This is a genomic window from Streptococcus henryi DSM 19005, assembly GCF_000376985.1.
GTDB lineage: Bacteria > Bacillota > Bacilli > Lactobacillales > Streptococcaceae > Streptococcus > Streptococcus henryi.
Genome location: NZ_AQYA01000031.1, coordinates 57,672 through 115,342, shown reverse-complemented (window position 1 = coordinate 115,342; position 57,671 = coordinate 57,672). Strand labels below are relative to the sequence as shown.

Genomic DNA, 57,671 nt, shown 5'->3' with positions numbered 1-57,671 from the left:
GATGATGGACTCTGGAGCTCGTGGTAACATCTCTAACTTCTCTCAACTTGCCGGTATGCGTGGTTTGATGGCCGCTCCTAACGGACGTATCATGGAATTGCCTATCTTGTCTAACTTCCGTGAAGGTCTTAGCGTTTTGGAAATGTTCTTCTCAACTCACGGTGCTCGTAAAGGTATGACCGATACGGCCCTTAAGACAGCCGACTCAGGTTATCTTACTCGTCGTTTGGTTGACGTTGCCCAAGATGTTATCATTCGTGAAGATGATTGTGGAACTGACCGTGGTCTTCTTATCTCAGCAATTACTGATGGTAAAGAAGTTACTGAAACACTTGAAGAACGTCTTCAAGGTCGTTACACTAAGAAATCAGTTAAACACCCAGAAACAGGCGAAGTTATTGTTGGCCCAGATACATTGATTACAGAAGACATGGCTGCTGCTATTGCTAAGGCTGGTGTGGAAGAAGTTACTATCCGTTCAGTCTTTACATGTAACACTCGTCATGGTGTCTGCCGTCATTGTTATGGTATTAACTTGGCAACTGGTGATGCTGTTGAAGTTGGTGAAGCAGTTGGTACAATCGCTGCGCAATCTATCGGGGAACCTGGTACACAGCTTACAATGCGTACCTTCCACACGGGTGGTGTTGCGTCAAATACCGATATCACACAAGGTCTTCCTCGTATCCAGGAAATCTTCGAAGCTCGTAACCCTAAAGGGGAAGCTGTTATCACTGAAGTTAAAGGTACAGTTATCGAGATTGAAGAAGATTCTTCAACACGTACTAAGAAAGTCTTCGTTCAAGGTAAGACTGGTATGGGTGAGTATGTAGTACCATTTACAGCTCGCATGAAAGTTGAAGTTGGTGACGAAATTGCCCGCGGTGCTGCTCTTACTGAAGGTTCAATTCAACCTAAACGTCTCCTAGAAGTTCGTGACACTTTGTCAGTTGAAACTTACCTTCTTGCTGAGGTACAAAAAGTTTACCGTAGCCAAGGGGTAGAAATCGGTGACAAACACGTTGAGGTAATGGTTCGCCAAATGCTTCGCAAAGTTCGTGTCATGGATCCAGGTGATACAGATCTTCTTCCTGGTACTCTTATGGACATTTCTGATTTTACAGATGCTAACAAAGATATCGTTATCGCTGGTGGTATTCCTGCAACATCACGTCCAGTCCTTATGGGTATTACTAAAGCTTCCCTTGAAACGAATTCATTCTTGTCAGCTGCATCATTCCAAGAAACAACTCGAGTTCTTACAGATGCTGCTATCCGTGGTAAGAAAGATCACCTTCTCGGTCTTAAAGAAAATGTTATCATCGGTAAAATCATTCCAGCTGGTACAGGTATGGCACGTTACCGTAACCTTGAACCACAAGCTGTTAATGATCCATTAGATGGAACAGAAGAAGCGACTGTAGAAGTTGTTGAAGAAGTTCAAGCGACAGAAGCTGAATAGGCAATATTGAAAATCAAAATATTTTTGGTTTTCAAGTATAACAGAAAAAGTCTGAGTTTTCTCAGGCTTTTTTCAATTCTTAGGAAACTTTCTTTATCTTAACAGCTAATCCTTTTTAAGCAAAGCTATTTTTCTAATAAAAATCATGCCAAATGAGCAAATGCTTTTTAAAAAGTCACCATTTTGGATATAATAAAGCACGAGGAAAAATATTATGTATCAAGTTATAAAAATGTATGGAGACTGGGAACCATGGTGGTTTTTGGAAGATTGGAAGAATGATATTATAGAGGAAGCAACTTATGTTAAATTTGAAGATGCCTTCAAAGCTTACGAGAAAGAATGGCTGCGCCTAAAATCAGATTTACCTAGCTATAAAAGTCATAAAAATCTTTTAGCAGCTTTTTGGGATAAATCTGAGCAACGCTGGTGTGAAGAATGTGATGAATATCTACAACAGTATCACTCTATTTTACTCTTGAAGGATGGTCAAGAGCTGACAGAAGACTATTCATTAGAAGACTTTGAGCAACGAAATGCTACTCCAGAATTACCATCAAGCTGTGCTATAAAACGTTAAAAGCCCGATTGTTAGAAAATCGAGTGATCAACTTTATTAATCAGACCTTTTCCTAGTTTTTTGCTACAATAGGGCTAGGAGGTGTCTTATGAAATCTGATAACGAATTAAATATCAAATCTCAGAGTTTGTTAAAAGAACGTGGTGTAGAGCTTAAAGATATCGCTGAACTAGTTCTATTTTTACAAAATCAGTATATCAAAGATTTGACGCTTGAAGAATGTTTGGAGAGTGTTAAAGCTGTTCTTAAGAAGCGTGAAGTTCAGAATACTATTATCACTGGGATTGAATTAGACATGCTGGCAGAGCAGGGGAAATTGTCCCAACCGCTCAATGATATCCTCATGGAAGATGAGGGCCTCTATGGTGTAGATGAAATTTTGGCTCTATCCATTGTCAATGTTTTTGGCTCCATCGGCTTTACCAACTACGGCTATATTGATAAACTAAAGCCTGGTATTATTAAAAAATTGGATAGCAAAAATGGACCTTCTTGCAATACTTTCCTAGATGATATTGTAGGTGCAATTGCTGCTTCGGCTGCCAGTCGTATTGCTCATTCCAATCCAGACAAGATTGGTCTGGTTGACTAGTAGATTACTATTTAAATTATTAATAAGTTTTAAAAATCTTACTTTTGTAAGGTTTTTTTCTTTTTGTTTGCGAATAATAATAGTGAGGAGGGAACAATGGTTCAAAAATTAGCGAGAAAGATTATCGGGCAGGCTGTGGAGGTCAATGCTCAGGATATTTATATGATTCCAAGGGCTGACTACTATGAGCTCTATATGCGAATTGGTGATGAGCGCCGTTTTATCGATGAATTTGAGAGTCAGCAGATGATGGCTCTGATAAGTCATTTTAAGTTTGTGGCGGGGATGAATGTGGGTGAGAAGCGCCGCAGTCAGCTGGGCTCCTGTGATTATGCTTTTGCGGATGGGGAGGAGATTTCTCTGCGCCTGTCCAGTGTCGGTGATTATCGCGGTAAGGAAAGTTTGGTTGTGCGCCTGCTCTACTCGGGCCGCCATGACCTGCATTATTGGTTCAATGGCATGCGCAATCTTCTGGAAGCTGTTGGCAGTCGAGGGCTCTATCTTTTTTCGGGTCCAGTTGGGAGCGGCAAGACCACTCTCATGCACCAGTTAGTAGCTGAAAAATTTCCTGACAAGCAGATTATTTCTATCGAGGATCCGGTCGAGATTAAGCAGGACAACATGTTGCAGCTGCAGCTCAATGAGAGTATCGGCATGACTTATGATAATCTGATCAAGCTCTCTCTGCGCCACCGCCCCGACATCCTCATCATAGGAGAAATTCGTGATAGTGAGACAGCCCGTGCGGTTCTTCGGGCCAGTCTAACAGGCACTATGGTCTTCTCCACCGTCCACGCTAAGAGCATAGCGGGCGTTTACGCTAGGCTCTTGGAGTTGGGTGTCAGTCATCAGGAGTTGGTCAATAGCTTGCGCCTGATAGCCTATCAGCGTTTGATTGGGGGAGGAGGTGTCATTGACTTTGCGGACTCAGACTTCCAAAACCATCAGCCAGACAAATGGAATGAGCAGATTGAAAGCCTTGCTCGTGACGGACATATCACTGCTGCGCAAGCAAAAATCGAAAAGATTGCCGCTTAAGAAGCAGCGCAAGGTCATCCAGCTCTTTAACAATCTGCTGGAGAGCGGCTTTAACCTGACAGAAATGGTTACCTTTCTCAGGCGCAGCCAGCTCTTGGCAGATGACTATACCGACCGCATGCAGCAAACGCTGCTCAATGGACAGGGTCTGCCTGAAATGATGGCAGAATTGGGATTCTCAGACGCTGTCGTTACCCAAATTTCCCTAGCAGACATCCATGGCAATACGCAGAAGAGCCTCTTGAAAATTGAAACCTATTTGACCAGCCTCATGGCTGTCAGAAAGAAGCTGATAGAGGTAGCGACCTACCCCATTATCTTGCTGACTTTTCTGGTTTTGATTATGCTGGGGCTCAAGAATTATTTGCTGCCGCAGCTGGAGGAGGGCAACCTTGCTACCAGCATGATTGCCAATTTTCCTATGATTTTCTTGGGTTCATTGGCACTTTTGGCAATGGCTGCGCTGGGACTTTACATCTACAGCCGACGCCAATCGCGCATAGCCTTAGCCAGTCGTCTTAGCAGGATGCCCTTGCTTGGTCCTTATGTCAAGCTTTACCTGACAGCCTATTATGCGCGTGAGTGGGGGAATCTGATCAGACAGGGTGTGGATATGGCCCAAATTGTTCAGCTCATGCAGGGTCAGAAGTCTCTGCTATTTCAAGAAATCGGAAAAGATATGGAATCTGGGCTCATGTCTGGGCGGGACTTTCGTCAAAAAGTCTTGGACTACCCCTTTTTCCTGCGGGAGCTCAGCCTCATGATTGAGTACGGGCAGGTCAAGTCCAAGCTGGGTAAAGAGCTGGAAATCTATGCAGAAGAGGCCTGGGAGACTTTCTTTTCTAAGTTGACACGGGCGACCCAACTGGTTCAGCCCCTAGTCTTTATCGGTGTGGCCTTGGTCATTGTCATGATTTATGCGGCCATGCTTTTACCTATCTATGACAATATGGGAGGATATTTGTAAATGAAAAAAATGTTTGATGTGATGAAGAAGAGAACAGTTTCTGCGTTTACTTTAGTAGAAATGTTAATTGTTCTTCTCATCATAAGTTTTTTGATGCTGCTCTTTGTCCCTAACTTGACCAAGCAGAAGGTTGCTGTTCAGGACAAGGGTAATGCGGCAGTCGTCAAGGTGGTTGAGAGTCAGCTGGAACTCTATGAGTTGAAAAATGGAAAATCGGGTTCAGTAGCAGAATTAGTGGCTGATGACTACATTTCGCAGGACCAAGCCGATATCTACAATGGGACTAAGAAGTAGTTTGCTTTCTAGGCGCTTTAAGGCTTTTACTTTGCTTGACAGCCTCTTGACCCTAGCCATAACAACCTTTATGATTTTATCTTTATCCGTTTCTGTCTCTGGAATTTTTCAAAGGGTTGAGGAGAAACTTTTCTTTCTGTCTTTTGAAAATCTCTATCGTGATACACAGAAACTAGCTAATATTAAGCAGGAGAGTATGATTCTTGAGATTTCAGAAAGTCAGATATCAAATGGGGTGGCTAGATTGGATTTACCTGACGGAATAAAGGTGGTGAACAGGCATTCTATCACTTTTAATCAGGCTGGTGGTAATTCTTCCCTGACCAAAATCGTTTTTGAGAGTGGGAACAAGCGCGTGACATATCAACTTTACATAGGGAGTGGTAATTATAAAAAGACAGAAAGTGAGAGCCTATATTCTCCTTGAAAGTTTGGTTGCTTTAGGTATCTTGGCAGCCATAACGACCCTTGTTTTAGGGCAAATGGACTTAAATAGACAACGGATGGAGGATAATTTGAGGCGGCAGGAAGTGCTCAATGTGGCGACTATGGCTGTACAGACCAAGCAGGATAAGCTGACATTGAACGGTGTCAGTGTAACTATTATTAGAAAGGGTGAGAGTATCCATGTTTACAAAGGTGACAAGCTGCTTTTACAGGTTCAAAAAGACTAGATTAGCTGCATTTACTCTTTTGGAGTGTTTGGTCGCCCTGTTTTGTCTCTCGGGCTCGGTTTTAGTTTACAGTGGGTTGACACGGTCTCTTTCGGCTAATGTAGTCTATTTATCAAATAATGAACAGAGTAACTGGCTACTGTTCTCTCAACAATTGCGTTCTGAGCTTGAGAGCAGTCGTTTTAAAAGAATTGAGAATGATAAACTTTACGTGACTAAGGCTGATAAGACCATAGCTTTTGGGAAATCCAAGAATGATGATTTTAGAAAAACGAATGCAACTGGTCAAGGCTATCAGCCCATGCTTTTTGGAATTAAAAGCTCTGCTATTTCTAAAAAAGGAAATATTGTGAGGATTGACTTAGAATTTGAAGGTGGCTTGGAGAGGAGTTTTGTGTATGCTTTTGAGGAAGCGGGTTAAGGCTGGGATTTTGCTTTACGCTCTTCTTATGTCAGCTGTTTTTGCCCTGCTTTTAAACTTTTATCTTTTGCGCGTTCAGGCTAATGAGAGACAGTCAATAGCACAATTATCAGCAAGTCAGGCCTTTCTAATGGCTGAAGTCACTAAGGATTTGGCAACTGAAGATGCTGGAACTGTCTCTTTTAATCAAGGTAGCGCCAGCTATTCTCACAAAAAGGACCAACTTTCCGTTAAGGTTCGTTTGGATAATGGGCAGAGCTTCTCCTATGTGTTCGCTAGAGAACAGAAACAGGAGGTTGACAGTAAGTTGACAAGAAATATTGATGACAGTTCTATTGATAAGTAGGGCTTTCTTTTCATTTGGCTTATTTTTTGGTATGATAAGGGGCGGAGGAAATCATGAATTTTGAAAAAATCGAAACAGCCTACGAGCTGATTTTAGAAAATATCCAAGTGATTGAAAACGAGTTAAAAACTCACATTTACGATGCCTTGATTGAACAAAATTCCTTCTATCTTGGCGCAGAAGGAGCAAATGAAAGAGTTGCTGCTAATAATGATAAGCTCCGTCAGCTTGATTTGACTAAGGAAGAATGGCGTAGAGCCTTTCAATTTATCTTTATCAAGGTTGGACAAACGGAAAGTTTACAAGCTAACCATCAGTTTACGCCAGATGCTATTGGCTTTATCCTCATGTTCTTGCTAGAGAACATGACGAGTGAAGAAAAACTTGATGTCCTTGAAATTGGCAGCGGAACAGGTAATTTGGCCCAAACTCTTCTCAATAATTCATCAAAAGAGCTTGATTACATGGGAATTGAAGTGGATGATTTACTGATTGATCTCTCTGCCAGCATCGCAGAAATTATGGAATCCAGTGCTCAATTTCTTCAAGAAGATGCTGTTCGTCCACAGATTCTTAAGGAAAGTGATGTCATCATCAGTGATTTACCAGTCGGCTTTTATCCAAATGATGACATTGCCAAGCGTTACAAGGTAGCTAGCCCGCAAGGTCATACCTATGCCCACCATCTTCTCATGGAGCAATCTCTCAAGTATCTTAAGAAAAATGGCATAGCGATTTTCTTGGCACCTATGAGTCTCTTGACCAGCGATCAAAGTCAACTCCTGAAGGATTGGCTTAAGGGCTACGCTGATGTCATTGCAGTGGTAACCTTACCTGAAAATGTCTTTGGTAACAGTGCCAATGCCAAGTCAATCTTTGTTTTGCAGAAACAAGCAGAGCAAGCACCAGAGACTTTTGTTTATCCTTTATCAGATTTGCAAAATCGTGAGGTTCTTACAGATTTCATTGAAAATTTTCAAAAATGGAAAAATGATAATATGAATTTGTGAAAAATTATGATAGAATAAGGATACATTCTGAAAACGCTTTAGAGGTGAATTATGTCAAAAACTATTTCAATTAATGCAGGAAGTTCAAGTCTTAAATGGCAATTATATAAAATGCCAGAAGAAGAAGTGATTGCAAAAGGTCTGATTGAACGCATCGGTCTTGAAGACGGTGTTTCAACAGTTAAATTTAATGGTCAGACGGAAACAGAAACAACTGGTATTCCTAACCATACAATTGCAGTTAAGATTCTTTTAGAAGATTTGCTTCGTTTGAATATCATTACAAGCTATGATGAAATCACAGGTGTTGGTCACCGTGTTGTTGCTGGTGGTGAAATTTTTAAAGAGTCAGCTTTGATTGGTGAAAAAGAAATCCAAGAAATTGAAGATCTTAGCCCACTTGCTCCTCTTCACAACCCAGCTCACGTTGCAGCTATGCGTGCTTTCCAAGAAGTACTGCCAGAGGTGACAAACGTTGCGGTATTCGATACAGCCTTCCATACAACTATGCCAGCTGTAGCCTACCGTTACCCAATCGCTAACAAGTATTATGACAACTATCAAGTTCGTAAATACGGTGCTCACGGGACAAGCCATCAATATGTAGCACATGAAGCTGCTAAATTGCTTGGAAAACCTATCGAAGATACTAAAATCATCACTTGTCATATCGGTAATGGTGCATCTATCACTGCTGTCAAGGGCGGAAAATCTGTTGATACATCAATGGGATTGACTCCACTTGGCGGTATCATGATGGGAACACGTTCTGGTGACCTTGATCCAGCAATCATCCCATTCTTGATTGACCGTGAACCAGAATTGGCAGATGCTGAAGCTATTCGTAACATCTTCAACCGCGAATCAGGACTCTTTGGTATTTCTGAAAAATCAAGCGATATGCGTGATATCATTGCAGGTAAAGAAGAGGGCGATGCTAAATGTACCCTTGCCTTTGAAATGTATGTTGACCGTGTTAAAAAATATATCGGCCAGTATGTTGCTGTCTTGAACGGTGTTGATGCTATTGTCTTCACAGCAGGTGTTGGTGAAAACTCAGTACCTTTCCGTCAAGCAGTTCTTGATGGTCTGACTTGGTTTGGTATCGATGTTGATCCAGAAAAGAACGTCTTTGGTGTTGAAGGCGATGTGACAAAACCAGAATCAAAAGTCAAAGTCTTTGTCATTCCAACTGATGAAGAGCTTGTCATTGCTCGTGACGTTGAACGACTCAAAACTAAATAAGTTATCACATTTATGATAAGACCAGAAAAGTTGGCTGAGAAATTGGTCAGCTTTTTTGCATGCTCTGAAGCCTGCTAACAGAAAAAGTAAAGAAAACTTTACGAAAAATGTAAAACTTGCTTGACAAAAAATGTAAAGGGTACTATACTAAAAGTGTAAAGTTAACTTGACAAAGTACAAAGTACAAAGGAGAAATAAACATGAAAAAAATAACACAAGAAAGTCTTATAAAAGATGCTAAATCAACTTTATTTGCTACCTTGGTATTAACAGCAATCATCGTCTATTTAATAATGGATGCCGTATTCTCCAGAGATGATATGGTGGTCGGTCTCACGATTATTGCTTTGGTATGGATAAGCGATGGCTACCGTTCTATCCGGTTATTGATAGATAAAACTTATTTGAAGCAGTACTGGATTAGAAGGACGGATGAGCGTAATGTTCAAATTGAAAATATTGTCCTACGCCGCATGTTCCAAATTATATTCGTTCTCTATTTTACAGGTGCTGGTTTAGTCTTGGGTTACTTTTCGCAAGACTTATCATCAGAGGTTCAAGGAATATTGGCGGCAGCTTTTGCAGGCTTAACCGCCCTCCTTGCTCTTATCTTCTACAGCCTTAAATGGTATTATCAACGAAAACTATGATGTAGAGGTGAGGCAATGAAAACACGAATACAAGAATTGCGCAAGGCTAATAAGGTTAGTCAGGCGGAGTTGGCTGATGCTCTGGATGTGACCAGGCAGACCATCATTTCCCTGGAGAAGGGGCGCTACAATGCGTCGCTGGAGCTGGCCTATAAGATTGCTAAGTATTTTGGAAAGACAATCGAAGAAGTTTTTCTCTTTGAAGACAGTGATTAATTTAAGACAGACACGACAGGGTCCTAAAAGCTAAGCAATTGTTTGGGGTTATCAGACTTGCTGGCTGCTTCAGTAGGATATCAGCTTTGTGTCGCGAAGGTAAGATTTCAAAAGGAGGCCTATCATGATATTCAGAAATGTTAAAAAAGATACTCAAAAAAATTCAATCGAAAGTATGCAAGCAAGAGGATTTGCTATGTTGCTATTGGGAATTTCAACCATGCTCTTGTCGACTTGTTTAGACAATTACAACTTTTTATCAGATATTGTCCGAGTAGCAAGCATTATTTTGAATCTATGTGCTATTGTCTATCTTGCAAATTATTATAAACTTCAAAAGAAAGGGTGAGAAATCATTATGTTATTAAAAGTTGCTCATCTTCTGACTAAGAAACAAACAGAAGAAGATTATAAAAATTATCTAAAGTACATAGGTATCATCACTATTATTTTAGGAATTGTCGGAATTCCTGTGGCCTTATCTGCTAAGCTGAGCAGTTTTGGCTCAGGTATGCTGACAGGAATGACCATCACATTTTTTGCATTTGGCATTTATACTCTAATTGTGATAGGTCAGCCAAAACGTCTACATAAGATGTATGTAGAAGCTCATGATGAGCGTAATAACAAGATTTTGATGGTGACAGCCTTGGCAACTCTTATTTTGATCTTTCTCCTTATTTTTGCCTTAATCGTTCTCTTTGCTTTCGCAGATATTGTCCTTGCTTATCCAGTTTTGCTGATGATTCTGCTTTATGGCTTAATAGTAGGTTTTGCCATTTTACGACTCTTATTTTCAAAAATACTGTAAAGGAATCTTGAACATGAAAACGAATAAATTTTTAAACAGCTTTATCTATTTTGCCCTTGCTTTTGTCATTTTCGCGGTTGAGCAGGCCACAACCCTTTTTGTTGGAGTCAGTCAAATTTGGCAAATTCTTTTGCTTGCTCTAGTTATCCTCCTGGTTTGTGGAGCAACCCTTTATATCGCCAAGCGTGTCGGTCTTCTTCAAGGTTTTAAGGCTTTGGGAAATAGCAGAGCTTTGAAGACGATTTTCTTAGGTTTTCTAGTTCTTTATCTTGTGAAAATGCTTGGTGGAATCGTTCTGGTTCTTGAGGGTGTGACTAATACTGGCAACCAGGAAATTATTGAAAGTGCAGGGATGCATCCACTTATTCTGACACTTTTTACAGCAGTTGTAGCACCAATTGTGGAGGAAACAGTTTTCCGTGGTCTCTTAATGGGCCGAGTCTTTAATAGTCAATCTGTGATTGGCTTGCTCATATCAAGTTTCCTCTTTGGACTTATCCACGTTCCAACAACTATTGGCGCTTGGATTCTTTATGGTGGAATGGGACTGGTATTAGGATGGATTTACCGCAAAACTGAGAAACTAGAATACACTATTGCCATTCATTTCTTGAACAATGCACTAGCAGTAGCTTTAATGTTTGTCTTGACGCTATTGACGTAAAAAAGTTGCCAAAGACTTTAAAATCAACTGTGATACTTATTTGAATTTGCATTGATACATAGTCACTATCGGTCTGCAGACTCTGGTAGAACTAGCCACCTTGAAACTTATTTGAAAGCTACTGCGTCTTGGTCATATTCCGAACTTTATTACAGAGGCTTGGACTTGAGCCCAGCTTCTTCGATTCCTAGATGCAAAAATAAAGACAGCTACTCTGATAACTAGAGCTAGCTGTCTTTTGATTATAGGCGAAGTTTTTTGAAATCTATTTTATGGATTATTAGAGGTTGTTGGCTTTATCGATTGTAACATCGATGGAAGAGACAACGCTGGCTGTCAGACCTGTCTTTTCAAGGTCAAGAACGCCAGCAACGGTTGTGCCGCCTGGGCTTGAGACCTTATCAATGAAGGTATGCGGGCTGTCGCTTCCTGTTAGAAGATTTTCAGCTGTAGCAAGGACGGTTTGGTTGACAATATCCAAGGCTAAGTCTTTTGCAAAGCCATATTTAACACCTGATTTGGCCAAGGCTTCAATGAAGAGGGCAATATAAGCTGGGCTTGATCCTGCAAGAGCTGTAAATGTGTTAAAGTCTTTTTCGGCAATCTCAAAAGTTGATCCAAAACTATCTGTAATTCTTTTAGCAACGATTTTCATGTCGTCAGAGACTAGTGAGTTAAAACAGATAGCTGTTGTGCTTTTGAGGATTTGCGCATTAAGGTTGGGCATGATGCGGATGAGGGGAATGTCTGAACTGGTCAAGGCCGCCAAACGTTCTAAAGTCACACCTGCTGCCATTGACAAGACTGGTTTAGTCATATCAAGTCCAGCAAGGGCTGACTCAAGGAATTGCGGTTTAATACCTAGAACGACGAGGTCAGCCTGATCGATAAGGTCTTGGTGAGAGGTTGCAGCAGCAATCCCAAGTTCAGCAGCGACAGCTTGACTGGTTTCTGCATCGCGTTCTGAAAGCATGAGTTCAAAATCACTTGATTTAAGACCTTTGATGATTGCGCCAGCCATTTTTCCGGCTCCGATAAATCCAATTTTCATGATGAGTCACAAAGAGTTTCAAGGAAGCTAGGGGGATACCCACTTATCCTCGGCTCTTGTCCTTTCTAGTAATTCTTAATTAAGTCGACAGTTGAGCGGTCCAGTTTTTTGACAATTGCTTGGAGGTAGGCCTGAGCTTGGAGGAAGTCATCCATAGCGTAAAGAGTTTGGTGTGAGTGAATGTAACGCGCGCAGACACCGATGGTTGTTGATGGGACACCGCCGTTTTTAAGGTGAGCAGCACCTGAATCAGTTCCGCCTTTTGCACAGTAGTATTGATACTTGATGCCTGCTTCTTCAGCAGTTGTGAGAAGGAAATCGCGCATGTCTTTGAGCATGACGTGGCCAGGGTCGTAAAAACGAATGAGAGTACCGTCTCCAACTTTGCCCTGGTCGCTGTAGACATCACCTGCAGGTGAGCAGTCAACAGCTAGGAAGATTTCGGGATCAAATTTAGTGGTTGAGACGTGGGCACCGCGTAAGCCAACCTCTTCTTGGACATTAGCGCCAGCAATAAGGGTATTTCCTAGTTGCTCATTTTTAAGGTTTTCGAGAAGTTCGGTGACCATGAGGACACCGTAGCGGTTATCCCAAGCTTTGGAAATGACATTTTTGCCATTTGCGGTTAGGATAGTTTCTGATTGAGGAACGATGATGTCTCCTGGGCGTACGCCGTAGCTTTCTGCCTCAGCTTTATCGGCAAACCCTCCGTCAAAAACGATGTCTTCAACTTTTGGTAAAGAAGCTCCGCCATTGGCCCCGCGAAGGAAATGAGGAGGCACTGAACCTGAGATGACTGGGATAGCTCGCATATCTCGGGTGTAGAGTGTGAAGCGCTGTGAGCTCACGACAAGGGGGTTCCAACCACCGATACCAACTACACGGAAGGTTCCATCTGCTTTGATGTCGCTTACCATGAAGCCCACTTCATCCATGTGGGCAGCTACCATAACTCGTGGTGCATTGTCAGCTGTGCTTTTTTTAATACCGAAGATGCCGCCAAGACCATCAGTCTCAACGTCATCAACTAGGGGTGTGATTTTGCCACGCAAGTAGTCGCGGACCTTATGTTCATAACCAGCAATGCCATCAAGTTCTGTCACTGCCTTAATTTTTGAAAATAAATCAGTCATATTGTTTATCTATTACCTTTCAGTAAGTCTGTTTCTATTTTAGCACTTTCAAGGGAAAATACAAACTCCTACTTCTGAGGTGAGGGCTGGCTATGGGGGTGGGAGTGTCATTTTGATTACTGGCGGAAGTTAGGCAGTCTAGAAAATTGTGCCTGTTTTTTAGGAAAAATGGGTGTAAAGCTTGGCTGTTAAAGGCGGTTTTATGTTACAATAGTAGACATGAAGAAAAAGAAATTCGCCCTGATTTCAGGTCTTTTGGGGCTGGGAGGCCTGTTTGTGACAGGGGCTGTGGTTAAGAAACAGCTTGATGACAAAAGGCGCCAGCAGATTCTGACTGAAGTGCGTGCCTTTTTCGATTCGTTTGGTACTATTGAAGTGCTTTATATCAATGGGTTTGAGTCTACCAACACCTGTGTTAAGGGCGGTGTTGTCTTTGATGATGACGTTACCTTCCTTTTTGAATACCGAGATGGTGAGATTGACTATCGGGAGGAAAAACGATGATTATTCCAAAATCCTACGTAGAAATTGCAGATTTATTAGAAAGAGAAGACAGGCTTGTCCTCTTTTTTGCCGCAGATTGGTGTCCTGACTGCCACTTTATCTATCCGGTAATGCCTGAGATTGAAGCGGAAAATCCTGACTGCACCTTTATCCGTATTGACCGTGATGAGTTTATGGCAATGGCAGAGCAGTTGAACATTTTTGGTATTCCGAGTTTTGTCGTTGTGGAAAATGGGAAAGAAATCGGTCGCTTGGTTAATAGGCTGCGCAAGACCAAGGATGAGATCAATAGCTTTTTAGCTGGACTCTAGAGAACGAAAGGGCATTTCTGATTATGATTATTTAATTTGAAAATAAGCTCTAGTAAAAATGAAAGTAAAGAATAATAGGAGAAATAATGATTTTTGCATATAACAAAGAACAAGTTGGCGACGTTTTAATGGTGATTGTGGCTGAAAAAGCTGGTGATCGCAATGTAGAACGTAAAGGGAAAATTGCGCGTGTCTTCTTAGAAGAAACAGGTGAAACAGTCGCTTGGAATATTTTTGAGGCATCAAGTTTGATTTCTCTAACAGGTGCTGGACAAGTGTTTCCAAATACTGATGAAATGGCAGTTTTGAATGCTGAATTGGCTAAGGAAGGCTTTGCTGAGCAGTTGGAAGCTCCTGTCAACCCAGTCTTTGTTGTGGGTCAAATCAAGGAAATGGTTGCCCATCCTGACAGCGACCACCTTAACATCTGTCAGGTTCAAATTGCAGAAGATAAGATTGTTCAAATCGTTGCAGGTGCTCCAAATGCAGCTCTTGGGCTTAAAACCATAGTTGCTTTGCCAGGTGCCATGATGCCAAGCGGAAGCCTTATTTTCCCAGGTAAACTTCGTGGCGAAGATAGCTATGGTATGATGTGTGCTCCACGTGAGCTGGCATTACCAAATGCTCCACAAAAACGTGGTATTATCGAACTTGATGACTCTGCTGTAGTTGGTCAAGCTTTTGATCCAGCCAAACACTGGACATTGGGATAAATATACTAGAGACTATGGCAAGCCCATAGTGACGATGTTTAGTCGAATGAATTAGCTTTCAGACAAGGAACTGAGGCGCAGGCAGTACTGGAGTACGACAAGACGACAGTGATCATGTATCAAGGCTAATTCAAATGACTACATTGACTATTAACAAATACTTGCTTATAACTAAGGAATCTGAGACAATTTGTCCCAGATTTTTTTGTAACCTTTTTTGGTTCCACTCGTTATATTAGTGACAAATGGAATTTTAAAAGAATAAGTTTCATTTTTTCAGAATTGGATTTAGGATGCGATTCAATTTCTTGGACTTTTCATTTTTACAATCTCTACTCTTGCTAATGGTTAGGGTTTAGGTAAATAGTTGTCTTTCTTGTATGAAAGTGGTAATATAATGTAAAAACGGTTACATTGTTGTTTTGACAGTGAAATGAGGCTTTTTGAAGTCTTTATTATTAGTATTTTTCGCTCTTTCGGCAGACTTTATTCGTTCTATAGCTCTGCTATTTTATAAAATCATCAAAGGAGAGGAGATTTCTATGAACTATCTTAAACGCGCTTGGTTAAGCGTTACTCGTCGTAAGGGGAAATCCCTTTTGTTGTTCGTTATTATCTTTATTTTGAGTAATGTGATTGCTGGTGCGGTTTCTATTCAGCAGGCTACTCAGAATGTGGAGAAGTCGATTAAGAGTAAGATGGGTGCTGCAGTAACTGTTCGTCTGGATTATGAAAATATGAAGGAAAGTGACTATGAAAACATTGAGGAGTTGAGCAAGGACACGATTACTAAAGTTGGTGAGCTCTCCTATGTTAAATACTATGACTATGTGATGACAGGCTATATGGGATCAGAATCTTTAAAAGCCTATGTTCCGGAACTTCTTGAAGAACAAGGTGGCATGACTTCTGGAGATGATATGTCTGCTTATTATACTTATGGTCTTCGTGGTGTTCAATCGGATAAAATCGTTCCTCTTGAAGAAGGGACCATTACGATAGTTGAAGGACGTTCCTTTACGGCTGATGAAGTGGCAAATGGCAAAGCTGTGACACTGATGTCTAAAGAGTTGGCTGAGTTGAACCAAATTAAGGCTGGAGATACTGCAACCTTCGTCAATGCTGTCTTTGACTACGAAAACAATGAAATAAAGTCTAAGACAGAGTATCCGTTAGAAGTTGTGGGTATTTATCAAAGTACTGCAAGCAAAGATAAGAAGTCTGCAAAATCATCAGATTCAGCTAATTCTGATGACTGGAACAAAGCCTATCAAGAACAAATGGAAGCTAATCAAATCTACGTACCCAATAAGCTAGTAGAGGAGACTCGTCGAGAAAACATGACTTCATACCTTGATGCTAATTCAGACATGACTGAAACTGATCTTGAAGAGAGTATTAGTGTGGGTGAACCTCTTTATCTTTTGAAAAATCCAGAAGATCTTGAAAAATTCAAGCAAGATGCTAAAGCTCTATTACCTCAACATTATATTGTTTTTGCGTCATCAGATGACTACGATAACATTGCAGGTCCAGTTAAGTCCATGTCTAAGATAGCAGGCTATGTTCTGATTGCTGCTATTAGTGCCAGCGTTATGGTGATTACACTGGTTGTCCTTCTTTTCTTGCGTGATCGCAAACACGAACTGGGGATTTATTTATCATTGGGTGAAGCAAAAGCTAAAGTAGTTATGCAAACCTTGATTGAGGTCTTTATTATCGCGCTTGTTGCCATATCTCTATCTGTTTTTTCAGGAAATATAATGGCGAAAGGTATTTCTGATACTCTGATTCAGAATCAAATTCAGCAACAGGATCAAATGGGTGGCGGTATTACATATTATGGACTTTCTGAACTTAATAGCGATACAACACTAGATGATGTTGTAGAAGAATATGAAGTCAGATTGACACCAAGTTATGTTGCTCTCATGTATGGTATTGGTTTGGGAACAGTTTTAGTAGCTACAATTATCCCAACAACCTATGTTGTCCGTCTCAATCCAAAACGGATAATGATGTAGGCGAGACCTGATGAAAGGAGATTTTTATGGCAATATTAGAAGCAAATAATCTGTCCTATTTTTATCAGGATGGGGAGAACCGTCGTTATATTCTAAAAGACACTAGTATCAGTTTTGAAAAGGGCAAGTTTTATACGATTTTAGGTCAGTCAGGTTCTGGGAAAACCACACTTTTATCACTCCTCAGTGCTCTTGAAGAGCCAAAGGAAGGTCGAGTTTTCTATAATGGCAAGGATCTTAAAGAGATTGGCTACGAAACCTTCCGCCGTAATCATGTGGGCATTGTTTTCCAACATTATAACCTCATTCCCTATATGACAGCCCTTGAAAATGTTATGATTCCGATGGCTATTACGGAAAATGAGCTGCCACAAAATCAGGCGGAGGTAGCTTATAATTTGTTGGATTACATTGGAATTGTCAAGAGTAAAGCTGATCGTTTGGTTACCCAGTTGTCAGGGGGAGAACAGCAGCGCGTGGCTATTGCCCGCTCTCTAGCAACAAATGTTGATGTGATTCTGGCAGATGAACCAACTGGAAATCTGGATGAGGAGATGGAAGCAGAAATTGTTGAGATTTTTAAGAAACTGGCGCATGAGCATGGGAAATGTGTTGTGGTGGTTACTCACTCTCAAGAAATTGCTTCTTTATCAGATGAGATTTATTATTTAAGAAAAGGAAAGTTGAAAGCCTATGAGTGATTTTTTATCAAAATTCTCTGGGGATAAATATGACAAACTCTTAGCTGACGACCAAAAAAACAAGGAGAAAAAGGTTAGTCAATCAGATGACTTGACGGCATCTCCCAGTAAAAAAATTCCTTCTCGTGAAGAGCTTCCTAAAGAGGCAGAATATACCGAGCCAGCTAATCAGCTTAAAACAGACTCTACTTCTGAAGAAGAAGAGCTGTCCTCTGACTCTGTTGAAGTAATTTCTTCACAGGACTTAGCTAATTCAGAAGATTCAAGCAAAGGTCGAGAACAGACCAGAAGTCGTCGAGATGACTTTCATGAAGAAGTCGAAATTGATCCGAGTTATCAAAAAAAGAAAAAGCGTCGCATAATATTATCTATTGGTGCAGGTGTTCTAGCAGTAATCATTCTCTTTTTTACTTATTATCAGATGACACACGTGACCCTTCCGAATTTTGTTGGAAAACCTGTATCTGAAGTTAGAGAATGGGGGAATCAAAACAAAGTTGAAATTAACTTGACTCAAGAATACAGTATTAAGTATGATGCCAATGTCATTATTTCCCAGAAGACAAAAGCTGGCAAGAAAATTGCCAAGGGAAGTCCATTGAGTTTAGTAAGCTCACTAGGAGCTGACCCGGAAGAAGTTCTAGAACTGCCTAAATTTGAAGACATGTCTTATAGTCAGGCAATGAAGTGGGTTGAGGAAAACAAGGCAGAAAACCTCAAAGTGACCCAGGAATTTAACGATACGATTGCAAAAGGAAAATTCATCAAGCTAGATATTGCTAACTCTGTTCCTGCTAGTGAATACACACGTGGTAATAAGGCTACATTGACTTATTCACGCGGGAAAGAAGTTCTGGAAGCTAATATCACTGTGCCCGATTTCAAGGATAAGCCAAAATCTGAAGTTGAGACTTGGGCAAAGAGTAACAGTATTGAAATAACTTATATCGAAAAAGCAAGTGCTAACCTTGCTGCTGGTCTCGTGATGGGACAATCCGTCGCAGCTAATGAAAAGGTTGCTAAAAAGTCTAAGATGGATATCACTATTTCGGCTGGAAAAGGTGTGACTGTTCCTGATTTTTCACAAATTTCTATGAGCCAAGCTAGCTCTGTCTCAGGCTTAAATGTCATTGTTCGCCAAGTTTATGGTGATAAGGCTTATGGACAATTGCTTTCCCAATCTCAGGCTGCAGGAATTGAGCTAACCGAGAAAGATGACCTTAATGTTGAGGTGGTTTATTCAGCAGGAACACCTTATATTCGTGACCTAACTGGTAAGAATGAAGGGGAATTGCAAGAGTATTTCTATCAAGAATTTCGCTCAAAAGGAGCTGAAATCTATTTCACTAGCTATTATGTTAATTCCGACCAACCTAAGGGAACTGTTGTCAAACAAAGTGCCAAAGAAACTTGGTTGCCGCTCAATTATACAGTTGAAATGGGTATCAGCAACGGCGCTTGGTATACTGGGACACCTATTCCAGCTCCTAGCCCCGACAAAGATAGCTCAGAAACAGATGACTATGATAATTAAATCATAATATGTAAAAACCGATAGTCAAGACCAGAGTGACTATCGGTTTTTGCGTAGATGAGCAGTGGTATTCACAGTAATATTTTTTATAGCCATTTGAATTAGTGTGTTTGATACATCGTCACTTTCGTCTTGCCATACTCCAGTATTGCCTTCGTCACACTTCCTCATCTGATTTTATTTGAGTATAAAGAATGAAGAATTAATAAAATTTTTACTATTTTTTGATTTCTCTTTCGAATAGTATAAGTGAAGGAGGTACACAAATGTACAATAAAGTTATTATTATCGGTCGCTTGGTCGCGACACCTGAGATGGTTAAAACGCCAAATGATAAATCAGTCACGCGCGTGACAGTTGCTGTCAATCGAAGATTTAAATCTGCTTCTGGTGAACGTGAGGCGGACTTTGTTAACGTTGTTGTTTGGGGACGTTTGGCAGAAACATTGGCTTCTTATGGAAGTAAAGGAAGCCTCATCTCTCTAGATGGTGAACTGCGCACGCGCAAATATGAAAAAGACGGTCAAACTCATTATATTACAGAAGTCCTGGCTCAGTCTTTTCAACTCTTGGAAAGCCGTGCTCAGCGTGCTATGCGTGAAAATAATACCGCTGAAGATTTGGCAGATTTGGTACTGGAAGAAGAGGAATTACCGTTTTAATATCGAAAACTCCGATGATAAGAATTGTCGGAGTTTTTCTAGTTTCAAAGTGAAGACTAGACAAGATAATATCATGTTTTTTGAATAATAAGATGAGGTTAGCTATTAAGTTTTCTTTTAGTTTTGTTTCAGATTCTGTTAAGGTAGCTCAAATAAAATTGAATTATAGTTTATAAGATAAAGGAGTTTGTTCATGAATTTTATCAAGCGAGCATGGTTAGTGACCAAAGCTAAAAAGGGACGCACTGCTTTGCTCATTTTGGTAACCTCTGCCATTTTAATCTTTGTATTGGCTGGTTTGACCATAAAGAATGCAGCTGAGTCTGCCGTTGATTCCGCTAAAAGTAAGGCTGGGGCAACGGTAAGCCTTTCGGTTAATCGAGAGGCAATGATGAAAGCTTTCAGACCAGATGAATCATCATCTGACTCTTCTAGTGACGAGGGAACAACTTCTGTTGATCTTTCTCTTGCACAATCCATTGCTGAGAAAGAAGGGGTGTCTTCTTATTATTTCAGTTCAACTACTACCGTGACTGCAGGAGATAACATTTCTGCTATATCGACGACATCAACGGATTCTGAAGCTACAGATGCATCTGATAATGTCGATGTTTCAAGCGGGGCCTCTCAAAAAAGTGGAGGCATGAAAATGGCATCCGGTGACTTTACTATTACTGGTGTCAATAGCACAGCTAATGCCAGTGATTTTACTTCTGGAACATCTGAGATTTCAGAGGGAGAAGGTATAACAAATAATACTGATGACAATGCAGCAGTCATTTCATCAGATTTGGCAGATGCTAATGATTTGAAAGTTGGAGATACTTTTACTGTCATCGCAACAGTCGATGACAAAGAAACCAATTATACCTTAAAAGTGATTGGTATCTACGAGAGTACATCAACAGCAAGCACAGCTCAAATGATGTTCAATGCTTCAAATCCACAAAATAATATCTATACCAACATTACAACTGCCAACACCATGAAAGGTAAAAAAGATGTTCTTGATTCGGCAGTCTACACTTTATCTAATCCAGAGGAATTAAGTGATTTTGTTGATGAAGTGGAAAATGAAATTGATACTGACAGCTATTCTGTTGTTTCGAGCGATGAACTCTATGAACAAATGTTATCTCCTCTAAACAATATTTCATCTATCGCACAAAACATTGTTATTTTAGTAGCAGTTGCTGGTGCGGTTATTCTGACACTTATTGTGGTTTTTAGTATCCGTGAACGTCGTTATGAGATTGGTGTTCTCATGAGTTTAGGTGAAGAACGCTTAAAGATTATCGGTCAATTCTTCACAGAACTTTTCCTAGTAACTCTAGTATCTCTTGTAATTGCTTCATTTGCAGGTAATGCTGTTGGAAATGTACTTGGTAATCAACTCTTATCTTCCTCTACTGAACAAACTACCAGTCAGCAAGGAGGACCGGGCGGTGGTAGAGGATTTGATCAAGGAAACGATGATTCTAATTCAAGCTCTGGTCAAACAAATAAACCATCTGGAAGAGGCATGGAAGGCATGATGCAAATGGTTTCTCCTTCCCAAGAAATTGAGGACTTAGATATTAAGCTGACGGGAACAGATATTGCTAAACTTGGCGGCATTGCACTCCTCATATCCTTCGTTTCAACTATTTTAGCAAGTATTGGAATTGTCCGTATGAAGCCAAAAGATATCTTATCATCAAATTAAGGGAGGCACTATGACTTTACAAACAAAAAATCTTGGTTACTGGTATACCAATAATCCAGACGACTATCTTTTTAAAGATGTCAATCTGACTTTTGAAAAAGGCAAAGTCTATGCTATTTTGGGTCAGTCAGGGAGCGGAAAGACCACCTTTCTCTCTCTTCTAGCTGGTTTAGATTCTCCGAAAGCTGGGGAAATTTATTTGGACGATAAGGATATCAATAAATCAGGTTTAAGCAACTATCGAAAAAATTCAGTGTCAACCATTTTCCAAGCCTATAACCTGATGACCTACATGACAGCGCGACAAAATGTTGAAACGGCATTGGAAATTTCGGGTCAGAAAGCTGATAAAAATCAAATTGAAGATTTATTTGATTTGGTCGGGATTCACAGAGATCCGATTGATCAGCCAGTTTTGCAGCTGTCAGGTGGTCAGCAACAGCGTGTAGCCATTGTTCGAGCTTTGGCAACAGGACATGACTTGATTATCGCTGATGAACCAACGGGTAATCTGGATGAAGAAACGACTCAGGACATCGTAAAGATTTTCAAGGATATTGCTCATGAACAGAATAAGACAGTTATTATTGTCACCCATGAGTCCCTTGTCGCTCAAGAAACAGATGTAGTTTACGAACTTAAGCAAAAGAAATTTACACAACAATAAAAACGGCTCCTTTGAGATTTTGACTCAGAGGAGTTTTTATTTGACTGGAAGTCAGGGATTTTATTGCTCCTGAAAACGTGTTATAATGAATGAAATGTGTAATTGTTGTAATTTTCTTAAAAATGGAACCGTCATCATGAGAGAGTGATGATGATAACTTTTTATAAGAAAAATCCTTAATCAGATAAAGGAGTTTGGTGTTATGGTAAAAATTATTTTTAGTGATATTGATGGTACTTTGATAAACAGTGACTTTAAAGTAACTGAAAAGACAAAGTCTGCTATTGGTCAGGCAATTAATCAAGGAATGACCTTCGTTCCTGTTTCAGCGCGCATGCCAGAAGCTATTAAACCTATCATTGACACTATTGGAATTAAGACACCTATTATCTCTTACAATGGTGCCTTGGTGCAAACAGAGGATGACGAGACCATCACTTCTAGTCCTATGGAGACCGAGATTGCTCTTGAGCTCTGCCATTTTATCCAGAAAAATCATCCTCAAATCGCTTGGAACATCTACAGCTACCATGACTGGTATGGGATGGACCGCTCTAATGCTTGGATTCAGCGTGAAGAGGAGATTGTTGGGGTTTTGTCACATGAGGCAGAGCTGTCTGCTTTGGAAGATTTAGAGGCTGTTCATAAGGTTCTCCTCATGGGGAATCCAGATCTTATAGCTCCGCTGGAAATAAGCTTAAAAGAACTTTATCCAGATTTATCCGTTGCCAAATCAGCACCTTATTTTATTGAAATTATGGCTCCAGGAATCAGAAAAGGCGAAGCTGTCAAGACTTTTGCGGATTATCTGTCTGTTGCGATTGAGGACACCATTGCTTTTGGTGACAATTTCAACGACTTGGACATGCTCCAGACTGTAGGAAAAGGCTTTGTTATGAGTAATGGACCAAAAGAAGTTCAGGATGCTATTGGTAATATCACGGCAGACCATAACCATGATGGCATAGCGCTGGTGTTGTCAGATTATCTTTGAGAAAATTTCCAATTTCAGATATTTGAGAAGAACTTGAGGGAAAACTCAAGTTTTTTTATTTATATGACATTCCTCCTTATAGTTGTGATAAATGTCACTTTTAAAAGGTGACAAACATAAATTGAGAGCGTTTTCTTTTTTTGATATTCTTTTTATTAAAGAGAATATTTTTATGGTAACATCATATTTTTCTGTGTTAATTACTAATAAAGTAAAGAAGTAAAGGAGGAGCAATATAGCAAAAATAATCGAGGAATAGCCGTGTAAATAGCTAAAAGAAAGGAAATAACTAATGAAAATGGAAGAAGAAAAGAAGTGTACAAACTGGTTTATGCGTAAGCGAGGCAAGAGTTGGGTCTACGGATGCTCAATCTTAGCAGTTAGCTTGATAATGGCAGGACCGACTAGTGAAGTAAAAGCTGAAGAGACAACTCAAATTACCAGTTCTGAAGTCCTTGAAAATGAGGTCCCAGTAGTCGCTTCAGAACCAGAAAATGTAAATGCAGAATCTATTGTAGAAACAACAGTTTCAGATACACCTGTTACGGAAACAGTAGACGCTACAGTGGTCCTTGTTGCAGACCAGGCGACTGTTGAAGCTGCAGGACAAAGTGAAGCAGCGACTCCACTCGTTCAAGATACAATTACAGAAGCCGATCAGGAAGGTAGATCGGATGCAGATGTCGTAGTATCGAAGAAGACAGAAAGTAAAAATGAAGAAAATGTAACTGATGAGGTTGAGTTAGAAGCAGCACTCGTATCAGCTTTAGGCGAAGAAAGAAAAGCTGATAAGGAAACGACAAAGGACACCCTAGCAAGCGGTTATCAAACTAATCTTAAAGAACTTTCTTATGACGAAAGCATTTGGGAAGTTCGTGAAGATGGTCTCTACAGCAATGCAGTTGACAAAGGAGACAACTTCCTCTTTTCAGAATCTCATGGGAAGAATTTTGTTTTCCAAACTGATGTAACCTTTTTACAAAATGGCGGGGCAGCATCCCTGCTATTTAGAACTAATAATGATTGGGAGAATTTAAGAAGTTATACCGTTAATTTAGATGGTTATAGCCATAAAGTGAAGTTCTGGCGTTGGGCAGAGGCTAACCTTATTGATGAAAAAGAAATAGCAGCCACTGCAGACAATAAGTATAATCTCAAAGTCATCGCAGCGGATGAATGGATTTCCTATTATGTTAATGATGTTCTGGTTGCTAATTTAAGTGATTACACCTTGCAACGCAATGACATGGGGCAAAATACTTATATTTCTGATGGTTATTTTGGTCTCCTAAACTGGAACGGTGAGATGATCTTCCAAAATACATTCTTCGAAGAATTGGAGGATGATAAACTTCCGTTTATAGAAGATGTGATTGTATCATCGAAAACGGGAACTGTTGAAACTAAGGGGCAATTCTTCCCTAAAGAAGTAACCTATATCCAGTACGTTGACAATGCTGCTGAAACAGTTGATTTAAGTTTTGTGGCTCAGAATGCAGATGCAACTATCACAGTTCAAGATGCAGCAGGTAATGTTTATAAATCTTATAGCGATATTCCAGTATCAGTAGGCGCAAATTATTTAACAGTAACTAGCCAGTACACAACTGAAGAAGGAAATGTAGTTGCCTTTACTTATCGTGTCAATGTACACCGCAGACAGTCAGCTGACTATTACTATAATGAACTTTATCGCGGTCAATACCATTACTCAGTGAAAGACGGTTGGGCAAATGATCCTAACGGTCTAGTCTATTACAATGGAACTTATCATTTCTTCTATCAATTCTTTGATGACACACAATGGGGACCAATGCATTGGGCACACGCCACTAGCACGGACCTGATTCATTGGGAAGAACAACCAATTGCTTTCTATCCAGATGCTAACGGAACTATGTTTTCTGGTTGTATTGTAGTGGATGATAAGAATACTACAGGTCTATTCCCTGAAGGTGAAGGGGGAATGGTTGCTCTAATTACTGTTAATGGTGAAGGACAGCGCATCAAACTAGCCTACAGTACTGACGAAGGAAAAACTTGGACCAAATCTGATAAGATTGCAGCAGACTGGACAGAAGATCCACTCAACAACCGTGATTTCCGTGATCCAAAAGTTTTCCGCTGGGAAGATAAATGGTTTATGGTTATAGCTGGTGGTCCACTAAGAATTTACTCTTCTGACAACCTAATGGATTGGACCTGTGAAACAGCTTATGCTGACCTCCATACAGAATGCCCGGATCTTTATCCCCTTGAAACTGAAGACGGAAGTGTTAAATGGGTGCTTTCTCGAGGCGGTCGCTTCTATAAGATTGGTGATTTTAGAGAAGTAGATGGCAAATGGGCATTCGTACCAGATGCAGAGTACCAAGACAGTGATGAAGTGATGAACTTCGGTAAGGATTCCTACGCAGCTATGACCTACTATGTTCAGGACTTCGGCAACAGTGATAATCCAACTATTCCAGAACTTGTTGAAGTTAATTGGATGAACACTTGGGAAGATTACTGTAACTTAGTTGCCAAGACAGTTGGTCAGACTTTCAATGGTACCTTCAATCTCAACCTTAGACTTGGTTTGATTTACGAAGATGGTAAATACAAGCTTACTCAAACACCGATTAAAGCCTACCAAGATTTACGTAATCTTGACTCGGCCATCAATTTGACAAATCTTGATATTGCAGAGGACAATACTCTCTTTAGCGAATTTAGCGCTGATACTTATGAAATCATATCAACTTTCCGACCAAAAGCAGGAACAAGAAAGGTCGGCTTCAATCTTCGTGTCGGTGACGGAGAAGTGACTAAGGTTATCTATGATTTGGAAACAGAAACCTTATCCATTGATAGAAGTCAATCTGGTGTTATTCTAAGCAATCAATTTGTCGGTATCAATCAACAATCTGTTAAGAAGAACGCAGATGGCAGCATTGACCTTCACCTTTATGTCGACAAGGCTAGTGTAGAAGTCTTTGCCAAAGGTTATACAGTGGCGGGCGCAAACCAAATCTTCCCAGCGCCAACCAGCCTCGGACTCAGTGTTCTAGTGGAAGGCGAAAGTACCAAGGCTGACATAACAGTTTACCAACTGCAATCAATTTGGAAAGATAAAGAAACGGTGACTGAGCCGCTTGATTTGATTCAGGCTTCAGCAAATAGTCATCGCATTAACGTGGGTGATACCATTAACTTGAAGGCTTACATTATGCCTGCTGAGATCGCTCAAGATGTCATTTGGACTGTAAGTGAAGAGGGAATTGTTTCTTTGGATGGAACAGGTAATAGTGTTTCTCTTCTTGCTCTCAAAAAGGGCAATGTAACTGTTTATGCAAGATCCAAGGAAAATCCAAGTTTAGTCAAAACTTATACCATTGATATTTTAGAAAATAATTTCCAAACTAATCTTACAGATTTGACCGCTCTTGCAGGTGACTGGTATATAGATGGCGAATCCCTTAAGATTTCAAACACTAGTGCAAATGATTATTACATGACTGCTAGCAAGGTGGGCATGGAAGAGTACTCTCTTAATTTAGATTTGAAATATGAAAGAGGATTGATTAATGTCTTCTTTGCTTCTGAGAACAGTGACCCTGCCTTTGCCTATGCCATCCAATTTGGAGATAGCAATGTTATTAGACTTTATCGCTTCTTTGGCGATACCATTGCTGAAGTCAACATGGAAGGAACTATAAATGATAATGAATTCCACCATATCAAAGTGACTAAAACAAAAAATGGTGTCAAAGTTGCAGTTGATGGTGTTGACTACATGGACCATCAGTTTGATGCAGTTGAAGACTTCTATAATGATGCTTATCTAGGTCTTGGTATTTGGGATGGTGCTATGGAAGTACAAAACTTCTTTATCGAGGACCTAAACAGCCCAGACGAACCAGACACACCAGACGTTATTACATCTGAAAAAGAGTTAGTGGACCCAGTGACAGGTGTTCGTGTTATCCTTCAAAAAGGTGAGTTAGCAGCCATTGTAGGTATTACGGTTGACCATAAAGAAACTGAAGATGCTGAAACACCAGCTATTCTTGGCGGAAAAGATTATGACCTCTTTGATATCGTCTTACGAGATAAAGATGGACAAGCCATCAGCAATACCAAAGATGCCCTCGTAATTCTACCTATTGATGCAGGGAAAGAAGTAGAAAAAGTGGTTTACTTACCAAATTCAGATCAAGAAGAAATCCTTGATTTCACACAGACAACTGTTCTAGATGCTGATGGTAACATTATTGATGTTGTTGTTTTCACGGCTAAGCACTTCAGTCAATACGGTTTGGTTTATAAAGAAAGTAGTTCAGATAGTCCCGCTAAACCAGGTACACCGGACACTCCTGACAGTCCAGACGAACCAGGTACGTCGGACAGACCGGATAGTCCCGTTAAACCTATCCTTAAGGATGGAGAAGCGATAAAAGTTGTGATGTCTAAGACTAGCAAAGCAGATGAAAAGCTTTCAGCTAAGTCTGTCTCTACAAAAACTGATAACTTACCTCAAACGGGTGATTCATCATCACAAGCGACTGTTGGTTTCGGTCTTCTCACTGCTTTAGCAGGCTTCTTGAGCATTCTTGGCTTCAAAAACAGGAAAAGAGAAGATTAATCGCTAATCTTAAATTGAATAAAAGAAAAAAATCAGACATTTTGGCAAAAAGTCTAAGCCTTAAAGTGATTTTTCAGCCCATTTTTATGGGCTGTTTTTGTGATGTGTATGGAATAATTAGTTGAGAAGCATATTTTTAGCATCTTTATTAAACCGCTTTCCAGATCAAATTGTGTCCAAAAATTAAGTATGTTATAATGAAAAATGATAAGGTTTGCAAAGAGGGAGTGTGAGATGAACAGGAACCAATACATTAAAATTTTAATCAGCGCTCTTATTGGGATAACCATTATTTTAGGTGTTTATTGGCAATACTTGACAACTCCCTTTAATAGCAATCAGTTAAAAATTGGCGCAAGCTACATGACCATGAATAATGATTTTTATAAAATTCTCAATAATGAAATTGAAAAAGAAATCGCTAAGAATGATGATGTTTTGTATACTAGGGATCCGGCTTTAAGTGTGGATAAGCAGGTTGAGCAAATTGAATCTTTTATCGCTAATGGGGTTAACATCATTATTCTCAATCCCGTTGATGCTAGCAGTAAAAAACTGCTGAAGGTTTTAAAAAAGGCTAAGTATGCTGGGATTAAAATTGTTGTGGTTGATAGTCAGCTTTCGGATAATTCTTCGGTAGATAGCACTATCGTTTCTGATAATTATCAGGCAGGTGTTCTTTGTGCTCAACATTTAATGAAAGAGCAGAGCAGTGCCAACATTTTACTTTTAGAGCATGATATTGCTGTTTCAGGAGTTGATCGTATCAAGGGATTCACTGATACGATTAAAGGTTATGACTCTTACCAAGTCGTTGATCGCAGAGATTGTCTCGGACAAACTGAAATTGCCATGCCTCAAGTACAAGCAGTTATTGAAGAAGGGACGACCTTTGATACCGTCATGGCCTTAAATGATCAGGCTGCGATTGGTGCCCTTGCTGCTATCAAGGACTCTGCTTACGATAAGCAAGTTGCCATCTATGGAGTAGATGGCTCACCTGATATGAAATCTATTTTGGCAACGAGCGGAGAATTAGAAGCAACAGTAGCTCAATCCCCTATGACAATTGGCCAGAAGGCTATCCAAGCTGGTTACCAGCTTTATCGCGGTAAAAAGGTTGCTTCTGAGATTATTGTTCCTGTAAAGCTTATAACGGCTAATAATATTTCTGATTATGACTTAGCGGGGTGGCAGTGATGACTAATTTAACTAGTGTTAGCTTTGCCAAACGAGCATTATCTTTCATCAATTTTATAGCTGTACTTTTCTTTAGCTCCATTTATCTTTTTGGGACTAAGTATATTGTTGAGCAGGGGCTAAGTCATACACTTTTGGAAAAAATCAGTGTCATTCCAAGCTCGCCGACGAGAATTTTTTGGTTTTCTAACCTTTCTTTTGGTTTCCTACTTTTAACCATGTATGTTCGTGACCGGAAATTTGAGAAGGGAGACATTGCGCGTGATTGGTTTGCCATGCTTGAGGTGCTTTGTCTCATTATTACCTTTATCGCTCTGCAATTTTCCTATAACGGCCTTATTCTTTTGGTCTTTATGGATATCTTTTTCACCTATACGGACTTCTATAAGTTTAAAGAGAAGAAATCCTGGTTGCTTTTTATCGTAGCTAGTTTCGGCATACTATTGCTATCAAATTACGATGTCCTTTCCCTTTTGGTGAGGACGCCTTCTTTGGATGTCTACATTGACTTCTTCCCAACTCGGGTAAAATTTGCAGTGCTCTTTCTCAAGAATTTTCTGACCTCGCTTAACATCATCGTTTTTATCGTATCCTTGGTAACCTATATCATCTATTCAGTTACAGAAAATCATAAGATTGAAGAAGAATTGCTAATGGCTTCGCAGGCCAATACACGTCTCAAAGAATATGTAGCCGTATCTGAAAAAATCACTGAGGATAGAGAGCGCAAGCGTATTTCCCGAGAAATTCACGATACCATTGGTCATGCTCTGACGGGAATTTCCGCAGGAATTGATGCTGTTCGAGTACTTATTGATTTAAATCCTGAACATGCCAAAAAGCAACTTGATAATGTTTCAAATGTTGTTAGAGAAGGTATTGTGGATGTTAGAAGATCTCTTAATAAGATGCGTCCTGGTGCGCTAGAAGACCATACTCTCAAAGATGCCCTAGAAAAGATGTTGTCAGAATATCAGGAACTATCACATCTGCAGATTACTTTAGATTATCAGTGGGATGATGTGGATTTTGATAAGACTAAGGAAGATATCATCTTCCGAGTCATTCAGGAATCGGTAACCAATTCCCTCCGGCATGGTCAAGCCAGTCAGGTAACCATTACCATGCTTAATCAAGGGGATTATGTTCTCATTATTCAGGATAATGGCGTTGGAAGCTCAGATATTCAATATGGATTTGGTTTGACACAAATGACTGAGCGTTTGGCTATTATAGGTGGGCGTGTAGCCTTTAGTGGGGAGGATGGCTTTTCTACCCTCGTTCATATTCCCAAAGCAAAAGGAGAAGAAGCATGATTAAAGTACTAATCGCAGATGATCAAGAATTAATAAGAGAGTCCCTAAAGATTATTTTGTCAGCTTATCCTGATATAGAAGTTGTGGGAGCTGTCGGGGACGGAACTGAGGTATTAGAAATACTAACACAAACTCGTCCAGATATTATTCTTATGGATATCCGCATGCCTAAAATGGATGGTGTCTTATGCACCAAGAGAGTCAAAGAGGAGTATCCCAAAACAAAGATCATTATCTTAACAACTTTTGATGATGATGACTTCATTTTTAGTGCTCTTAAGCATGGGGCATCGGGCTATCTACTCAAGGGAACATCGATGGAAGATTTACACGATGCCATCATCACGGTTAATGAAGGGAGGGCTATGCTCAATCCTGATATTGCTACCAAAGTCTTTAAGCTCTTTTCGCAAATGGCTCAATCCAATTATGCTATTCAAGTTGATGAACAAAATACCAATGACATTCTAAAAATGGAGTGGCGTATCATCCAACAAATTGGTTTTGGCTTGTCTAATAAGGAAATTGCAGCTAAGCTATTCTTGTCAGAAGGAACAGTTCGAAATTATTTATCCAATATCCTTTCTAAACTAAGTCTGCGTGATCGCACGCAATTAGCTATTTGGGCGGTACAGACAGGTGTGACATTGAAGAATTTCGAGGATGACCATGATTAATTTCTTTAAAAAAGGGAAAATTTTACCAGTTGCTTTTCTGTCTCTTCTTGTTCTGGTAGGACTCACCATTGCTTATTTTAATAGTCAGCATGAGAGAACCCTGAAGTTGGGTTTTTACTCAGGGAGTAGTTGGGGCGTCCCCAATGGTAATGACTACAAGGTCGTTGATAGTGCCATTGCTCGTTTTGAAAAAAGTCATCCAGATGTTCAGGTTGTCTATGAGAGTGGTATCTCAAAGGATGACTATTCAGATTGGTTGACAGATCAGATAGTATCAGGAACGCAGCCTGATATCTTCATTGTCCCTGAAAATGATTTCAATCTCTTATCATCTACAGGCGCCCTCGCCAGTTTAGATAAAAATATTACAGCCAATATTGATAGCAATATTTTTTATGAGTCGGCTTACAATGCTGGTAAGTATAACAACAGTCAATTTGCTTTGCCTTTTGAAAGTAATCCCATGATGATGTGTATCAATATTGATCTTTTAGAGAAAGAAGGGATTGCTATTCCAGAATCTGGATGGACCCTTGCTGATTTTTATAAGATTTGTCAGCAAGTGACTAAGGACACCGATGGTGACGGAGTTACTGACCAATACGGTTACACGGGCTATGATTGGCAAAAAGCTGTCGCTGCCTATGGTGTCGACCTCTTTAATTCAAGCGGTACTAAGGCGTATTTTGATACCGACCGAGTTAGGGAAGCTTTGAACGTCATGTTACAATTGCAGAGCCTCAGTGGTAATTATATGGTTAACTCCAATGATTTTGACCAAGGTAAGGTTGCTTTTATTCCTATGACTGTGGCGGAATATAGAACCTATCAACCTTATCCTTACCATGTCGCCAAGTATTCAACTTTTTCTTGGTCTTGTGTTCCCATGCCTGCTGGAGAAGCCGGAGGCGATGCAACACAAGTATCAACTTCACTTTTTGCCATATCTTCTAAGACCAAGCAAGCAGATTTAGCTTGGGAATTTTTACAATTACTCTGTATTGATGAGGATACACAGCAGTCTTTATTCGACTATTCTCAAGGAACCTCGGTACTCAAGTCCGTTATGACTAGTGAGGAGACTGAGAATAAATTGAAAGAAGATGGTTTTGGTTCAGATTCCTTAACGCCAATCACTTTGGATTCTATGCTCAGCCAAGGAATCACCAATCCAACCTTTAAAACTTATAATACTACTATGGAGCAAGCGGACTACCTCATTTCCAAAGCCATGGCAAATAACAGTTTAGATAAAGATCTCTTTGCTATTCAAAAAGAGGTTCAGGATAGCTTGCAGTAATATTCAAATAAAAGCAAAATCAAACGAGGAAGTGAGACGAAGGTTGTACTGGAGTACGGCAAATCGAAACTGACGTTTATCATTTTGATTTTAAAAGAGTATAAGACCATTTTTGATAGAGATAGTAAGGCTCGGGAAATTTTTCCTGAGTCTTTATTTTTTGTGGCCCTCCAAAAAAATACCATGTGACATTTGTCATATTTTAGATGACTATTGTCAGTCGTCTTGGGTGACAAATGGAAATATGAAATCGCTTTAGATGATGATAAAATAAGGGTAAACAAAGGAGAGGTGCTATGAAATATTTACTACTGGTTAGTCATGGTGGATTTGCTGAAGGTTTGAAAACTTCTTTAGCTATGTTTGCTGGTGACAAGATGGACCAAGTCATCGCTGGTGGTCTTGCAAATGGCAAGACTGTTGATGATTTTGCACAAGACTTCAGACAAGCAATCTCAGGACTGACTGAAGATGACTCAGTTGTTGTCCTAGCTGATATTGTTGGTGGAAGTCCACTGACAACAGCTCTAGGTGTCCTAGAAGAAAAAGGCTTGCTTAGCTCTGCTATTGTCCTTGGAGGAATGAACCTACCGATGGCAATTACATCAGCTGTTATGAAGGATATGCTTGAGGGCGAGGATTTTGTTAATGCAGTGCTTCCTGAAGCGCAAACGGCCCTTCAAGAGTTTAAAGTCGTATCGGATGATGACGACGAAGAAGATGACGATATTTAAAAAATAAAAAGGAGACCTAAAATGGTAGTTTCATTTGTACGTATCGATGACCGGATGATTCACGGTCAAACCGTAACACGTTGGGCAAAAGAATATCCTTGTGATGGACTCATTGCCGTTAACGATGCTGCTGCTAGCAACAAAGTTTTGACTCAGGCCTACAAGGGAGCTTCAGACAAGAAGACTTTTGTTTGGACTGTTGATGCTTTTGGGCAAAAATCACAAAAAGTTTTGGAATCAGATACAAAATACTTCGTGATTACCAAAAATCCAATCGACATGAAAAAACTTTTGGTTGACCAAGGATTTGTGCCAAGTGATGTCAAAGAAATCATCGTTGGCCCATGTAACGACCGCCCAGGTGCTGTTAAATTGGGTAACAACCAATCAATCACACAAGAAGAAGCAGATGCTATTGAAGCCATTGAAAAAGCTGGTTATAAAGTGAAATTCCAACTCTTGCCAGATGTATCAATCGGTTACTGGTCTGACTTCAAATCTAAGTTTGGTTACTAGTACTCTTCGAATATAAGAAATGATATAGATGTGAGGTTATAATCTCCAATCTCTAATCTGTAGATCTTTCTAGTTAACAACAAATTTTGTATCTTAAATAAACTGAACACGAGCTACGAGCTGTGTCAAAAAGATAGATTTTCTTGTGTGCAAGCACACGGCGTCTTAAACTTCGTCGTAGACGTCTGAACTCTCTTCGTCTTAACCAGACATTGAGAGTCCTAGTCGTCCTGACGAGGGTACGTCAACGAAATCATAGATTTCTGACTTACCACTTATTTTGACTTTGCTCGTGAACGCTCTTTGTATCTTATAAACTGAACACGGCCTACGAGCTGTGCAAAAAAGATAGATTTTCTTGTGTGCAAGCACACAGCGTCAATCTCCTATTTTTGCTTTACTCGTTTCACGGCCTTTGTATCTTAATAAAAGGAGTTTTGTTATGACAATTTCTTGGTTGCAAGCTGCTCTCTTGGGGCTATTTGCTAGTTTGTCTTCAATGCCAGGTATGGGTGGCTCAAGTATTGGTAACTATACTTTGGGTCGTCCCCTAGTTGGTGGTCTCGTCTGTGGTCTTATCCTGGGCGATTTAAAAACAGGTATTATCTGTGGGGTTGCCATGCAGTTGGTATACATCGCTCTTGTAACACCTGGTGGTACTGTTTCAGCTGACGTTCGTGCTGTCTCATACATTGGTATTCCTCTTGCTATGGTTGCTATTCATGCTCAAGGAATCTCTCCTGACTCAGCTGATGCAGCTAACTTGGCTAAATCAATGGGTACTCTTGTAGGTACTGTCGGTACTGTCCTCTTCTACGGTACAGCAACACTTAACCTTGCTTGGCAACACATTGGTTGGAACGCTGTTGAAAAAGGTGATTTCAAGAAACTTTACATGGTTGACTGGGGTCTTCCTTGGGTTTCACACTTTGTTTTCTCATTCCTTCCAACACTTATCATGTGTAAACTTGGTGCCTCAGCTGTAACTGCTATTCAAGCTGCATTGCCAATGGATGGCCTTGCAATGAAAACCCTCTTCACAGTTGGTTCACTCCTTCCATGTGTGGGGATTGCTATCCTCTTGAAACAAATTGTTGATAAAGTAACTGACTTTGTTCCTTTCTTCGTTGGTTTCACTTTGGCAGCTTCACTTGGCCTTAACTTGGTTGCCTGTGCGGTTGTATCATTGATCTTCGCCCTTCTCTTCTATGAAATTGATATGGTGAAAATCAAAAAAGCATCAGCTGGTGCTGACTTAGACTTTGATGATGACGATGAGGAGGACATTTAAGATGGCTGAACGTAAAAAAATCTCTAAAAAAACATTAACAAAATCATTCCATCATTGGTACTATGGTCACTTGACATGTTTCTCTCAAGAACACATGCAGACCTTTGGTTATTTGACATCAATGCTTCCTATTGTTGAAGAATTGTATGATAATAAGGAAGAGCAAAAAGAAGCCATGCAAACTTATACTGCCTTCTTTAATACAGAACCTCAACTTGGTACTATCGTTGTCGGTGTTACTGCTGGTCTTGAAGAAGCGCGTGCTAATGGCGATTCAGTTGATGATGAAACCATCAATGGTATGCGTGCTGGTCTTATGGGACCAATCGCAGGTATCGGTGACTCATTGATTGTTGGGACACTTATTCCAGTTCTTCTTGGTATTGCCCTTGGTTTGTCAAACGGTGGTTCACCAGTTGGTGCTATCTTCTACATCATCGTATGGAACCTCTTGGCTTACTTTGGTATGAAATTTGCCTACTTCAAAGGATATGAACTCGGTGATAAGGCCGTTGAATTCCTTGTAGGTCCTCAAGGACAAGCAATCCGTAAAGCTATCGGTATTGTCGGTGGTATGGTTATCGGGGGTGTTGCAGCCACTTGGGTATCTGTAAAAACATCCTTCCAAATGAAAAATTCTGCTGGTGAAGCCTTCTTGGTATTGCAAGACCAATTTGATGCTGTTTATCCAGGTCTCTTGACTGGTATCTTCATCGTTTTCTGTTGGTGGTTGATGGCTAAGAAAAACATCTCACCAATTAAAGTAATGTTGCTTCTTGTTGTCATTGCCTTTGTCGGTGTACTTGTTGGTTTCTTCAACCCAGGTTTGTCATATTAAGAAAACTAATACCTAGTCCCAAAAGTCAAATCATTCTATCGAATCAACGGCATACTTATTATTAATCACTATCCAAAAGTAGATGTGGAGGAAAAAATGACAGAACATGAAATGATTCAGGGCTATGAGGCTGAAATTAATTATCAGAAACATATGCTTGAAAACTTAGGTAGATGGCTGACGCTTCTAACATTGGTTGCAGGTCTCGGCATTGTATTAATCTACAGTTTCCGTCAAACAATCTATCTACTCTCTCTCCTTGGTATATTACTAGCACTTGTTGGTATCCTTGGAATGTTACTCTTTGGCTATGGCATCTATAAGGGAAGAAAAAATCTGGCCAAAGTAATTGATGACTTTGAGGAAAAGTTAAAGGTATTTAGAACATAGTTTATCCCCAAATCCCCTAGCTAGTCTTATCTTAGCAGGGGATTTTTATCTATTCTAAATCTTCTGAATTTTAAAAAAGTATTGACAAGAGTGGAAAATTGGAGTATAGTTAGAATAACCAAAACGAAGGAGACAGTGATATGCTTAAACAGGCGTCAGCAACTAATCAAAAACTGAATCATTTTTATTACTTTAGTTTCTTTAGATAGACGTTTGTAGCCACTCGGATGCAAGCGTCAGAACCGTTTGTATCTATGAAGCTAAAGCATTTTACTGTTGAAAAGCCGATTAGATCATTAGAAAATCTAACAGGCAAAAACATGGGTGTATTTGGATATATACGATGAGTTAACCGGCTAGATTTTCATTTATCTAGCTGGTTTTATTTCGTTTCAGGAAGATTGTAATCAATAAAGTAGAAGATGAGGAGACTACTATGAAAAAACTATTGAAAAGTGCTCTTGTTTTGGGAGCAGCAAGCTTGATTTTGGTTGGATGTGCATCAAAAGGGAATGATTCTGCTTCAAGTGATGCAAAACATATTGGGATTTTGCAATATGTTGAACATGAATCTTTAACAGCGGCACGTGAAGGCTTTGTTGAAGAGTTGGAAGAATTGGGCTACAAAGATGGTGATAATATCGTTATTGATTATCAGAATGCTCAAGCTGACCAAGCAAACCTTCAAACCATCTCTGAAAGCTTGGTTAAAGATAACGACCTAATCCTTGGTATTGCAACACCTGCTGCGCAGAGCTTGACAGCAGCAACTACTGAAATACCAATCCTATTTACAGCAGTAACAGATCCTGTTTCTGCTAAATTGGTTGATTCAATGGAAAAACCTGGAGGTAATGCTACGGGAACAAGTGACATGTCACCAATTGATAAACAGGTTGAATTGCTTCAAAAAGTTATGCCTGATGTTAAAAAAGTTGGTATCATGTATACAACCAGCGAACGTAATTCAGAAGTTCAAGTTGAAGACGCTAAAAAAGCCTTCAAAAAAGCTGGCATTGAAACAGTTGTCAAAGGCATTGCGTCAACAAATGATGTTCAAGATACTGCTAAGAGTTTGATGGGACAAACAGAAGTTCTCTTTGTTCCAACAGATAATATTGTTGCAAGTTCTGTAACTCTTCTTGGAGATTTGTCTAAAGAAATGAAGATTCCAGTCGTCGGTGGTTCAGCAGATATGGTACCTGGCGGTGTGCTCTTATCATATGGTGCAGACTATAAAGAATTGGGACGTCAGACCGCAAAAATGGCTGCTGAAATCCTAGAAGGTAAAAAAGCTAGTGATCTATCAGCAGAATATCCAAATACCCTAAAAGTTGTTGTTAACGAAGAAATGGCAGACATCTTAGGTATTGATGTAACTAGTATTAAAGAAGAAAATTAAGGAGAGAAACCTCGTAAGCGAGATTCTCGATTAAAGAGGAAACAAATATGGATATCGTATTATCAAGCGTATCACAAGGCTTGTTATGGTCAATTATGGCCATTGGTGTATTTTTAACCTTTCGTATCTTAGACATTGCGGATTTGTCAGCTGAGGGATCATTCCCAATGGGGGCAGCGGTATGTGCTCTCATGATTATCAATGGCTATCACCCAATCTTAGCAACCTTTGGTGGGATGCTAGGTGGTATGGCTGCAGGGGCTGTCTCAGGCTTTATGCATACAAAGATGAAGATTCCAGCACTTTTGACAGGTATTATCACCTTGACAGGGCTCTACTCAGTTAACTTGCTCATTCTTGGACGTTCAAATGTCTCGCTTTCTGGTGAAACAACTTTGGTGACTCTCTTGACTGACACTGGTCTCACAAAAACAACGGCTGTGCTTATTATCGGTGCCATCTTTGTAGCCTTGGTAGTTCTATCTCTTGTTGTTCTGCTTAACACTCAGCTTGGTTTGGCACTTCGTGCGACAGGTGATAACTTGGAAATGGGTGAAGCAAACGGAATTAAAGTTGACCGCATGAAGATTCTTGGTTACATGCTCTCAAACGGTCTTATAGCATTGTCTGGTGCTCTTTTGGCTCAGAATAATGGCTACGCTGACCTTAATATGGGGGTAGGAACAATCGTTATCGGTTTGGCTTCAATTATCCTAGCAGAGGTAATCATCAAATACTTGCCACTTGGAAAACGACTTTTGTCAATCGTGGTAGGTGCCGTTCTTTATCGCTTGATTATTGTCATTATCTTGGCAATGAATGTGGATGCTCAAATGATTAAATTGGTGTCAGCAATTCTACTTGCTATCATCCTCTACATCCCAGAGATTCGTACTTTCTTGAGTATCAAGCCTTCAAAATCGTTAAATGCAGGAGGTGACAAGTAATGGCTCTTTTAACTTTATCTAATATTCATAAAACCTTTGAAAAAGGGACAGTCAATGAAAATCACGTCTTACGTGGCTTGGATTTGGAAATTGAACAAGGTGATTTCATCTCTGTTATCGGCGGTAACGGTGCAGGTAAATCAACTTTGATGAACTCTATCGCAGGTGTTGTAACTGTTGATGAAGGGGATATTTTGCTTGAAGGGGAATCTATCCGCAAAGCATCAGTAGCTCAACGTTCACAGCACATCAGCCGCGTTTTCCAAGATCCTCGTATGGGGACAGCGACAAACTTGAGTATTGAGGAAAATATGGCTATTGCCTACCTTCGTGGGAAAAAGCGTAGCATTTTCAAAAAATCAGTTACTGAAAAAGACCGTGAAATTTTTAAAGCAGCTCTTTCAGAACTAGGACTTGGTTTAGAAAATCGTCTTAAGACGGATGCTGCCTTTCTTTCAGGGGGTCAACGTCAGGCCTTGACACTGGCTATGGCAACCTTGGTGCGTCCTAAAGTCCTTTTGCTTGATGAACATACTGCAGCTCTTGACCCTAAAACTAGCGACATGGTTATGGGCTTGACTAAAAAAGTAGTTGAAGAACACAAGTTGACAACCCTCATGATTACCCACAACATGGAACATGCCATTGAGTACGGTAATCGTTTGGTCATGCTCTATCACGGTAAAATCGTGGTTGACGTCAAAGGTGAAGAAAAGAAAAATCTCACTGTGGCTCAATTGATGGACCTCTTCCACAAAAATAGTGGTCAGGTTCTTAATGATGATGCTCTAGTATTGGGTTAAGCAATAAGTACATAAAAAGAATTATTTAAGTTAAATTAAAGTGACCTAACTATAGGCTGAGTAGTCTTGTGGTTGGGTCATTTTCTTATTTAGCCATTTTTGAGAATCATATAAAAACTTAAGGGTTTAAATTAGAAGGGAAAGTTAAGGTATTATAGTCGAATGAAGAGCTTTCAGACAAGGAACGTAAGGCGCGAGTAGATCAAATAGTCAGGGAAGTGACTGTTTGAGGTGGGGAATTAAGGAAACGTCTTTCTATCAGCCGAGAGTATGGCAAGCTGATAGAGACGATGTATCAAAGCTAATTCGAATGACAATATCATAAAATATGGGATTAGTGGGTGTTAATATCTGATTAAGATAGGGATGTTTTTAGGTAAATAACTAATAGTTTTTTTATCATTGACAGCTCATAGATGTTCAATATAAACGCTTTGGAACTTCTCATAGATAACAAACATATTTCAACAAACTGTATATCTATTTTCGAAATTCTAATAATAATACATGAAACCTAAAAATTCGAAAGATTTAGTAATTAGTAACCGCCTTTACAAAGGAGTTTTTTCTTTGATATAATATGACAGTATGAATGATTATTCATACATATAAGACTCTTTGTTTAATTTTAGCTTGGCTCGATACCACAAGTCTAAATAGAACATAGAGGATTGCTCTCAAGGATTCAGTAATTTTACTGCTGCAATATCTTTTAGATGTTTAGAGTCTGAAAGATACGAGTTCCATGAAAAGGAGTAGGGACATGATGGACAAAGATGAACCTGTTCAGGAGTATATAAAGTGGAGTGAAATTGCGAATCAAACACATATGAGTGATGATGCGACTACCGCTAAAAGCCGGGGAGCAGGCAAAGAGGATGTCAATAGCATGACGACAACTCTGAAGGTAGGTATTATAGTTAGTGCATTATTGGTTGCTTTTTATTTGTTTTATTCAATGAAACGATAAAATTTTGCTGCCAATCATGGTGTTTTTACAAAACTTTATTCATGTGAGGGGGGCTGGGCTCCCCTTTGTTTGTGGTTAATGCTCTTTTAAAATCTAAATGAAAGCTACCAGTTTCGACTGGCTATACTCCAGTCTGGTGATAGATTCTTGGTGTTGTCTTTGTCTCACTTTCTCGTCTGAATTTGATTTTATTTGAGGATAAGATTATTGGTGTCTTCGATAGACTTTTTTCTTGACTATTTTTGACCAAGTGATAGAATAGTTGAGTAAGAGTTAGCACTCTTTTGTTTAGAGTGCTAAAAGCAGAGGAAAAGATAAGTGTTTAGCTCTGCTATTTTCAAAAAAATCAATGGAGGAAGAGTTATGTCATTGAAACCATTAGGGGACCGCGTGGTCGTTAAATTTGAAGAAGTAGAAGAAAAAACAAGTGGTGGTTTTGTTTTGGCAGGTGCTAGTCATGAAGCGACAAAAGTTGCTCAGGTTCTTTCTGTCGGTCAAGGGATTCGCACATTGACAGGAGATTTGGTAGCTCCAAGTGTTGCCGCAGGTGATAAGGTTCTTGTGGAAAATGGAGCAGGAATTGAAGTCAAAGATGGAGATGACAAGGTTAGCATCATTCGTGAAAGCGACATCTTGGCAATCTTAGGCTAAATTTTTAAAATTGAGAGAAGAAGGCAAGCAAAGCAAGCCTTAACTTATATAGAAAATCAAAGATTGAAAGGAATTGAATTCCTCCTATAATCGTTGGAAAAGAGATAGTCTTCCTTGGAGTCATTCTTCAGCATTGGACGCCTCATTTTCTATCTGATTATTGGCGGACTTGGTATCTTAATTATGGCAAAAGAAATTAAATTTTCTGCAGATGCACGCGCAGCTATGGTTCGCGGTGTTGACATCTTGGCAGATACAGTTAAAGTAACCTTAGGCCCTAAAGGTCGTAACGTTGTTTTGGAAAAAGCTTTTGGTTCACCACTCATCACTAATGATGGGGTAACTATTGCAAAAGAAATTGAGTTAGAAGATCATTTTGAAAACATGGGTGCCAAATTGGTATCTGAAGTGGCATCAAAAACCAACGACATCGCTGGTGACGGAACAACTACAGCCACTGTCTTGACTCAAGCTATCGTTCGTGAAGGTCTTAAAAATGTGACAGCTGGTGCCAATCCAATTGGTATCCGTCGTGGGATTGAAGCAGCGGTTGCTGTTGCCGTTGACGAGCTAAAAGCAATCGCTCAACCCGTTGCAAACAAGGAAGCTATTGCTCAAGTTGCTGCAGTGTCATCACGTTCTGAAAAAGTCGGTGACTACATTTCAGAAGCTATGGAGCGCGTGGGTAAAGATGGTGTCATCACTATCGAAGAGTCTCGCGGTATGGAGACTGAACTTGATGTGGTTGAAGGGATGCAATTCGACCGCGGTTACCTTTCTCAATATATGGTAACTGACAACGAGAAAATGGTTGCGGACCTTGAAAATCCATTTATCCTTATCACAGACAAGAAAATTTCAAACATTCAAGATGTGCTTCCACTCTTGGAAGAAGTGCTTAAAACAAGCCGCCCACTTCTTATCATTGCTGATGACGTGGATGGTGAGGCGTTACCAACTCTTGTTCTCAACAAGATTCGCGGAACCTTCAATGTAGTAGCCGTTAAAGCTCCTGGATTTGGCGACCGCCGCAAAGCAATGTTGGAAGACATTGCCATCTTGACTGGCGGTACAGTCATCACAGAAGACCTTGGTCTTGAGCTTAAGGATGCAACAATGGCTGCGCTTGGTCAGGCTGCTAAAGTGACTGTTGATAAAGATTCAACAGTTATCGTTGAAGGAGCTGGCTCACGCGAAGCAATTGCCAATCGAGCTAACTTGATTAAGTCACAATTGGAAACAACTTCTTCTGAATTTGACCGCGAAAAACTTCAAGAGCGTCTTGCTAAGTTAGCAGGTGGAGTGGCTGTTATTAAAGTTGGTGCCGCAACTGAAACGGAACTTAAAGAAATGAAGCTCCGTATTGAAGATGCCCTTAACGCCACACGTGCAGCTGTTGAAGAAGGTATCGTTGCAGGTGGTGGTACAGCCCTTGTTAACGTCATTGCTAAAGTTTCTGAATTGGAACTTGATGGTGATGATGCAACAGGCCGTAACATCGTTCTACGTGCCCTTGAAGAGCCTGTTCGTCAAATTGCCTACAATGCAGGTTATGAAGGTTCAGTTGTCATTGACCGCCTTAAAAATAGCGAGATTGGAACTGGCTTTAACGCAGCTAATGGTGAGTGGGTAAACATGGTTGAAACAGGAATTATCGACCCAGTTAAGGTGACTCGCTCTGCCCTTCAAAATGCAGCTTCAGTAGCTAGCCTTATCCTAACAACAGAAGCAGTTGTTGCCAACAAACCAGAACCAGCTGCACCAGCAGCTCCAGCTATGGACCCAGGCATGATGGGTGGATTCTAAGATATTATCTCTTAACAAAAATCACTCAAAGTCTATCCTTAAAAGGATAGGCTTTTTTGAACTCTAGCTATATCAAAATATTTATAAATAATTGCTTTCAGTCACATCCATAGAAAAGTTTCTTAATATTAATCTCATCTGATATCAATAATACGTTAAAAACTTGTCATATTGTTTTGTTAGACTAATAATCAACGGAGGTTAATATGAATCAAAAAAAGACTAAAACAAATACACTAGCTAAGGCAGCTCTTGGAGTATCTTCTCTTTTGGCAGCAGCTTATGTAGGTACTTCATCAGTTGATGCGGATAGTTACACTATTCAATACGGTGATTCTTTCTATAGCATTGCCAGTCAGTATGGCATGGATATCTATGATTTGGCAGCTTTGAATAATATGACCATTGATAGCTTAATTTTGCCTGGTCAGGAGATTTCAGTTTCCAGTTCTGTAACGACTTACTATCAGACAAGTGTGGTTGAAACTGTCACAACAGAAACTAGTTTTACTTATCAGAAAGATGAAAATGGTCTAATCACGAACACTTATCCTATCGGTCAATGTACTTGGGCTGTCAAAGAACTGGCTTCTTGGGTTGGCGACTGGTGGGGAAATGGTGGCGATTGGGCATCAAGCGCCAGTCTTCAGGGATATAGAGTAGGTTATACGCCAATGGTAGGGTCTATTATTTGCTGGACTGATGGCGGTTATGGTCATGTTGCCTATGTGACGGAAGTTGCTCAAGATGGTAGAATCCAAGTTTTGGAGGCTAATTATAATGACCAGCAGTGGATTGATAATTACCGTGGCTGGTTTGATCCAAGTAACAGTGAAACACCTGGAAATGTCAGTTACATTTATCCTAATTTCTAATTTTTTACTTCTTCCTAGGAATTAGGAGGCTATTGATGCAAAGTTTTGATAATGATTATTAATTTGCTTAGTAGCTTACTTAAAGTTTATAGTCAAATAAAATCAAAATCAGACGAGTAAGTGAGACGAAGCCAGTACTGGTAGGGCAAGTCGAAACGGACTTCTATCATGTTGATTTTCAAAGAGTATTATGCAGTCAATAAAAGGTTGGGACAATGTCCTAGCCTTTTTTCTAGGCTAGATATGTCAGCTGGATGATCAAGGGTTCTATCATTATGTTTTTCAAAGTCTATTAGATGTTGTGAGCAGGAAGGATACTTATCAAGGAGGTCACTAATTTTTAGAAAAATAACGTCTTATTTACAAGTTTTTTAGATTAGTTGGATCTTGTTATTAGTTTGCAATAGGTGACAAATAGTCTTTTTGATATAATAAGAGTGTAACCGTTTCGAAAAAATAAAAAAAGAATCTGATTAGGGTATTGCTCTAGTTTGAGATGCTTTTAGAAAGATGTGAATGGAGTTAATCTATTATGGAAAAGTTTAAGGCGTTATTGAAGCGTAAGAAGGTTTGGATTCCCTCGCTTATTGTTGGTATTGTCCTTCTTAGTTTTGTCATTTGGGGTAGTCTTCATTATTCAAAATCACGAATTATTGATCGCTATGTAGCAGCTTACAGTGATTCGGGTGATACTTTTGAGAATATCAAGGGCTTCCTTGTTTGGTCTGATACAGCTGAACAGATTACAAATGATGAGGCTAAGTATGCGGAATTTACTGCTCTTGATGCCTCAGAAGCTCAGCAATTATCCAAGGAATTGAAGAATGCTGATGAGTCATCAGATTATTTTGTTAAGAGGGTTGGCAGTCGATGGGGGATTTTCCCTAATTATAAAATTGCTTTTAAACCAATGGATTTAACGATTAAAACTAATGTTGATAAGGTTGATATCCTGCTTAATAAAAAGAAAGTGGTGACGACAAACTCTGAAGATTTCTCAATTCAATTAGAACGTCTCCCTATTGCTGACTATACTGCCAGCATTTCTGGTCTTTATAAGGGCAAGAAGTTGGAGTTGAGCAGAAATTATGATGGGCAAGATAAGGTGCTTGATTTGACGGTGTCTTTCAAGAATTTCACTGTCACAAGTAACATCAAGGACGGTGAACTCTATTTTGATGACACCCGAGTTGGTAGTTTGTCTAATGGAAAATATGAGGTAAGTGATTATCCTTTGACAGATGCTGCGCAAGCCTATGTTAAGAAAAAATATTCTGATGGGGACCTGAGGTCTAAAGAAGTTGCCCTTTCATCTATTACTGAAGGAGCGACTGTAGCTTTGGATGTGGATAAGCTTCTTGATGAGGATACGGCTGGTAAGGTCTTAATTTCTACCTTTGACCAGTTAATTGCTTACTTGAATCAGGGTCAGGATCCAAGTGATCTTAGCACAGTCTTTGAGGGCGGAGCTCAGAATGACTTTTATAAAGGTTTGAAGGAAAGTGTCTCAGCAAAAATGCTGACTGACAAGAGAAGAGCGACAAGTATTACTATTCCAAGTATCTGGGTCAATAATATGACACAGGTCGGCAAGGAAAGTTACCTTCTTGATTTCTCTGCAACTTACGATTTTTATTATGATGAATCTACTGATAGTGCTAAGCGTACTCAGGGCGATATTATTCAAGAATTAGTTGGTCAGGTGACCTTGAAGAAATCAGGTGATTCTTATGTGGTTTCTAAGTCTGGTCAAAAATCAATTACGGTAACGAGTGAAGAAAATCGCCTTAAAGCAGCCAGCATTTTCCCAGAGGACCTTATCGGAACTTGGTCAGGAAAAGAGCAAGGTAATACGATTACGATGACTTTTGCTGAAGATGGTACGGTTAATCTTAAAATTAACTTTAAAGATGATAAAACACCTGATACCAATCGTTCTGCCAAAGTAACAAAGGTTGAAGATAAGGGTAATGGTTTATATCAATATGTTTACGATGATGGTGCTGATGTTTCAGCCTTTGTCGTAGGAGGTATTGGTGGTGTTGGTGTCAAGTATACCTACGGTGTTCAAATTAATGGGTCAAGTATTAAACCAGTTGTTTGGCAAACAAATGTCAACGATGATTTTGACTTCAGTCACCCTCTTGAGGGACAAACACTGACAAAACAATAAGTTATTAGTCTGGACATTGAGAATAAGAGTTAAATAATAGGGAGTGGGACAGAACTCGACCAAGTAAAAAGAGGTCCCCTCAGGTCCTCATTTCTAGGTTCAGGCTGAAAGAGCCCCTCCCCAGGCTCTTTTACTCTCACTTCGCTCCGCAAGGGTTAGTAGAGTTTAAGAAGTCATGAAATGGCGAACTAAAACTTACTAGACTACTGGGTTTTGATGTTACTAGGAACTATATTGTGAGGCTGGGCAAAAGTCCAGAATACACTAAAAGGCATAGAATTTCGTTGTCCCAAACGTTGATTCTATGCCTTTTTATACTCTTGGAAAATCAAAATGATACTTTGTTGACTTCACCTTGCCGTACTTTAGTACTGTCTGCGTCTTGTCGCCTAGTCTGATTTTGATTTTCATTGAGTATTAAAGTATCTACTTTTCAAAAGAAGAACTCAGATTTGAGTTCTTACCTAGCCTCTATTTATTATTTTAATCCAGATTCAAAAGTTGGTGATGGGGCTTCAACGGAAATCTTTTCAAGAGTGAGTGGGTGTGTAAAGCTTAGCTTATGGGCGTGAAGCATGAGACGTTTATACGGGATACGACTGTAGAGAGGGTCGCCCAGAATAGCGTGTCCATGATGAGAAAGGTGAACACGGATTTGGTGGGTACGTCCTGTGGCAAGTTGGCACTTGACTAAACTAGTCTTGGGATATGCTTTTAGCCTAGTAACGCTTGTTAGTGCAGCTTGACCATTTCGCTTATCAACAACACGTTTTCTGCGGTCATGGCGATCTCTTCCAATTTTATCCCTAAAAACTTGTTGTTTGGGTTCAAATTTTCCACTGACTAGTGCCCAATATTCACGAGAGATGTCCTTGTTTTCAAGAAGACGATTCAAGATTGGCAGGATAAAAGGATTTTTAGCAAACATAACAGCTCCGCTGGTTTCCATATCTAGTCTGTGGATAACATAGCAGGTTTGTCCAGTGTATGCTGAGACATGGTTAAGCAAGGCTATTTCATTTGGTTCATTGCCATGGGTTTTCATGCCTTCTGGTTTATTAACAACGATTAGATGCTGGTCTTGATAAAGGCAGTCGACCAGCGCAGCATTTCCAAAAGGAATACTTTTTTGTGGGTAATCTTCCTGATCAAAGGTCAGTTGAACTATATCGCCTTTATTGACCATACTTTGCCAATTGATGTCTTGGTCATTGATGAGAACGTGTTTTTTGGTACGTAGGAAGTGGCGGATTTTGCGAGGGATGAGAAGGTGGTTTTCAAGTAATTCTTTGACGGTGCAGGAATCATATGGGTTTGTAATGTGAATGGTAAATGTCATGTTTCTATTATAACAACTAGAGATAAAAAAAGCACCTAATGGTGCCATGGATATGAATAAAAGCAGGGCTTCTATAATTCATCTAACCAGTCCTGATATTTTTCTAACAGATTGACTGCCATCTGAGTCGCAACTGCAATGGCAAAGGCTTCTGTGCCTTCAGATTCTTCAGGTGCAACTTCAATTCGGGTTTCATCATAAATGGCCCGGAGGCTATCAGCAGACAATGTTTTCTTGAAGGCTTCAAATTGTTTACCCATATGTGTAACCTCTCATTTCCTTGATTTCCTACACTCTTATTATACCACCAACCAATTGAAAACACTTAGATTAAAATGGCGAAAACTAGTCGTTTTTGAAAAAGGTTAGAAATAACGGTGTGTAGTGAGTTTAAGACATCATTTCTGACGGAGGGTAGAGTCTAGGTAGGCGGCGGATTCTTTAGATTTACTTGGTACATCATTTTTAGATGGAAGAGTTGTTGTTTATTTTCTCTGACATTTAAAACGTTTTACTAATCCTTGGTTTATGAAGATTTTTAGAGAAATTGTTATAATGGGAGCATGAAAGTATTTGAATTTTTAAGGGAGAAATTGAGCTCCTTAAGTAAAAAAGAAGTGAAGAATGAATATGAAGGGGATGACGCATTAAGAGATTGGTCAGTGGATGACTTGTCAGAAGAGGCTGAATCATCTGCTACTTATCGACGTAGTCGTGGACATCAAGAAAAGGAGAAAAATCGTCCAGAATGGCTAAAGAAATTTGACCGTTTTATGCCTTCTCCTAAGAGTCCAATTAGACGGTTCTGGCGTCGCTATCATATTGGGAAAATTCTGTTATTGTTGATTGCTCTCTTTGTTCTAGGGGTTGGATCTTATCTTTTTTATGTCGCTAAATCGACTAAGGTTTCAGATTTGCAGGATGCACTAAAGGCTACGACAATCATTTATGATCAAAACGATCAACAGGTCGGGTCTTTGTCTGGTCAGAAGGGAACCTATGTTGAACTGGATGCGGTGAGTGACTATATGGAAGCTGCTGTTGTTGCGACTGAGGACCGTACATTTTATGATAATAGCGGGATTAACCTGTCTCGTTTTCTTCTTGCTGTCTTTACCATGGGACGTTTCGGTGGTGGATCAACCATCACTCAGCAGTTAGCAAAGGATGCCTATCTTTCACAAGAACAGACTGTTACACGTAAAGCAAAAGAATTTTTCTTAGCTCTGGAATTGACAAAGAAATATAGCAAAGACGACATTTTGACAATGTATCTCAATAATGCCTACTTTGGTAACTCTGTTTGGGGAATTGAAGATGCCAGTCAAAAATATTTTGGGACTAGCGCAGCTAATTTATCCGTGGAACAAGCAGCCACATTAGCAGGTATGCTAAAAGGACCAGAAATCTATAATCCTTATTACTCGGTTGAAAATGCAACCAATCGCCGTAATACTGTTTTGCAAGCTATGGTTGATGCTGGAAAAATATCTCAGGAAGAGGCTGATTCAGCTTCGTCCATTGATATTTCTAGCCAATTGAGTGATACTTACACGGGTAGTTCAGATGACTATCAATACGCTTCCTATTTTGATGCGGTTATTCAGGAAGCTGAGCAGACTTATGGCATTTCTGAGAATGATATTGTTAATAATGGCTATAAAATTTTTACAGAACTTGATCAGAATTATCAAGCTAACATGCAGGCTATTTTTGATAATACCTATAATTTCCCAGTCTCTGATTTCGATGGAGAGAGCGTTCAGGGTGCCAGCGTAGCTATGGACCCGACAACTGGTGCAGTTAGAGGACTTGTGGGTAGAGTAAGTTCAACCTCAGCAACATTCCGCAGTTTTAACTATGCAACGCAGTCTTCACGTAGTCCAGGTTCGACTATTAAACCATTAGTGGTCTATTCGCCGGCGGTTGCCTCTGGTTACAGCGTGACAAGCCTTCTACCAAATACCGTTCAAGATTTTAACGGTTATACCCCAGGAAACTATGCTGGTATCGAAACGGAAGATGTGCCTATGTATCAAGCATTGGCTAATTCTTACAATATCCCGGCTGTTTACTTGTTAAATGAAATTGGGATTTCCAAAGGGATCAGCTACGGGAAGAAATTTGGTCTCAATATGAAAAATGTCAATGAGGAACTTGGTATTGCTCTTGGTGGGGGTATATCAACCAGTCCGCTCAAGATGGCTCAAGCTTACGCGACCTTTGCTAATAATGGTGTCATGCCTAAGGCTCATTTAATTAAGCGCGTGGAAAATGCCAGAGGTGAAACCATTGCTGCCTTTAAGGAAACCTCGACTAGAGTACTAAGTCAGTCTGTTTCAGATAAGATGACTAGCATGATGCTAGGTACTTTTTCAAATGGTTCGGGTGTCAATGCTAATGCCTATGGTTATACTATGGCTGGTAAAACAGGAACTGTTGAGGCTAGCTTTAATGCTGATTTGACTAGTGATCAATGGGTCATTGGCTACACTCCAGATCTTGTTTTAGCTCAATGGATAGGTTATGATTCAACGGATGAAAATCACTATTTAACTGATTCAAGTTCAGGAACAGCATCGACTATCTTTAGCGCGACAGCCAGCGCCATTTTGCCTTATACAGCAGGAACCCAATTTACTGTGGAAAATGCCTATAGCCAGAATGGTTACGCACTCACCTATAATGCGGATGACACCGATGAATCACCAGAATATGGCCTTGATAGTAGCAATATTTTAGATAAAGTTCAAGAATCTGCCCAGACAGCCAGCGATTCACTTAGTCAGGCTCTTGATCAAGCGGGTGAAGTCGTTAAAGATGTTTGGGATAACGTTTCAAACTGGTTCAACGAGCAAATGAATTAACTTGCCATTAGTTGAGAAATATGATAGAATCAAAGTTACGGAGGCGTTATGGCACAGAAAAAAGCAAGTTTAGCGTGTTCAGAATGTGGTAGCCGCAATTACTCTATCGGAGTAAGTGGAACACCAAAAGCAACACGTCTAGAAGTTAATAAATATTGTAAATATTGTAAGAAGTACACCCTGCACAAAGAAACGCGTTAATAGCAGGATTGACCAGTAAACAAAGGAGATTACAGTGAAATTTATCGGAAGTATTTTCACGGTTTTGAAGGACACTACTTGGCCTAACCAAGGGCAACGTTGGAAAGATTTTCTCTCCGTTTTGGAGTACACTGCCTTCTTTACCCTAATCATTTACATCTTCGACAAACTCTTGTCCCTCGGTGTAATGGAATTGATTAATCGTTTTTAAAAAATAGCAGAGCTGGAACCACGGTTTCAGCTCTTTTATCGTATTCAGATGGGGTAAATCATTGACAGCGCCAGCTATTTTCCCTATAATAAGATTAAGAAATCAAACCGAAAGCCGACAGGGCTTTTTTATAATGAAAGGAATTCTTATGATTGATTCATTTGATAAGGGCTGGTTCGTCCTTCAAACTTACTCAGGGTATGAAAACAAGGTTAAGGAAAACCTCTTGCAACGTGCTCAAACTTATAACATGCTTGACAACATTTTGCGCGTGGAGATTCCAACACAAACTGTAAATGTTGAGAAAAACGGTAAATCAAAAGAAATCGAAGAAAATCGCTTCCCAGGTTACGTTTTGGTAGAAATGGTCATGACTGATGAAGCTTGGTTTGTTGTGCGTAACACACCAAACGTTACAGGTTTCGTGGGTTCACACGGTAACCGTTCAAAACCAACACCACTTTTGGAAGAAGAAATTCGTTCAATCCTTATTTCAATGGGTCAAACTGTTGATGTCTTTGACACAAACATCAAGGTTGGTGATGTGGTTCAAATCATCGATGGTGCCTTTATGGGACAAGAAGGCCGTGTTGTCGAAATTGAAAACAACAAGGTTAAAATCATGATTAACATGTTTGGTACTGAAACAGCTGCTGAGTTGGAATTGTACCAAATTGCTGAACTTTAATAGTTGAAGAGTCTTGCTTTTGCAGGGCTTTTTTGGCATAGAAAAGTAGCAAATATAAGGAATTATCGTTTCTATACCACACTTATTAGAATGGGAGGGGAAGATGTCAGTAGGTTTAGTTTTAGAAGGTGGAGGAATGCGAGGGCTCTATACAGCGGGTGTTTTGGATGCCTTCTTAGATGCGGGCATTAAGGTTGACGGGATAGTATCCGTTTCGGCAGGGGCTCTTTTTGGGGTGAATTATGTTTCTGGTCAGCGCGGACGTGCTCTTCGTTACAATAAAAAATACATTTCTTACCCAAATTATATGGGACTCCGATCTTGGCTCAGAACAGGAAACGTTGTTAATAAAGAATTCACCTACTACAAAGTTCCTATGGAGTTAGATGTCTTTGACGAAGTCGCCTTCGAAAAAGCTAATATTCCCTTTTATGCAACAGTGACCAATATCGAAACAGGAAAGCCTGAGTACCATAAAATTGAGAATGTTTTTGAAGAGATGGAAGTTTTACGTGCGAGTTCCGCCTTGCCTGTAGCTTCCAAAATTGTGGAATGGCAGGGCAATAAGTACCTTGACGGTGGTTTATCTGACTCTATTCCTGTCGAATTTGCCAGAAGTCTGGGATTTGACAAGCTTATTGTGGTATTGACCCGTCCTATTGATTACCGTAAACAAGCCTCCAGCGGACGTCTCTACAAACTCCTTTATAAGAAATACCCAAACTTTGTTAAAGTGGCGACTAGACGTCCAGAGCAATATAACGAAACTGTTGAAAAAATAATAGACCTTGAGAATAAGGGGGAAGTTTTTGTTGTTCGTCCCCATCAAGCTATTGAAATCGGCCGTCTCGAGAAAAATCCTGATAAATTTGATGAGGCCTACAACCTTGGTTTATCAGACGCTGAGGCTACTATGGGACAATTGCAGAGCTATTTAGCAGAATAAGGAATCCCTAGAGGAGTCAGAGTGAATTGACACGAATAATAGTAATTGATGCAGAGCTTTTACCAATTTGTCTAGTTGATTACTGATTCATTGAGATTGATAAGTGGGAGACCAAATCAAATTCACTGACTTTATAGCAAACTCAGAAAAATGAATTACCGATTTTTAGTCCACTCCCTTTTTTCTTTACCTTTTCCATGCTATAATGGTAGAGATAACTTGAGCACAGAGAAAGGAATTTAATCCGGTCAGAAAGCCTATTCTTAGGATAACTTGCTAGTCAAAATAAGATTTTAAGCAAGCTCTTAAATTTAGTAATTTCTGGTCGACCTTGGTATCTTATTTATGGCAACATACAATCACAAAGAAATCGAGCCTAAGTGGCAAAAACACTGGGCTGACAATCATACTTTTAAAACAGGAACTGATGCTTCAAAACCTAAGTTTTATGCATTGGATATGTTCCCTTACCCATCGGGAGCCGGTCTTCACGTAGGACACCCAGAAGGCTACACAGCAACTGATATTCTTAGCCGCTTCAAACGCGCTCAAGGCTACAATGTTCTCCACCCAATGGGTTGGGACGCCTTTGGTTTGCCAGCGGAGCAATATGCTATGGATACCGGTAATGACCCAGCTGAATTTACAGCTGAGAACATCGCCAACTTCAAGCGTCAGATTAACGCCCTTGGTTTCTCATATGACTGGGACCGTGAAATCAACACAACTGACCCTAACTACTACAAGTGGACCCAGTGGATCTTCACTAAGCTTTATGAAAAAGGCTTGGCCTATGAAGCTGAAGTGCCAGTTAACTGGGTAGAAGAGCTTGGAACAGCCATCGCCAATGAAGAGGTGCTTCCTGATGGAACTTCTGAACGTGGGGGCTATCCCGTTGTCCGCAAACCAATGCGCCAATGGATGCTTAAAATCACTGCTTACGCAGAGCGCCTCTTGGAAGACTTGGAAGAAGTCGACTGGCCAGAGTCTATCAAGGACATGCAACGCAACTGGATTGGCAAATCAACTGGTGCTAACGTAACCTTCAAAATCAAGGACACGGATAAGGACTTCACCGTCTTCACAACTCGCCCTGACACGCTTTTTGGTGCAACTTACGCTGTTCTGGCGCCTGAGCATGCCCTTGTGGACGAGATTGCATCCGCTGACCAAGCGGAAGCAGTTGCAGAATACAAACGTCAAGCCAGCCTAAAATCTGACCTTGCCCGTACTGACCTTGCCAAAGAAAAAACAGGTGTCTGGACTGGTGCCTATGCCATCAACCCTGTCAACGGCAAGGAAATCCCAATCTGGATTGCCGACTACGTCCTAGCTAGCTACGGAACAGGTGCCATCATGGCCGTGCCTGCCCATGACGAGCGCGACTGGGAATTTGCCAAAGAATTCAACCTAGAAATCATTCCAGTTCTTGAAGGTGGCAATGTGGCAGAAGCTGCTTACACTGAAGACGGACTTCACATCAACTCAGGCTTCCTAGACGGCTTGGACAAGGGTGACGCTATTGCCAAAATGGTAGACTGGTTGGAAGCAGAAGGTGTCGGAAATGAAAAAGTAACCTATCGCCTGCGTGACTGGCTCTTCAGCCGTCAACGTTACTGGGGTGAGCCAATCCCAATCATCCATTGGGAAGATGGCACATCAACAGCTGTTCCAGAAAGCGAATTGCCACTTGTCCTTCCAGTAACCAAGGATATCCGCCCTTCAGGTACAGGTGAGTCACCACTGGCTAACTTGACAGACTGGTTGGAAGTGGTCCGTGAAGATGGCGTTAAAGGTCGTCGTGAGACCAACACCATGCCACAATGGGCTGGTTCAAGCTGGTACTACCTCCGCTACATCGACCCACACAATACTGAAAAATTGGCTGATGAAGACCTTCTTAAACAATGGTTGCCAGTTGATATCTATGTAGGTGGTGCTGAACACGCTGTGCTTCACTTGCTTTACGCACGTTTCTGGCACAAAGTTCTCTATGATTTGGGAGTTGTTCCAACCAAAGAACCATTCCAAAAACTCTTTAACCAAGGGATGATTCTAGGTACAAGCTACCGTGACCACCGTGGTGCTCTTGTGGCAACTGATAAGGTTGAAAAACGTGACGGTTCCTTCTTCCACATGGAAACAGGTGAAGAGCTCGAACAAGCGCCAGCTAAGATGTCTAAATCCCTCAAAAACGTTGTCAACCCAGACGATGTTGTGGAACAATTCGGTGCCGACACTCTTCGTGTTTACGAAATGTTTATGGGACCACTCGACGCTTCAATCGCCTGGTCAGAAGAAGGCCTTGAAGGCTCACGTAAGTTCCTTGACCGCGTTTACCGTCTCATTTCAACTAAGGAAATCGTTGCTGAAAATAGCGGAGCTTTGGACAAGGTTTACAATGAAACCGTTAAATCAGTGACTGAGCAAATCGAGTCAATGAAATTCAATACGGCTATCGCTCAGCTCATGGTCTTCGTCAACGCAGCCAACAAGGAAGACAAACTCTTTGCTGACTATGCTAAAGGCTTTGTTCAATTGATTGCCCCATTCGCACCACACTTGGGTGAAGAACTCTGGCAAGTCCTTACAGCTTCTGGCCAGTCAATCTCACACGTGGCATGGCCAACATGGGATGAAGCAAAACTGGTTGAAGCCGAAGTCGAAATCGTGGTTCAAATCAAAGGTAAAGTCCGCGCTAAACTCATGGTAGCCAAAGACTCAAGCCGTGAAGAACTTGAAGCCATTGCTCTTGCCAACGACAAAGTCAAAGCCGAAATCGAAGGCAAAGAGATTGTGAAGGTGATAGCGGTACCTAACAAGCTCGTCAATATTGTAGTTAAGTAAGACTCGCTTGTTAGCTTCATTTCCCACCTCCAACAGTTCCCCAAACTGTTTGAGCCAACTAAATTGGTTAATATCGATATTAAGTAAACCAATTTATTTGCTTATTTCCAACCTGAAAACCTCCCCCAGAGCTTTTCAGCTGTTCCTAATAAACTTGTCAACATTGTTGTAAAATAAGTTTCCAAGTTTATTAGCTCCATTTCCTAGCTTAATGGGTATTCTAAGTTTTAAGATCTAACCAACAAACTTATATTTTCTAAAGTCTGTCCTCATGTAGGGCAGGCTTTATTTTTTAGAAAAATGAGTTGAATGCTAATGTTAGTAAAATTTTTAAGTAAACGTTTACAAACTTTGTTTCTTGGAGTAAAATATAGGGGTATATATCTTCGAAAGGAATATTAATATGGAAATTAAAACGCAACTTGTAGAAGAGATAGATGGAAAACCTGTTACAAAAATCACTCTTGTCAATGATCAGGGTGTCTCGGCAAGTGTATTGACCTTGGGAGCTACTTGGCAAGAATTTTTAGTTCCCACATCAAGTGGTGAGCCTAAAAATCTAATTTTAGGATTTGATAAGCCAAGTGATTATTTTACAAACTCACTTTGTGCTGGTCAAAGTATTGGTCGTGTTGCAGGGCGAATTGATGCAGGACGCTTTCGCTTAAATGGTCACGATTACCAAGTGCCACAAAATGAAAAGGGAAATTGTTTACACGGGGGACCTCAAGGATTTCATAAGCAAAACTGGGATTATCGACTTGAAGAAACTTCGGATGCTGTCAGTGTTATTTTGACTTATAGCGCCAAAGGAGAAGTTGATGGTTTTCCTGGAGATATGAAGATTGAAGCCAAGTTTACTCTAGATAATGCTAACCGCTTTGCAATTACTTATACAGGAAAAGATACAAGTCAGTCAACCTTGTTTAATCCAACCAATCACGTTTATTTTAATCTAGGAGAAAGACAAGATTTGACACATCATAGCTTTCATTTGTTGAGTCACCAGTATTTGGAAACGCGTGATGATTTGGTGCCAACTGGAAAATTCCTTGATGTAGCAGGGACTGCCTATGATTTCAGAAAAGGACAAAATTTGGGAGCTGCAATTGCTCAGATTGGTGGTTTTGACGATGCCTTTGTTGTTGAGCCATCATTGGTTGAGCCTGTTGGACTTTTTAAAGATGAAGAAAGTGGAGACCAACTTAAACTTTATTCAGATCGTAATGCTTGGGTTGTTTATACTATGGGAGGACTACCAGGAGGTATTTATCCAGCGCGTGATAAAGGCCAAGAAGCTAAGGAGTTTGAAGCTGTCGCATTAGAAGCACAATTCTTGCCAGATGCCATTAACCACGATGATTTTGGCGACATTACACTCGAACCAAATACGACAAAAACTTATCATATTGCTTTTGAATATAGCAGAGCAGAATAGCTATCCTATTTCTAAGAATGAAAAGTAAACAGACTTAATATCTCGTTTTAAAAAGCAAGATGTTAAGTCTTTTTAGTTGATTTTTGAAGTCATGAATAATTACTAATAGTAAAGTGAAAAAAGATTAGAGAGACTATGTTTATTCTCGTGAATGTTTACTATCCAAAACTCAAAAGAGAATATGATATAATGATGGCGAATAATAGAAAACGCTAACATAATGAGGTGATTTAGATGAAGACTTATAAAAAATTAATTATATTTCTTGTGCTTGTTTCCATTATTGGCGGAGTCATCTTATCATTCTATTTTGGTATTTTAGGGTCTTATCGCTTACTTGATAGCAGAAGGTTATATGATAAAAAGAATGAGATTATTTATGAATTTACTACTGCTAAAGATAGATTTGCTTTTCAGTGGTTGGGAGGTTATGAGGCTCAGGCTTACAAAACTGAGCGAACCTCAAATAAAACTCTATCAAAACATAGTGACTACCTCATTGATACAGTAGAAGCCAGTGATGAAGAAGGAACAATGTTCTTGAATATGAAGGGGAAACTAAGAGTTGATGGATTTCCTGTAAATTTACAGAAAGATCCAGCATATGAAAGCAGAGCTTCTTATCCAGTACCAGTCGGAGAAAAAGGAAACATTATCTGTACCCTTGTGATAGAAGAAGAGACATTTGATGTCCAAAAGAAAGATGCTAAGGGGACTTGGCAAAAACTAACAACTTATACTACAAAAACAAAACTAAAGGACTATATTGAACCAGTTTATTGGTCAACTGAAGAATAATTGGAAGTAGAACAGAAATTAGTAATTTGGGAAATAGATTTTCCAACAAGTCTTATTTTTTCTTGTTGACTTCAAGAGATCTCTTTCCAGACCGTTTTACTACCAATCAACCACTGCGTCTTGGGTCTATGACTTAAAAAATGAGGATTGGGACTTTTCCCAGCCTCTTTTTGTTATAACCTGTAAAATTGATACTCTTGTCATTAGTCTATGATATTGTTTATGTGGGATAAATATAGTTAAATAATGATGTAAACGATAACAAAGATAAAGGTGGTAAGGATATGACTTATCATGTAGCAATTGACATCGGTGCATCAAGTGGTCGTGTCATCTTAGCTGATACTAGCAATGGCCTGACATTAACTGAATTACACCGTTTTAAAAATGGTTTTTCTAAAATAGACGGTCATGACCGTTGGAATGTCACACAGCTGACTGAGGAAATTTTAAAAGGACTTGAAAAGGTTAAGGCAGCGGGTATTGATAACTGTACCATTGGTATTGATACCTGGGCAGTTGACTATGTCCTCTTAGATGAGGAGGGTAAGTTGCTGGCTGAGCCAGTTGCTTACCGCGATGCTAGAACTCAAGGGGTCATGGATCAGGTTTTTGCTAAAATTCCTAAAGAGGAAGTATATAGTAAAACAGGTATTCAATTTTTGAATTTTAACACTCTCTACCAACTCTACGCTGAAGATAGAGACTTGCTTGAAAAAACCAAGGACATTCTTCTCATTCCAGACTATCTTGCCTATCGTTTGACTGGTAAAAAGGTTGGTGAGGTAACCAATGTCTCAACCACTCAGTATCTTAACATTCATAGCCGTGCCTATGACAAGGACTTGCTG

At 40.0% G+C, this 57,671-nt stretch carries 58 protein-coding genes (2 of these 58 cut by a window edge); 54 read left to right on the top strand and 4 right to left on the bottom strand.

Annotated elements, in window-relative coordinates; all coding sequences use genetic code 11:
- From rpoC to F601_RS0105565, 17 genes are all read left to right on the top strand, one after another.
- Positions 1–1,462 carry the 3' portion of a DNA-directed RNA polymerase subunit beta' gene (gene rpoC, locus F601_RS0105645; protein ID WP_018164696.1) on the top strand. The gene continues 2,186 nt to the left of window position 1, outside the view, so 1,462 of the gene's 3,648 nt are visible here — the last part of the coding sequence; the start codon falls outside the window, past its left edge; it ends in the stop codon at positions 1,460–1,462.
- Between the two features lie 214 nt (positions 1,463–1,676).
- On the top strand, positions 1,677–2,042 hold the full coding sequence (locus tag F601_RS0105640) for a DUF1033 family protein (RefSeq protein ID WP_018164695.1): 366 nt from the start codon (positions 1,677–1,679) through the stop codon (positions 2,040–2,042).
- A gap of 88 nt (positions 2,043–2,130) precedes the next feature.
- A complete protein-coding gene (locus F601_RS0105635; RefSeq protein WP_018164694.1) occupies positions 2,131–2,634 on the top strand; it encodes a phosphatidylglycerophosphatase A family protein in 504 nt (167 codons plus the stop codon).
- Between the two features lie 96 nt (positions 2,635–2,730).
- Positions 2,731–3,672, top strand: a complete 942-nt coding sequence (comGA, locus tag F601_RS0105630; protein WP_018164693.1) for a competence type IV pilus ATPase ComGA — start codon at positions 2,731–2,733, stop codon at positions 3,670–3,672.
- Positions 3,596–4,639: a competence type IV pilus assembly protein ComGB gene (gene comGB, locus F601_RS0105625; protein WP_081600871.1), complete on the top strand. Its 1,044-nt coding sequence runs from the start codon at positions 3,596–3,598 to the stop codon at positions 4,637–4,639. Before comGA ends, comGB begins: the two co-directional genes overlap by 77 nt.
- Positions 4,640–4,933, top strand: a complete 294-nt coding sequence (comGC, locus tag F601_RS0105620) for a competence type IV pilus major pilin ComGC (RefSeq protein WP_018164691.1) — start codon at positions 4,640–4,642, stop codon at positions 4,931–4,933.
- Positions 4,917–5,360, top strand: coding sequence for a competence type IV pilus minor pilin ComGD (gene comGD, locus F601_RS0105615; protein WP_040833373.1), 444 nt, complete (start codon positions 4,917–4,919; stop codon positions 5,358–5,360). Before comGC ends, comGD begins: the two co-directional genes overlap by 17 nt.
- A complete protein-coding gene (gene comGE, locus F601_RS0105610; protein ID WP_026183125.1) occupies positions 5,314–5,607 on the top strand; it encodes a competence type IV pilus minor pilin ComGE in 294 nt (97 codons plus the stop codon). Before comGD ends, comGE begins: the two co-directional genes overlap by 47 nt.
- Positions 5,561–6,028 (top strand): competence type IV pilus minor pilin ComGF, encoded by a 468-nt coding sequence (gene comGF, locus F601_RS0105605; protein WP_040833370.1) that lies wholly within the window; start codon positions 5,561–5,563, stop codon positions 6,026–6,028. The genes comGE and comGF overlap by 47 nt, the downstream gene beginning before the upstream one ends.
- Positions 6,006–6,374 carry a competence type IV pilus minor pilin ComGG gene (gene comGG, locus F601_RS0105600; RefSeq protein ID WP_018164687.1) on the top strand — a complete coding sequence of 123 codons (369 nt, stop codon included), beginning with the start codon at positions 6,006–6,008 and terminating at the stop codon, positions 6,372–6,374. The genes comGF and comGG overlap by 23 nt, the downstream gene beginning before the upstream one ends.
- A 53-nt stretch (positions 6,375–6,427) precedes the next feature.
- A complete protein-coding gene (locus F601_RS0105595; RefSeq protein ID WP_018164686.1) occupies positions 6,428–7,384 on the top strand; it encodes a class I SAM-dependent methyltransferase in 957 nt (318 codons plus the stop codon).
- A gap of 51 nt (positions 7,385–7,435) precedes the next feature.
- Positions 7,436–8,629, top strand: coding sequence for an acetate kinase (locus tag F601_RS0105590; RefSeq protein ID WP_018164685.1), 1,194 nt, complete (start codon positions 7,436–7,438; stop codon positions 8,627–8,629).
- Between the two features lie 200 nt (positions 8,630–8,829).
- Entirely contained in the window at positions 8,830–9,279 is a 450-nt protein-coding gene (locus F601_RS0105585; RefSeq protein WP_018164684.1) for a hypothetical protein, read from the top strand.
- 15 nt (positions 9,280–9,294) lie between these two features.
- Positions 9,295–9,495, top strand: coding sequence for a helix-turn-helix transcriptional regulator (locus tag F601_RS0105580; RefSeq protein ID WP_018164683.1), 201 nt, complete (start codon positions 9,295–9,297; stop codon positions 9,493–9,495).
- 124 nt (positions 9,496–9,619) lie between these two features.
- Positions 9,620–9,844: a hypothetical protein gene (locus tag F601_RS0105575; RefSeq protein WP_018164682.1), complete on the top strand. Its 225-nt coding sequence runs from the start codon at positions 9,620–9,622 to the stop codon at positions 9,842–9,844.
- A 9-nt stretch (positions 9,845–9,853) separates the two neighbouring features.
- Complete coding sequence (locus tag F601_RS0105570; protein WP_018164681.1) at positions 9,854–10,306, top strand: hypothetical protein; 453 nt, start codon at positions 9,854–9,856, stop codon at positions 10,304–10,306.
- A 13-nt stretch (positions 10,307–10,319) separates the two neighbouring features.
- A complete protein-coding gene (locus F601_RS0105565) occupies positions 10,320–10,970 on the top strand; it encodes a CPBP family intramembrane glutamic endopeptidase (RefSeq protein WP_018164680.1) in 651 nt (216 codons plus the stop codon).
- 280 nt (positions 10,971–11,250) lie between these two features.
- On the opposite strand, the gene proC is transcribed toward F601_RS0105565, so the two are convergent.
- Both proC and pepA read right to left on the bottom strand, forming a co-directional pair.
- Positions 11,251–12,021, bottom strand: coding sequence for a pyrroline-5-carboxylate reductase (gene proC, locus F601_RS0105560; protein ID WP_018164679.1), 771 nt, complete (start codon positions 12,019–12,021; stop codon positions 11,251–11,253).
- 65 nt (positions 12,022–12,086) lie between these two features.
- Complete coding sequence (pepA, locus tag F601_RS0105555) at positions 12,087–13,154, bottom strand: glutamyl aminopeptidase (protein WP_018164678.1); 1,068 nt, start codon at positions 13,152–13,154, stop codon at positions 12,087–12,089.
- A gap of 276 nt (positions 13,155–13,430) precedes the next feature.
- Between pepA and F601_RS0105550 the strand changes: the two genes are divergently transcribed.
- The 28 genes from F601_RS0105550 to F601_RS0105415 all read left to right on the top strand — a co-directional run bounded on the left by F601_RS0105550 (position 13,431) and on the right by F601_RS0105415 (position 45,485).
- Positions 13,431–13,658 (top strand): DUF4651 domain-containing protein, encoded by a 228-nt coding sequence (locus F601_RS0105550; protein WP_245686243.1) that lies wholly within the window; start codon positions 13,431–13,433, stop codon positions 13,656–13,658.
- Positions 13,655–13,969, top strand: coding sequence for a thioredoxin family protein (locus F601_RS0105545; protein WP_018164676.1), 315 nt, complete (start codon positions 13,655–13,657; stop codon positions 13,967–13,969). The genes F601_RS0105550 and F601_RS0105545 overlap by 4 nt, the downstream gene beginning before the upstream one ends.
- Before the next feature lie 86 nt (positions 13,970–14,055).
- A complete protein-coding gene (gene ytpR, locus F601_RS0105540; protein WP_018164675.1) occupies positions 14,056–14,682 on the top strand; it encodes a YtpR family tRNA-binding protein in 627 nt (208 codons plus the stop codon).
- A gap of 542 nt (positions 14,683–15,224) precedes the next feature.
- Positions 15,225–16,706: an ABC transporter permease gene (locus F601_RS0105535; RefSeq protein ID WP_018164674.1), complete on the top strand. Its 1,482-nt coding sequence runs from the start codon at positions 15,225–15,227 to the stop codon at positions 16,704–16,706.
- A 26-nt stretch (positions 16,707–16,732) separates the two neighbouring features.
- On the top strand, positions 16,733–17,407 hold the full coding sequence (locus F601_RS0105530; RefSeq protein ID WP_018164673.1) for an ABC transporter ATP-binding protein: 675 nt from the start codon (positions 16,733–16,735) through the stop codon (positions 17,405–17,407).
- The gene (locus tag F601_RS0105525; RefSeq protein WP_018164672.1) at positions 17,400–18,941 is read left to right on the top strand and encodes a PASTA domain-containing protein; all 1,542 of its coding nucleotides are present in this window, start codon (positions 17,400–17,402) and stop codon (positions 18,939–18,941) included. The genes F601_RS0105530 and F601_RS0105525 overlap by 8 nt, the downstream gene beginning before the upstream one ends.
- Before the next feature lie 266 nt (positions 18,942–19,207).
- Positions 19,208–19,603, top strand: coding sequence for a single-stranded DNA-binding protein (locus F601_RS0105520; protein WP_018164671.1), 396 nt, complete (start codon positions 19,208–19,210; stop codon positions 19,601–19,603).
- A 193-nt stretch (positions 19,604–19,796) separates the two neighbouring features.
- On the top strand, positions 19,797–21,308 hold the full coding sequence (locus F601_RS0105515) for an ABC transporter permease (protein WP_018164670.1): 1,512 nt from the start codon (positions 19,797–19,799) through the stop codon (positions 21,306–21,308).
- Positions 21,309–21,318: 10 nt separating this feature from the next.
- On the top strand, positions 21,319–21,975 hold the full coding sequence (locus tag F601_RS0105510; protein ID WP_018164669.1) for an ABC transporter ATP-binding protein: 657 nt from the start codon (positions 21,319–21,321) through the stop codon (positions 21,973–21,975).
- A gap of 202 nt (positions 21,976–22,177) precedes the next feature.
- Complete coding sequence (locus F601_RS0105505) at positions 22,178–22,969, top strand: Cof-type HAD-IIB family hydrolase (RefSeq protein ID WP_018164668.1); 792 nt, start codon at positions 22,178–22,180, stop codon at positions 22,967–22,969.
- Between the two features lie 292 nt (positions 22,970–23,261).
- Entirely contained in the window at positions 23,262–27,596 is a 4,335-nt protein-coding gene (locus F601_RS12375; protein ID WP_018164667.1) for a GH32 C-terminal domain-containing protein, read from the top strand.
- Positions 27,597–27,830: 234 nt separating this feature from the next.
- Positions 27,831–28,796 (top strand): substrate-binding domain-containing protein, encoded by a 966-nt coding sequence (locus F601_RS0105495; RefSeq protein WP_018164666.1) that lies wholly within the window; start codon positions 27,831–27,833, stop codon positions 28,794–28,796.
- Entirely contained in the window at positions 28,796–30,112 is a 1,317-nt protein-coding gene (locus F601_RS0105490) for a sensor histidine kinase (protein ID WP_018164665.1), read from the top strand. Before F601_RS0105495 ends, F601_RS0105490 begins: the two co-directional genes overlap by 1 nt.
- Positions 30,109–30,789, top strand: a complete 681-nt coding sequence (locus F601_RS0105485) for a response regulator transcription factor (RefSeq protein WP_018164664.1) — start codon at positions 30,109–30,111, stop codon at positions 30,787–30,789. Before F601_RS0105490 ends, F601_RS0105485 begins: the two co-directional genes overlap by 4 nt.
- Positions 30,776–32,089 carry an ABC transporter substrate-binding protein gene (locus tag F601_RS0105480; protein WP_018164663.1) on the top strand — a complete coding sequence of 438 codons (1,314 nt, stop codon included), beginning with the start codon at positions 30,776–30,778 and terminating at the stop codon, positions 32,087–32,089. Before F601_RS0105485 ends, F601_RS0105480 begins: the two co-directional genes overlap by 14 nt.
- 296 nt (positions 32,090–32,385) lie before the next feature.
- Positions 32,386–32,823: a PTS sugar transporter subunit IIA gene (locus tag F601_RS0105475; RefSeq protein WP_018164662.1), complete on the top strand. Its 438-nt coding sequence runs from the start codon at positions 32,386–32,388 to the stop codon at positions 32,821–32,823.
- 21 nt (positions 32,824–32,844) lie between these two features.
- Entirely contained in the window at positions 32,845–33,339 is a 495-nt protein-coding gene (locus tag F601_RS0105470; protein ID WP_018164661.1) for a PTS sugar transporter subunit IIB, read from the top strand.
- Between the two features lie 442 nt (positions 33,340–33,781).
- Entirely contained in the window at positions 33,782–34,630 is an 849-nt protein-coding gene (locus tag F601_RS0105465) for a PTS mannose/fructose/sorbose/N-acetylgalactosamine transporter subunit IIC (protein ID WP_018164660.1), read from the top strand.
- 1 nt (position 34,631) lies between these two features.
- Positions 34,632–35,468: a PTS system mannose/fructose/sorbose family transporter subunit IID gene (locus F601_RS0105460; protein ID WP_018164659.1), complete on the top strand. Its 837-nt coding sequence runs from the start codon at positions 34,632–34,634 to the stop codon at positions 35,466–35,468.
- 96 nt (positions 35,469–35,564) lie between these two features.
- A complete protein-coding gene (locus tag F601_RS0105455) occupies positions 35,565–35,858 on the top strand; it encodes a hypothetical protein (RefSeq protein ID WP_018164658.1) in 294 nt (97 codons plus the stop codon).
- Positions 35,859–36,294: 436 nt separating this feature from the next.
- Positions 36,295–37,260, top strand: coding sequence for an ABC transporter substrate-binding protein (locus tag F601_RS13230; protein WP_026183122.1), 966 nt, complete (start codon positions 36,295–36,297; stop codon positions 37,258–37,260).
- 47 nt (positions 37,261–37,307) lie between these two features.
- A complete protein-coding gene (locus F601_RS13225; RefSeq protein ID WP_040833366.1) occupies positions 37,308–38,207 on the top strand; it encodes an ABC transporter permease in 900 nt (299 codons plus the stop codon).
- Entirely contained in the window at positions 38,207–39,010 is an 804-nt protein-coding gene (locus tag F601_RS0105440; protein WP_018164657.1) for an ABC transporter ATP-binding protein, read from the top strand. Before F601_RS13225 ends, F601_RS0105440 begins: the two co-directional genes overlap by 1 nt.
- Positions 39,011–39,773: 763 nt before the next feature.
- Entirely contained in the window at positions 39,774–39,980 is a 207-nt protein-coding gene (locus F601_RS0105435; protein ID WP_018164656.1) for a hypothetical protein, read from the top strand.
- A 363-nt stretch (positions 39,981–40,343) separates the two neighbouring features.
- Positions 40,344–40,631: a co-chaperone GroES gene (gene groES, locus F601_RS0105430; protein WP_018164655.1), complete on the top strand. Its 288-nt coding sequence runs from the start codon at positions 40,344–40,346 to the stop codon at positions 40,629–40,631.
- 183 nt (positions 40,632–40,814) lie between these two features.
- Positions 40,815–42,437, top strand: coding sequence for a chaperonin GroEL (gene groL / locus F601_RS0105425; RefSeq protein WP_026183120.1), 1,623 nt, complete (start codon positions 40,815–40,817; stop codon positions 42,435–42,437).
- Positions 42,438–42,643: 206 nt separating this feature from the next.
- Positions 42,644–43,312: a CHAP domain-containing protein gene (locus F601_RS0105420; protein ID WP_018164653.1), complete on the top strand. Its 669-nt coding sequence runs from the start codon at positions 42,644–42,646 to the stop codon at positions 43,310–43,312.
- Positions 43,313–43,844: 532 nt separating this feature from the next.
- Positions 43,845–45,485: a zinc ribbon domain-containing protein gene (locus tag F601_RS0105415; RefSeq protein ID WP_018164652.1), complete on the top strand. Its 1,641-nt coding sequence runs from the start codon at positions 43,845–43,847 to the stop codon at positions 45,483–45,485.
- Positions 45,486–45,963: 478 nt separating this feature from the next.
- Here F601_RS0105415 and F601_RS0105410 read toward each other — a convergent pair whose 3' ends face one another.
- Together F601_RS0105410 and F601_RS0105405 are read right to left on the bottom strand one after the other, a co-directional pair.
- Complete coding sequence (locus tag F601_RS0105410) at positions 45,964–46,824, bottom strand: RluA family pseudouridine synthase (RefSeq protein WP_026183119.1); 861 nt, start codon at positions 46,822–46,824, stop codon at positions 45,964–45,966.
- Between the two features lie 71 nt (positions 46,825–46,895).
- Positions 46,896–47,084, bottom strand: a complete 189-nt coding sequence (locus tag F601_RS0105405) for a hypothetical protein (RefSeq protein ID WP_018164650.1) — start codon at positions 47,082–47,084, stop codon at positions 46,896–46,898.
- 303 nt (positions 47,085–47,387) lie between these two features.
- On the opposite strand from F601_RS0105405, the gene pbp2a reads away from it, so the two are divergent.
- The 9 genes from pbp2a to rhaB all read left to right on the top strand — a co-directional run.
- Complete coding sequence (gene pbp2a, locus F601_RS0105400; RefSeq protein WP_018164649.1) at positions 47,388–49,691, top strand: penicillin-binding protein PBP2A; 2,304 nt, start codon at positions 47,388–47,390, stop codon at positions 49,689–49,691.
- A 48-nt stretch (positions 49,692–49,739) separates the two neighbouring features.
- Positions 49,740–49,892, top strand: a complete 153-nt coding sequence (gene rpmG / locus F601_RS12895; protein WP_074486629.1) for a 50S ribosomal protein L33 — start codon at positions 49,740–49,742, stop codon at positions 49,890–49,892.
- Positions 49,893–49,926: 34 nt separating this feature from the next.
- Positions 49,927–50,103 (top strand): preprotein translocase subunit SecE, encoded by a 177-nt coding sequence (gene secE, locus F601_RS0105395; RefSeq protein ID WP_018164648.1) that lies wholly within the window; start codon positions 49,927–49,929, stop codon positions 50,101–50,103.
- A 148-nt stretch (positions 50,104–50,251) separates the two neighbouring features.
- Positions 50,252–50,791 carry a transcription termination/antitermination protein NusG gene (gene nusG / locus F601_RS0105390; RefSeq protein WP_018164647.1) on the top strand — a complete coding sequence of 180 codons (540 nt, stop codon included), beginning with the start codon at positions 50,252–50,254 and terminating at the stop codon, positions 50,789–50,791.
- A 103-nt stretch (positions 50,792–50,894) separates the two neighbouring features.
- Positions 50,895–51,737: a patatin-like phospholipase family protein gene (locus F601_RS0105385; RefSeq protein WP_018164646.1), complete on the top strand. Its 843-nt coding sequence runs from the start codon at positions 50,895–50,897 to the stop codon at positions 51,735–51,737.
- A gap of 345 nt (positions 51,738–52,082) precedes the next feature.
- Positions 52,083–54,584 carry a leucine--tRNA ligase gene (leuS, locus tag F601_RS0105380; protein ID WP_018164645.1) on the top strand — a complete coding sequence of 834 codons (2,502 nt, stop codon included), beginning with the start codon at positions 52,083–52,085 and terminating at the stop codon, positions 54,582–54,584.
- A 403-nt stretch (positions 54,585–54,987) separates the two neighbouring features.
- Complete coding sequence (locus F601_RS0105375; protein WP_018164644.1) at positions 54,988–56,022, top strand: aldose epimerase family protein; 1,035 nt, start codon at positions 54,988–54,990, stop codon at positions 56,020–56,022.
- Positions 56,023–56,256: 234 nt separating this feature from the next.
- Positions 56,257–56,820: a hypothetical protein gene (locus F601_RS0105370; RefSeq protein ID WP_018164643.1), complete on the top strand. Its 564-nt coding sequence runs from the start codon at positions 56,257–56,259 to the stop codon at positions 56,818–56,820.
- 284 nt (positions 56,821–57,104) lie between these two features.
- A protein-coding gene (gene rhaB / locus F601_RS0105365) for a rhamnulokinase (protein ID WP_018164642.1) crosses the window boundary here: on the top strand, positions 57,105–57,671 show its 5' portion. It continues 876 nt past the right edge of the window; 567 of the gene's 1,443 nt are visible here — the first part of the coding sequence; the start codon lies at positions 57,105–57,107; its stop codon lies off the right edge, out of view.

Bases quoted from the DNA above. Each gene is read 5' to 3' on its own strand.
- pepA (WP_018164678.1), bottom strand. From the start codon at position 13,154: ATGACTGATTTATTTTCAAAAATTAAGGCAGTGACAGAACTTGATGGC.
- F601_RS0105590 (WP_018164685.1), top strand. From the start codon at position 7,436: ATGTCAAAAACTATTTCAATTAATGCAGGAAGTTCAAGTCTTAAATGG.
- F601_RS0105580 (WP_018164683.1), top strand. From the start codon at position 9,295: ATGAAAACACGAATACAAGAATTGCGCAAGGCTAATAAGGTTAGTCAG.
- F601_RS0105515 (WP_018164670.1), top strand. From the start codon at position 19,797: ATGAATTTTATCAAGCGAGCATGGTTAGTGACCAAAGCTAAAAAGGGA.
- rpmG (WP_074486629.1), top strand. From the start codon at position 49,740: ATGGCACAGAAAAAAGCAAGTTTAGCGTGTTCAGAATGTGGTAGCCGC.
- F601_RS0105470 (WP_018164661.1), top strand. From the start codon at position 32,845: ATGGTAGTTTCATTTGTACGTATCGATGACCGGATGATTCACGGTCAA.
- F601_RS0105455 (WP_018164658.1), top strand. From the start codon at position 35,565: ATGACAGAACATGAAATGATTCAGGGCTATGAGGCTGAAATTAATTAT.
- F601_RS0105595 (WP_018164686.1), top strand. From the start codon at position 6,428: ATGAATTTTGAAAAAATCGAAACAGCCTACGAGCTGATTTTAGAAAAT.
- F601_RS13230 (WP_026183122.1), top strand. From the start codon at position 36,295: ATGAAAAAACTATTGAAAAGTGCTCTTGTTTTGGGAGCAGCAAGCTTG.
- F601_RS0105415 (WP_018164652.1), top strand. From the start codon at position 43,845: ATGGAAAAGTTTAAGGCGTTATTGAAGCGTAAGAAGGTTTGGATTCCC.
- F601_RS0105420 (WP_018164653.1), top strand. From the start codon at position 42,644: ATGAATCAAAAAAAGACTAAAACAAATACACTAGCTAAGGCAGCTCTT.
- comGD (WP_040833373.1), top strand. From the start codon at position 4,917: ATGGGACTAAGAAGTAGTTTGCTTTCTAGGCGCTTTAAGGCTTTTACT.
- F601_RS0105535 (WP_018164674.1), top strand. From the start codon at position 15,225: ATGAACTATCTTAAACGCGCTTGGTTAAGCGTTACTCGTCGTAAGGGG.
- F601_RS0105375 (WP_018164644.1), top strand. From the start codon at position 54,988: ATGGAAATTAAAACGCAACTTGTAGAAGAGATAGATGGAAAACCTGTT.
- groL (WP_026183120.1), top strand. From the start codon at position 40,815: ATGGCAAAAGAAATTAAATTTTCTGCAGATGCACGCGCAGCTATGGTT.
- F601_RS0105640 (WP_018164695.1), top strand. From the start codon at position 1,677: ATGTATCAAGTTATAAAAATGTATGGAGACTGGGAACCATGGTGGTTT.
- F601_RS13225 (WP_040833366.1), top strand. From the start codon at position 37,308: ATGGATATCGTATTATCAAGCGTATCACAAGGCTTGTTATGGTCAATT.
- F601_RS0105525 (WP_018164672.1), top strand. From the start codon at position 17,400: ATGAGTGATTTTTTATCAAAATTCTCTGGGGATAAATATGACAAACTC.
- nusG (WP_018164647.1), top strand. From the start codon at position 50,252: ATGATTGATTCATTTGATAAGGGCTGGTTCGTCCTTCAAACTTACTCA.
- F601_RS0105440 (WP_018164657.1), top strand. From the start codon at position 38,207: ATGGCTCTTTTAACTTTATCTAATATTCATAAAACCTTTGAAAAAGGG.
- F601_RS0105480 (WP_018164663.1), top strand. From the start codon at position 30,776: ATGACCATGATTAATTTCTTTAAAAAAGGGAAAATTTTACCAGTTGCT.
- pbp2a (WP_018164649.1), top strand. From the start codon at position 47,388: ATGAAAGTATTTGAATTTTTAAGGGAGAAATTGAGCTCCTTAAGTAAA.
- F601_RS0105485 (WP_018164664.1), top strand. From the start codon at position 30,109: ATGATTAAAGTACTAATCGCAGATGATCAAGAATTAATAAGAGAGTCC.
- F601_RS0105370 (WP_018164643.1), top strand. From the start codon at position 56,257: ATGAAGACTTATAAAAAATTAATTATATTTCTTGTGCTTGTTTCCATT.
- comGG (WP_018164687.1), top strand. From the start codon at position 6,006: ATGCTTTTGAGGAAGCGGGTTAAGGCTGGGATTTTGCTTTACGCTCTT.
- leuS (WP_018164645.1), top strand. From the start codon at position 52,083: ATGGCAACATACAATCACAAAGAAATCGAGCCTAAGTGGCAAAAACAC.
- F601_RS0105495 (WP_018164666.1), top strand. From the start codon at position 27,831: ATGAACAGGAACCAATACATTAAAATTTTAATCAGCGCTCTTATTGGG.
- F601_RS0105475 (WP_018164662.1), top strand. From the start codon at position 32,386: ATGAAATATTTACTACTGGTTAGTCATGGTGGATTTGCTGAAGGTTTG.
- F601_RS0105505 (WP_018164668.1), top strand. From the start codon at position 22,178: ATGGTAAAAATTATTTTTAGTGATATTGATGGTACTTTGATAAACAGT.
- comGA (WP_018164693.1), top strand. From the start codon at position 2,731: ATGGTTCAAAAATTAGCGAGAAAGATTATCGGGCAGGCTGTGGAGGTC.
- F601_RS0105465 (WP_018164660.1), top strand. From the start codon at position 33,782: ATGACAATTTCTTGGTTGCAAGCTGCTCTCTTGGGGCTATTTGCTAGT.
- F601_RS0105460 (WP_018164659.1), top strand. From the start codon at position 34,632: ATGGCTGAACGTAAAAAAATCTCTAAAAAAACATTAACAAAATCATTC.
- F601_RS0105435 (WP_018164656.1), top strand. From the start codon at position 39,774: ATGATGGACAAAGATGAACCTGTTCAGGAGTATATAAAGTGGAGTGAA.
- comGB (WP_081600871.1), top strand. From the start codon at position 3,596: ATGAGCAGATTGAAAGCCTTGCTCGTGACGGACATATCACTGCTGCGC.
- F601_RS0105510 (WP_018164669.1), top strand. From the start codon at position 21,319: ATGACTTTACAAACAAAAAATCTTGGTTACTGGTATACCAATAATCCA.
- F601_RS0105635 (WP_018164694.1), top strand. From the start codon at position 2,131: ATGAAATCTGATAACGAATTAAATATCAAATCTCAGAGTTTGTTAAAA.
- F601_RS0105385 (WP_018164646.1), top strand. From the start codon at position 50,895: ATGTCAGTAGGTTTAGTTTTAGAAGGTGGAGGAATGCGAGGGCTCTAT.
- F601_RS0105545 (WP_018164676.1), top strand. From the start codon at position 13,655: ATGATTATTCCAAAATCCTACGTAGAAATTGCAGATTTATTAGAAAGA.
- comGF (WP_040833370.1), top strand. From the start codon at position 5,561: ATGTTTACAAAGGTGACAAGCTGCTTTTACAGGTTCAAAAAGACTAGA.
- F601_RS0105585 (WP_018164684.1), top strand. From the start codon at position 8,830: ATGAAAAAAATAACACAAGAAAGTCTTATAAAAGATGCTAAATCAACT.
- F601_RS0105575 (WP_018164682.1), top strand. From the start codon at position 9,620: ATGATATTCAGAAATGTTAAAAAAGATACTCAAAAAAATTCAATCGAA.
- F601_RS0105570 (WP_018164681.1), top strand. From the start codon at position 9,854: ATGTTATTAAAAGTTGCTCATCTTCTGACTAAGAAACAAACAGAAGAA.
- F601_RS0105520 (WP_018164671.1), top strand. From the start codon at position 19,208: ATGTACAATAAAGTTATTATTATCGGTCGCTTGGTCGCGACACCTGAG.
- F601_RS12375 (WP_018164667.1), top strand. From the start codon at position 23,262: ATGAAAATGGAAGAAGAAAAGAAGTGTACAAACTGGTTTATGCGTAAG.
- F601_RS0105530 (WP_018164673.1), top strand. From the start codon at position 16,733: ATGGCAATATTAGAAGCAAATAATCTGTCCTATTTTTATCAGGATGGG.
- F601_RS0105565 (WP_018164680.1), top strand. From the start codon at position 10,320: ATGAAAACGAATAAATTTTTAAACAGCTTTATCTATTTTGCCCTTGCT.
- groES (WP_018164655.1), top strand. From the start codon at position 40,344: ATGTCATTGAAACCATTAGGGGACCGCGTGGTCGTTAAATTTGAAGAA.
- ytpR (WP_018164675.1), top strand. From the start codon at position 14,056: ATGATTTTTGCATATAACAAAGAACAAGTTGGCGACGTTTTAATGGTG.
- comGC (WP_018164691.1), top strand. From the start codon at position 4,640: ATGAAAAAAATGTTTGATGTGATGAAGAAGAGAACAGTTTCTGCGTTT.
- F601_RS0105490 (WP_018164665.1), top strand. From the start codon at position 28,796: ATGACTAATTTAACTAGTGTTAGCTTTGCCAAACGAGCATTATCTTTC.
- F601_RS0105410 (WP_026183119.1), bottom strand. From the start codon at position 46,824: ATGACATTTACCATTCACATTACAAACCCATATGATTCCTGCACCGTC.
- F601_RS0105405 (WP_018164650.1), bottom strand. From the start codon at position 47,084: ATGGGTAAACAATTTGAAGCCTTCAAGAAAACATTGTCTGCTGATAGC.
- proC (WP_018164679.1), bottom strand. From the start codon at position 12,021: ATGAAAATTGGATTTATCGGAGCCGGAAAAATGGCTGGCGCAATCATC.